We start from the raw sequence: 53,930 nt of genomic DNA, 5'->3' as shown, positions 1-53,930 counted from the left end.
CACAGACGCTGGAAAGAGCTGGGGCTTATGAAACCATTAGAGCCAGACCAGACAGCACAGTATAAGTTTAGTGATTTGCAGATGTCGCTTTACTACACCATTTACATATAAGAAAGGAAAGGGCAGGAAGTATGACAAAGAAAAAGCCGGATTTTTTACGGGATTTAGATACTGCAATCATGGACGAGCTTACAGGTGGCGGTATCAAGGGAAATGCAGCGGGACTGGTAGGAACGCTTACACAGATTAAGGAAATTAAGCAGCTATGCGGGCTGCCGTTTTGCGGTTATATGGCAAAGTTGGAAACGGTAAGACCAAGCGGCGTGCCGGACGAGGTAACGGTAGTATTTGCAGAGGACGTACCATACAGGGCTTGCAACGGCATAGAATTTGACGTTATGCAGGAATTTGTAGAGGGCAGCAGGCTTTTACTGACAGGTAAGGTGCAGACGCTTAAGGACTTCCAGAGCGGTAGACTGCTGGTATATATTCTGGCAGATTTTGTGGCGGTATCGGAAAAGGCAGTAGAGCAGGACGAGGCAGCAGTAAGAGGCGTTATAGCGAATAAGCCAACATACAGAGAAACACCGAGAGGCAAGCGCATTACTGATATTACGGTAAAGGTAAGAAATGAGCTTACAGGCGGCAGCTGCTTTTTACCGTGCATCTGCTGGCAGGAACAGGCAGACGAGGCGGCGCAGTGGCAGCAGGGCGACACTGTAGAGCTGCTGGGACGGTATCAGAGCCGCCAGTATGAAAAGGTGCTTGATGCAGCCACAGGAGAAAGAGAACAGCGCACAGCTTATGAGGTATCGGTACGGCTGATTAGAAGAAAGGAAGAGGCAGAAAATGAGTGTTGAACATATCGGCAAGGGCTATGTAAAAATCTGCGTGAGAGAGGAAGAGTTAGAGAACAGCATAGCTGGGCTTAGCCAGTTAAAACCTATTTTGCAAACGCAAGTAATGAAAGGGAACGGAAGAAACACAAAGCAGGGGATTATTGACGCAGCAGAGCTGGGAAAACATTTTGATACAGCGATAGATGCAATGACTATGCTTTTGGCTGGGTTTAAGGAAGAAAGCGAGGCACAGAATGAAGAGTAAAACAATTTTAGGAGCAGACGGCGCAACAAAAATGCGGCAGATTACAGTAGGGATACACGGAAAGGGCGGCGAGGCAGGCATAAAGGCAATACAGCAGCTTGCAGGCATGGTGGACAGCTTAAAGCAGTGCCAGACACCACAGGAAGTATACGACAGATATTTACAGATTACGGGGTACTGTAAATGCTGCGTTGATTGTAATTTTATAGACCAAAAGGGAGCAGACGAGCTGATGTGCTTAGCAGCATATCTGGCAGGAAATGAACAGGCACGGGCAGAGGTACAACAGAAAGCGGGTAAAAAGGCATGAGAAAGGTTTATATATGCAGCCCATACAGGGCGAAAGACGGCGCAGAGCTGGACAGAAACATAGATTATGCGCAGCAGCTGACACGGCAGGCGTTAGAGGCGGGCTTAGCACCCATTACGCCGCATTTATATATGACGCAGTGCATGGACGATAAAAAGCCGGAAGAGCGGGCAAGGGGCATGGCTGCGGGGCTTGCGCTGCTGAAAGGCTGCGATTTTGTTATTGCTGGTGTGAAATACGGCATAACAGAGGGAATGGACAGAGAAATACATACAGCAAATATGCTGGGAATTGCGGTTATAGATGCAAACCAGATTAAACGGCATCTGGAATATGAGGAAAAGCGACAGGAGCGGGTAGCGAGCGACTACGCAAAGCTGCATAAGTGCAAGCATTGTTACGAGTGTAGATTATGTAGCCTTATGGGGTATAAGAACTGCTGTACCGCCAGCGCTTGCACAGCTGCATATAAACGGGCTTATGAGTATGCCTTAAGCCGCATAAGAGAGTGGCAGAAAACATGAAAAATAAAAGCGCCTACGGTGGGGAAACACCATAGGCGCTAAGCTATACAGCTTTGAAATACTATAAAAATTATAAGCTATGTATGGCGCAAAGTCAAGAAATTTAACGGGCAGGCAGCCCGTTTTAACACTTGATAAAAGTATTAACGAACCGACAGAGAGGTAGATATATGCCATACGTAGAGAGGGTAACAAAAGCAGGAAATACGATAGAGATAGAGAGGTACTTTACCAGCAGATACAAAAAGAAAGGTATCAGCAGAGGGGATAAGGTAAAGCCAACAAAAGAAGAGCAGGAGAAAGTAAACACCAGACAGGCAGAGAGAAAGTTAAGGATACTCATAAATGCAAACTATGGCTATGGGGACTACCATTTAGTGCTTGACTATATCCGCAGGAAAGGAGAGCCGGACAGAACGCCGGAGCAGATGCGGCAGGACATAGACGTATTTTTGAGGGAGTGCAGAAAGGAGTACAGAAAAGCAGGGTTAGAGTTCAAATACATACACGTTATGGAGATAGGCAAGAAAGGTGCGAGGCATCACCACCTTGTAGTAAATAAAATTGACACAGAGATTTTACAACGCTGCTGGTATAAGGCATACGAGGGGCATAACAGGGTTAAGGTATTCCCACTGGACGATAGCGGCAACTATGCAGAGCTGGCAAGTTATTTAATCAAGTACACAGGAACGCACAAAAAGGGTACTGACGGAGCATTACAGGGCAAGCGCTGGAATTGCAGCAAGAATTTAGTAAGACCAGAACCAGAGTACCGCATAATTTCAGACCGTGAGTATTTCAAGAAAGAGCCAAAAGCAATAAAGGGCTATTACGTGGACAAGAACAGTGTAAGCATGGGGGTACATAGCCCAGAGTATTACGGCTATGGGTATTTAAGATACACCTTAGTAAAAATAACAGATAGGGGGGGCTGAAATGCAGATAATCAAGGGCATTGCCATTGCAGCAGTGTTGATAATAGCTGGACTGCTGGCGCTGATTGTGGCAGCATATCTGGCGTTTAGAATTGCGGCGGCTATTTTTGAACAGCAGGAGAGCTGGAAAGACAGCGGCAGCAGAAAGGGCAGAAAACATGATAGAAAAAATTAAATACTGGTTATTCCAGAAAGGCGAGGACTGTAAGCGCTGCTGCCTACGGTGCAGATACTACGATATATGCCGCTGGGACGTACTGGGAAATGCAGGACTACAAAGCGAGGAAACAATAACGCTTTTGGCGATAGAGAACAGCAAGCCGCATAAGGACGGGCTACTTTTTAGAATTTGCCAGTATGTAGAATTTAAGCAGAAAGCGAGGCGAGAAAATGAGAAACTTTAGACTGGACGACGAAAGCGGGCATCAAGAGGCATTATTTAGCTGGGCTGCATACAGAACAGGGCTTATGCCGGAACTGCAATATATGTATCATGTGCCAAACGGCGGCAAACGTGATGCAGCAACAGCGGTGGCGCTTAAGAGGCAGGGCGTAAAGGCTGGTGTGCCGGATATTATGCTACCAGCTGCAAGGGCTGGGTATCACGGGCTTTACATAGAGCTTAAGGCGGGCAAGAACACGACGACCAAGAAACAGAAAGAGTGGTTAGAGTATCTACGGCAGCAGGGCTATTATACCGCCGTCTGCTACGGCTGGCAGCCAGCAGCGCAGTTGATAGAGCAGTATTTATTACATTCAGACGAGCTTACAAAAGAACAGGAAACAGTAACCATGCGTTAGAGGCGAACGCAGGAAAGAGAGGCAAAGAATGAAAACAATAAGCATTTTGAATTTAAAGGGTGGCGTAGCCAAGACCTTTACAGCGGCAAACATGGCGTATGAGATTTACAGGAGAGGTTACAGGGTGCTACTGATTGACAATGATAAGCAAGGGAATTTAAGCAAGGCGTATAGCAGATACGACGCAGAGAACGTAGCACCAGTTACAAGGTTGCTGGCTGGGGACTGGCAGGGAGCAACAGAGCTGATACAGAATACAAATTACGTAGGGCAGCAGTGCTGCATAGATATTGTTACGTCGAATATGTCACTTTTTGGGGCTACGTGGAATTTGACAAAAGAGGACAGCGAGAACCAGACAGAACGCTATAAGAGATTTGCAGACATTATGGGCGGCTTTTATGATTACTGTATCATTGATAACCCGCCGGATATTGGGCTTAATGTCATAAATGCGCTTGCAATCACGGACGAGGTAATAGTACCCGTAAAGGTGGACGAGGACGCTTTAGAGGGGCTGGACATTGTGACAGAGCAGATAGAGGACGCAAAGGCATTTAACCCAGCATTAAAGCTGGCAGGCGTACTGATTACGTCATACCAGAACACAGACGGCGAGGCAGCAGGCGTAGAGTGGCTGGAACAAAAGACAGATTTTAATATTTTGGGTATTATTCGGTATTCCAAGAAAGTAGCAGAAAATACTTTCATGCGTAAGCCGATTTATGAGTATAGCCCATGCTGCGGAGCGGCGCAGGGGTACAAGAAATTTGTAACAGCGTATACAGGGAAAGCGAGGTAGTGGGTATGGATAAAGAAAAACGGTTTTGCCCGTTCAAAAGCAGTATGCTGGTAGACTACAGGAACGGTGCAAGGAATGTGCGTAATTTGTTTGTAAGATGCAGCGGCAGTAAGTGCATGGCATATAAAAACGGCGGTTGCTTAAGACTGGGAACAGAAACAGAGAAGAAAGCGAGGTAGAGAATATGGCAAAGTTTGGTATTAACGATATTTTGAACGCAAAGACAAAAGCAGCGGGGCAGCAGGCACAGACAGAGGGATACAAAGAGATTTATTTAAGCCCTTACGAGGTAAAGGCAGCGCAGGAGAATACGCACCAGAAATTAGAGAACATAGAAGAACTGGCAGACAGCTTTTTACACGTAGGACAGGAACAGCCTACAGTATTGGCGAGAGTAAACGGGGAATACCGTATAATCGACGGACACAGACGTAATGCGGCAAATATTTTGAACTTAGAGCGGGGGCATAAGGAGTATGAGAAAGTGCTTTACCGCTTTATGGATATGAGCGAGGCAATGTATGAGCTGCGCTTATTGGCTGGCAACGGATATACGCAGGAACTTACAGCCTATGAAAAAACCAGATTAGTAGAGCGCACCAAAGCTGCACTTATCAGAGCCAAGGAAGAGGACGGCTTAGAGATACAAGGCAAAATGCGTGATTTAGTGGCGGCTATGATAAACGAAAGCAGCACAAACGTAGCCAGAATGGACGCAATCAACAACAACGCAACGCCGGAGATTAAAGAGCAGCTGAAAGAGGGCAATTTAGGTATCACTGCTGCATACGAGGCAGCAAAGCTGGACGAGGACGAGCAGAAAGAAATAGCGGAAAAAGCAGCAGCAGGCGAAAATGTGAGGGCAAAGGAAATAGCGGAAAAGGTAGCAGAGAAAAAGGCAGGGGACGATTACGAAACACCGCACCCAGAAAGCATAACGTCTTTGTGCTATTCCTGCCAGAAATACAAGGACTGCAACGTAAAAACGGGAACGTGCCAGAGATGCGACCAGTACATAAACAAGGCAGAGGCTGAAAAGACGGACGAACAGCGGTACAGCGAAGAACAGGACGCTATAGACCGCCAGACAAAGAAGAAATTGCAGGAGCGGGCAGACGCAGAAAAAATGGAGCATCTGCCAAGCGAGGGAGACACAGAGCATAAACAGCATGAATTAAAGATAGTGGCATCTGATTACGAGGACGTAATAAGCGGGAAAAAGAGCTTTGAGCTGCGGAAGAATGACAGAGGATACAAACAGGGCGACAGCCTTAAAATGCTGGAATTTAAGGACGGTAAGCACACAGGGCGCACGATTGATGCAGATATTATTTATATGCTGGAAGATTATACAGGGCTTACAGAGGGCTACTGTATTCTGGGTATCAGAGTAACAGACTATACGGGTAAGGTGTCCGAAACGGACACGGAAAGCGGGGCAGAACATGAATAGACGGCAGCGGAAAAAGAAGAAAGCACAGGTATTTACAATTATTCTGGGCTGTACGGCGTTTTGCAAGGCAGAGCAATACGAGAAGATGCGGAAAAGCGTAGAATATCAGTTACGAACAGGCAGCGTGGTTATGCTGCCTGCATACTTGCACGTAGAGGCAATCATAAAACAGCGAGGCGGCAGAAATATTGAGATTAAGCAGGAAAACGGGGTAGTAAATGTTTGAGTATATGGACGGCATAGTAGATGCAGTGGAAGAAATTGGACAGGCAGCAGTAGACGTAGCAGTATTTGTGACGATATGCACAGCAAAAGCGGTGTTGATAATAACAGCGCCAGTATGGATATTGCCGTATGTGATATGGAGAAAGGGGCGTAAGCAGTGAAATACAGACAGTGGAAAAAGAACTATAAGAAAAAGCATGGAGTAAACCCGCCGTTAGAGCTGGACAAGCGAAAACAGCGCAGGCTTGCAAGAAAAATGGCAAGACAGGTAAATAAAACCTTGCCAACAGCAGCAGAAACATTGGCGGCAGCTATTAACCGCTGGGCGCAGAGTATAAAGCCAGCACTGGCGGCATTATGTGAGAACGTAGCAGCGGCGTTTAGCAATATGGCAGCAGGATTGAGAGAAGAAAGCGAGGCGGTAGAAAATGACTAATATTTTACTGGGAATTATAGCACTGGAATTGCTGGCTATATTTTCAAAGCTGGACAAACTGGAAGAGAGGGGCAGAGAGAATGAATAACGTATCACTTACAGGGCGGCTTACAAGAGAGCCAGAGCTTAGATATGGCGGGCAGGACAATAGCACAGCTATTACCCGCTTTACGCTTGCGGTAGACGACGGGAAAGATACAGATTTTATAAATATTAAGTGTTTCGGACGTACTGCGGAATGGGCGCAGAAATGGTTAAGCAAAGGCAGCAGGGCAGAGGTTACTGGTAAGATTAAAACAGGCAGCTACGAGAGCCAGCGCACGGGCAGTAAGGTATATTACACAGAGGTTGTGGCAAATAGCGTAGGATTTGGAGAGAGTAAAGCAGAGGCAGAGGCGAGAGGGCAGCAGCTGCCGGAGAGTGACGGGTTTATGAATATCCCAGAGGGAGCAGACGAAGAGCTACCGTTTAATTAACAGAAAGCGAGGTACAGAACATGGAGCAGGAAGAAACAAAGACAACAGCGGCGGCAGGGGTAGAAATGCCGCCAGAGGCTGAAAGCTGGGTACAACTGCATGAAAGCGAATTAACAGAGCTGATGCAGAAACAGGCAAAGGCTGCAATAACGGAACTGAAACGGCAGGAAAAGCAGGAGAGGAAGAAAGAGAAATACCACAACACTTTTACGCTTATGAAATGTTACCGTGATATGGCTTTTCATATCGAGAACGCAATAAGCGACGGGCAGCAGTTAGAACTTAAAGGCATGACGGACGAGCAGCAGCGTACATACTTAGAGAGTATCAGACGCACACGCTTTAAGACATTGATAATGACAGCACATATAGACAAAGCGGTAGAAGAGATAGAGCGCCGCAGAGAGGCAGCAGGCAGAGGTGTAGAGTACAAGGCTTTTGAAATGTATTTCATGCAGGGCATGGACTATGCGGAAATTGCAGAGGAACTGGATACAGGAAAGAACACACCGAGGCGCTGGGTTACGGGCATCATAAACGAGCTGTCAGTATTATTGTGGGGGATTGACGAAGAGAGGGTAAAGTAAGTGTTTGAAAAAATAAAAGCATGGATAAAAAGAAAGCGGGAAACAGCGAGAGAACAGCAGGCGGCAGACAGGTTGATAAAGCATATAGAGCAGGCGTTAGGATTTGAGCTTTACGAGTGGCAGAGGTTATATATAATAACTGGGATATGGCAGCCGCCAGAGGGACGGCTACACGGAAGAACGACAGCATATATATTGCGGCTATTATTAGACCAGAGTAAGCCACTGCTGCTATATGAGTTTTCACAGGTGGCAGCGTATGCGGATAACCCATTTATGGGGCGGCAATATCAGCCAGTACCCATGCAGTATGCAGGCTGGTTTAGACACGAGATAAGGAGTATATACGAGCAGCTAAGAGCAGCAGGCGTGCCAGTAAGAGAAATGATAACAGAGCAGCAGCGGGTAATATCGTGGTAAAAACGTGGTGTTTACATGGGAAAACAAAAGAGATACAATGGTAGCATGAAATGAGTAGGCGATAGCTTAAGCCATGTGCGGCAGCAGTTGCCTACTCTTTTTCTATTCATTCTTTAGCCTCCACCCAGCGCATGAAACTTAGGGCGCTGGGGAATGAAGAAAGAGAGGGGACAGTATGAAAGCATGGGCTAAGAGTTTTTATTTATCAGCGGCATGGGAAAAAACCAGAGCCGCTTATTTAATGTCACAAGATTATATTTGTGAACGCTGCGGGCAGCCCGCAAAGATAGTGCATCATAAGCGCTGGCTTAACAGAGAGAACATAAACGACATAAGCGTTACGTTGTGCTGGGATAACTTAGAGGCGTTGTGCCAAGACTGCCACAACAAGGAACACCACAAACAGGAGAGGCATAAGCGGTATCAGTTCGACGAGAACGGCGGCATACTCCCCCCATATCAGAAAAATAATTAAAGGGGGCGAATACCGAGGGGGATACCCTAAAATTACCCTACGGGCGTGCGCACGGGTGGTGTAGGGGGTGTGGTGCGGCGCAGGAATGGAAAGCGGGGTAAAGGAATGGCAACAAAGAAAGAGAAAACCAAAGAACAGAGGATAAAGACCGAAAAGACCAGACTTAAGGGTATTTTCAAGGACTTAGACGAAAACAAAAGAAAATTAGTAACGCCGCTGATAGAAAAGGCTGCATTTATGAGCGTTGAGCTGGACGACTTGCAGGCGAAACTTGAAAAAGACGGCTGGACGAGTGAGTACCAGAACGGGCAGAACCAGTGGGGGACAAAGAAAAGCCCAGAGGCAGAAACTTACATAGCGCTTAGTAAGAACTATGCAGCAGTGATTAAGCAGCTTACGGAATTAGTACCAGCTGCGAAACGAAAGACAAGCAGGCTGGCAGCTTTGCGGGAAGAGTAAGCAATATTGCCGCCTTATCGAAACTATATCTATGAGTACCACGCAAAGATTACAAGCGGCGAAATCATAGCGGGAAAATGGATAAAGAAAATATACGAAATCATTATAAACGGGCTGCAAAAGCAGGAGTATTTTTTTAATGCGAAGGCTGCAAATAAGGCTATACGGTTCATAGAGAACTTTTGCCACCACAGCAAGGGGCGTAATGATTTAATCAAGTTGGAGCTATGGCAGAAAGCCATAGTTTCTGTTATTTTTGGCATACAAGACGCAGAAAAAATACGTATTTTCCGTGAAATTTTTATTGTAATTGGAAGAAAAAACGGAAAAAGTTTATTTGCATCTGCGATTATTGCATATATGGCGTACTTAGAGCCGGAGTATGGACAAGAAATATACTGCTTAGCGCCGAAATTAGACCAAGCGGCGCTGGTGTATGACGGATTTTATCAAATGGTACAGGCAGAGGACGAGTTAGCGGAGCTGGCAAAGAAACGGCGCAGCGATATTTATATTGCGGAGAGCAACACGGTAATAAAACCGATTGCTTTTAACGCCAAGAAGTCAGACGGATTTAACCCGCAGCTTGTGGTATGTGATGAAATGGCAGCATGGAGCGGGGACGCTGGACTAAAGCAGTATGAGGTTATGAAATCCGCTTTAGGCGCACGTACTCAACCTATGATATTGAGCATAAGCACTGCCGGATATATCAACGACAGTATTTATGATGAACTAATGAAACGTAGCACAAGTTTCTTAAAAGGAAACAGCAAAGAGCGCAGGCTATTACCATTCCTTTACATGATTGATGATGTGGAGAAGTGGAACGACATAGACGAACTGAAAAAGGCTAACCCTAACATGGGTGTATCCGTAAAAGAAAGTTTCTTTATGGACGAGATAGCCGTAGCAGAGGGCAGCTTAAGTAAAAAAGCAGAGTTCCTTACAAAGTATTGCAATATTAAGCAGAACAGCTCTATTGCATGGCTGGAATATCAGACAGTAGAGAACGCCGGAGTAGAAAAGACCTTAGAGGACTTTAGGGACTGCTACGCAGTGGGCGGTATTGACTTAAGCCAGACAACGGACTTAACGGCAGCAAGTGTGGTTATTCAGAAAGACGGCACGCTGTATGCGTTTACGCAGTTCTTTATGCCACGGGGCAGGCTGGAATACTTACAGGCTACGGACGGTGTGCCGTATGACATATTTGTTAAAAAGGGGCTGATAACCTTAAGCGGCGAGAATTACGTAGACTACCACGACGTTTACGGCTGGTTTACTATGCTGCTGGAAGATTACGGCATACGACCTTTGAAAATCGGCTACGACAGATACAGCGCCCAGTACCTTATTACCGATATGGCAAATTATGGCTTTCACATGGACGACGTTTACCAAGGCGAAAACCTTACACCAGTTATACGGGAGTTTGAGGGCATCATAAAAGACGGCGATTTTAAGATTGCCGACAACAATTTACTAAAGACACATTTCTTAAATGTTGCGCTTAAGCACAACATGGAAACAAGAAAATTCAGACCTATAAAAATCGAGCAGCGGGCGCATATCGACGGCTTTGTATCTGTCATAGATGCAATGACCGTGCGGCAGAAATACTGGGAAGAGTGCGGCGAGCTGCTTAAAAATGCCGCATAGAAAGGAGTGTAAACGGCATGAAATTTTTAGACTATCTTTTCCATGGCAAAGAATTAAAAGCCATAGGTAATTATTTCAAAATGCTGAACGGATACAGCCCGACGTTTACCAGCTTTAGCGGCGGCGTGTATGAAATGGATTTAACCAGAACGGCTATAAATAATTTTGCTACACATTGCAGCAAACTAAAGCCGGAGATAGAGGGCAGCGCCCTTAAATCGCTGGAAAAGACATTGCAGCATAAACCCAACTACTTCATGGATACAACAAAATTTATAAAGCGTCTGGCAACGTATGTAGCGGTGGAACACACCGCTTTTATTATACCTATCGAGGACGAATACGGGCGCTTATGTGGCTGGTATCCGCTGCGGGCTGAACGCTGCGAGGTGGTAGAGAGTGAGGGGCAATTATATTTACGGTATCTGTTTGCAAATGGCAGCTATGGCGCTATTGAGTTTGAGCGTGTAGGCATTATGACAGACTTTGAATATAAAGACGACCTTTTCGGAGAGGACAACAGCACACTTGCACCAACTATGCAGCTGATACATACGCAGAATGAGGGAATTATAAACGCTGTAAAAAATTCTGCAAATATCCGTTTTCTGGCAAAGGTGGCAAATATGCTGAAACCAGAGGATATAAAGAAAGAGCGGAAACGCTTTACAGAGGATAACTTAAGCGCTGACAACGATAGCGGCATGATTATTTATGATAACAAGTTTAGTGAACTGAAACAGGTAGAAAGCAAACCGTATACACCAAACGCATTGCAGATGCAGCACATACAGGAAAATGTATGTACGCATTTTGGTACAAATATGGATATTCTGCAAAATAAATTCGATGAAAATGCGTGGAACGCTTACTACGAGGGGAAAATAGAACCGTTTGCAATACAGCTATCGCTTGTTATGACAAATATGAGCTTTACAGAGAGAGAAAGAGCCTGCGGCAATGCTATTTTCTTTTCTGCAAACCGCCTACAATACGCCAGCAACGCCACAAAGTTAAGCGTAAGCACACAGCTTTTTGACCGTGCGTTACTGAACAGAAACGGCGTAATGGATATATGGAACATGGCACACGTTGAGGACGGGGAAAAGTATTATATCCGAAAGGAATATACAGAGGTAAGCGAGCTGCACAAAGGAAGTGAGCAGCCAGTTATCATACAGCAAGTACAACAGCAGACAGAACCAGCAGCAGGAGAAGAGCCGCAGAACGGACAGGAAGAGAAAGAGGGTGTAAATAATGCCAGTTAAGAAAGAGCGGGAATATAGAACGCTGGTAGCGCCTCTGGTAGCGAAGAGTTCCGGCGAAAAGCGTATACAGTCGGAGTGCTACGTAGAGGGCTACGCCACTACATTTAATGCGCCATACCTTTTATATGAGTTTGAGGACGGCACAAAGATTTACGAAAGAATAGATGCACACGCATTAGACAGCGCAGACATGAGCGACGTTATTATGCAGTACGACCATGAGGGCAGAGTATTTGCCAGACAGTCAAATAATACGCTGATTTTAGAGCCGGACGTAAAGGGGCTTTTTGTGGCAGCAGACTTAAGCCGGACAGACTTAGCCCGTGGGCTGTATCAGGACATAAGCGCAGGAATGATTACTAAAATGTCATGGGCGTTTACAGTGGCAGAGGAAAGTTACGACAGAGAAACACATACAAGAACAATTTTGAAAATCAAAAAGGTTTATGATGTATCAGCCGTGAGTATTCCGGCAAATAACGATACTGAAATAAGCGCCCGTGCTTTTGCGAGTAGGAGTTACGAGCGGGAGCGGCAGGAGTTGCTTAAGAGGCGGGCAGCAATACTAAAGATTAAGGCGAGCTTATAAAAACCAAAACAAAAAGGAGAACACAGACTATGAGATTAAAGGAAATTGAGGCAAGATTAGCCGAAATCAAAGAAGAGCTTAACACCAGAGCAGCGGAGCTTACGGACGAGGAAATTACAAAACTGGAAACAGAGGTAACAGACTTGCAGGAAGAGCGCACTACTTTACTGACAGCGGCAGAGAAACGTAAAAAGCTGCTTGAAAGAATTGCAGCAGGAGAGCCGACAGGTGGAGCGGGAGCAGATACCACGCTGCTTAGAAATTTCAAGGGAGCAGGCGGCGCAGGAGCAGGAGAACCAGAGGACAAATACGACACTACGGCATACAGAAAAGCGTTTATGAATTATGTATGCAGAGGCGTTGCTATTCCGGCAGAGTACAGAGCAGCTGAAACCACCACCACAGCAGACAGCGGCGCTGTAATTCCGACAACTATTATGAATGAAATTATCCAGAAACTGGAAAGCTACGGCAGCATTTATGCAAAGGTGCGTAAGATTAACGTACAGGGCGGCGTTTCCATTCCGATTGCAGACTTAAAGCCTACTGCACACTGGATTACAGAGGCAAAGAGCAGCGACGACCAGAAAGCATCTGCTAAAAATTCCGTAACTTTCAATTATTACGGTTTGGAGTGCAAAATTTCCCAGAGCATTTTAGCGAATGTAGTAACGCTGAAAATGTTTACTGATTTGTTTGTACCTATGGCAACAGAGGCAATGGTAAAGGCTATTGAAATTGCCATTTTCAACGGTACAGGCGAGGGGCAGCCGCTGGGCGTTCTGAAAGACAACAGGGTAACAGCTGTAATTACTCTGACACCGGAAGAGTACGCAAGCTGGAACGGCTGGCATAAGGTAAAAGGCAAAATGAAAAAGGCGTACAGAAACGGCAGCTTTGTTATGAACCAGTCCACTTTTGATACTGGCATTGACGGTATGGAAGATAAGAACGGGCAGCCTATTGGACGCACAAACTACGGCGTAAACGGAGAGGAAACATACCGTTTCATGGGTAAGAATGTGGAAACTGTAGAGGACGACGTTTTACCGAGCTGGGACGACGCAAACGAGGGCGACGTAATCGCAGTATTTATGAATTTCTCTGATTACGTTATCAATACCAACATGGAAATGCAGGTAGTGAAGTGGACAGACCACGACAACAACAAGATTAAGAATAAGTGCTTAATGGTAGTGGACGGCAAAGTAGCTGACGCTGCGGGCATTATCTTAGTTAAAAAGGGCGTAACAGCAGTGTAAGAAAGCGAGGTAGAGCATGAAAGGATACTTAGACGCAAAAGAGCTGGAAAGCTATAAGAAAGAGGATTTGCAGGAACTGGCAAAGCAGCTGGGCGTAGATGCAGAGGGAACAAAGAAAGAAATTGCTGCACGCTGCGCAGCCGTCGAGGTAGATATACCAGACAACAGCGAGCTTACGGAAGAGGACAAAAAAGTAGCAGCCGAGGCAGCGGCAGAGGCAGCAGCCAAAGCCGAAGAGGAAAAGGCAGCGGCAGAGGCAGCAGCTAAAGTCGAAGAGGAAAAGGCAGCGGCAGAGGCAGCAGCTAAAGTCGAAGAGGAAAAGGCAGCGGCAGAGGTAGCAGCCAAAGCCGAAGAGGAAAAGGCGGCGGCAGAGGCAGCAGCTAAAGACGAAGAGGAAAAGAAAGCAGCAGGGCTGGTAAAAGTAAAAGCACAGCGTCGTTTCCTTGACAAGGAATTAAACCAGATTAAGGATACTGGGGACGTTTACACCGTAAGCAGAGAACGTGCAGCAGTTCTGAAAGAGGCAGGCGTAGCAGAAGTAGCAGAGTAAGAAAGAGGGTGCGGGCTATGGCAGCATATACCACTACATTAACCGAGAAGATGCGGGCGGCGCTGCGTATCAGCAGCACCAGTGAGAAAATCACAGAAGAAATAAACGACTGTATAGCCGCCTGCAAAATGGATTTGCAGGACGTAGGCGTAAAGAAACTGGACGAAACAGACGCACTGATTATTAGGGCAATTACCTTATACTGCAAGGCAGAGTTTGGCTATTCCGATAAATCAGAGCAGTTTTGGAAGTCTTACGAGTGCTTGAAAACTCATTTAAGCCTATCCAGCGAATACACAGGCGGCGAAACGCCGGACAATATAGACGACGAGGTAAACGAGGACGATATTAAGAACTTATTCGGATAGGAGAAACAGACAGAATGGCGATTAAAAGAGTAACTTATAATACGCTGTCTTATCTGGTAGCGGAAATTAAAGACCGCTACGCAGAGAAAAGCGCCATAGGAGCGCTGGGGGGGCTTGATAAGGTAGCGGTAGAAAATCTGGCAGACGATTTGAAAAACCTTATAAACGGCAAGGCAAATGCAGCCACCACGCTTGCGGGTTATGGCATCACAGACGGAATGACAGCGACGGAGATAGCAAGCGCTATTTCCACGGCGATTGCCGGAACAGACCATTTAAGCCGTGTAATGGTAGACAGCACGGCAGATATTGACGTAGCGGCAGACGGCGCAGAAAAGAAAATCTACATGGTAAAGAATACCGACGGAGAGGCGGGAAATCTTTACAGTGAGTACATGGTAATTGACGGAAAGCTGGAAAAGGTAGGCGACTGGAAAGTGGACTTAAGCAGCTATGCAAAGACTGCGGAAGTAACGGCAGCCATTGCAAATGCGCTGACAGCATACGCAAAGACCGCAGATGTTACTAAGGCAATCAATGCAGCAGTAGCGGGACTTATCCAACTGGACGACTTAAGCGTAGCGTCTACGGGGGCAGGCAATGTAGTAACAGGGCTTGCGTATGACAACAAGACAGGAAAATTTACAGTAACCAAAGGACTTACTGCACTTACAGAGGCAGACTTTACAGAGATTACGCAGCAGGAAGTAAAAGCCATGTTTGCGTAAGTGAGGTGCTGGTATGAGGTGGTTTAGCCTTGCCAGCTTAAAGGCGCTGGTATCAGAGATAACAGCCAGAGAAAACAGCAATATGCAGGCTGTAAATGATACGTTTTCAGAAGTCTACGACAATATGGAAACGCTGGACGGGCGCATAGATGCTTTAGAGCATAAAACCGACGCTGCATATCTGGGTAACTGTTATTGCGGTAGCGTCTATTTGGGCTATGTGTCCGAAACGGACACCTAAAGGAGTGGTAAAAATGGACTGGATAGACGAGATAACGCTAATAAGCGAGGTAAGCGGAGAAAACAGGGTAAATAAAAACGGCTTTGCAGTAAAGCCGGAAGAAAGCGCCCGCACTGTATTCTGTAATAAAAAATCAGTAGGGTACAGTGAATATTTTAAGAGCCAGCAGACAGGAAAGCTGGTAGAGGCAAAGTACGAGGTACACAAGGCAGATTATGGCGGCGAGGACGTAGTAGAAGTAAACGGGCGGCGCTATTTTGTACTTAAGACCTACGATACAGGGACAGACACCATAGAGCTTACGCTTACAGATTTACGCCACAGAAACGAGGTGTAAGCATGGGAGAATTTAATACAGTCGGGCTGGAAGATATTATAGACGCTTTCGGCAGGAGAGAAACCGCCACGGTTGAGGCAGTACCGAAAATGCTTAAGGCTGGCGCAGATGTGCTGATAGAGGCACAGAAAGCAGAGGCACAGGCAATGGGACTGAACGAAACGGGCGGTTTTATCAATTCCATAAAAGCTACGGACGTAAAGGGCGACGATACGGAGAAATACGTAGAGATATACCCGCAGGGACGGGCAGGGCATGGAAACGACAGGAAAGGCGATAAAAGCAAAGTGCGCTATGCAACAATCGGCTTTGTGGCAGAATACGGGACAAGCAGCCAGCAGGCACGCCCGTATATGACAACGGCAAACGCCAAGGCGCACGAAAAGGTAGTAGAGGCGCAGCACAGTATATGGGAGAGTGAAACGGGCAAATGAGCATACAGGAGATTTTAGAAAGCGCAGGGCTGCCAGCCCAGAGGGGCGTATACACTGGACGGGATAAGCCGGACGCATACTATACGTTTCTGCGGCTGCTGGGTACGTCTGCGGTAAATGCAGACGACGAAGAGAAAGAGCGCAAGGAAATGTATAGAGTTACGCTTTTCCATAAGGGCGATTTTGAGGCGCAGCTTGATAAGACAAAAGAGGTATTGATAGCAGCAGGCGTTTATATCAACAGCATAGATGCAGAAAGCTACGAAACAGAAACGGGGTACTGGTTAGTGCCTATCACAGTCGAGATTTTGAAAGAGGAGTGATTAAACAATGACACTGGGACTGAAAGATTTATATTATGCCGTATGCACAGAGGCAGACGGCGTAGAAAGCTACGGAGCGCCTAAGAAAATGGCAGAGGCAATGACAGCCGATTTATCCGTAAAGACCGCAGACGGCAGTTTATATGCAGACGATACGTTAAGCGAGAGCGTCACGGAGTTTGCAAGCGGCACGCTTAAGCTGGGAATTAAAGACCTTACGCCGGAAGTGCTGGCAGAGCTGCTGGGGCAGGAAGTGGACGAGAACAGCGTAGTATGGGCTGGAAAAGAGGACGAGCCGCCGTATGTTGCGGTAGGGTTCAGAGCAAAGAAAACGGGCGGCAAATACCGCTATGTATGGCTGCTTAAAGCAAAATTCAAAGTACCGTCTGAAAAGTATGAAACTAAGGGCGAGAGCATCAAGTTTAATACGCCGGACATTGAGGCAGATTTTACAGCCAGAAAGAAAGATAACCGCTGGAAAGCAGACTTTGTGGGAACAGAGGACAGTAAGGCGGCTAAGACATGGTTTACAGCCGTACCCGAACCGGCAGCGGCAATGCAGGAAGTATAAGAGAAAGGAGAGAGGCGCAGCGCAGGCTGCGCCTTAATTTATAGCATGAGCGCAATTAAAGACGGACGTATGCCCGTAGAACTGAACGGCAAGACCTATTATTTACTGTTTTCCCTTAATGCACTGGACGAGATGCAGGACAGATTTGGGGGATATGACAAGCTGGACAAGGCTTTTGACCAGAGTAACCCGACCATGATTAAAGATTTACGCTGGTTGCTTACCCTCATTATCAACGAGGGCATGGAAGAGGGAGAAACACCGCTTACAGAGCAGCAGGTAGGTAAGTTAATTCATATCGGCAATCTGCCGCAGATTAAAGACGCTATTTTCTCTGCTTTTGTATATTCCACAAACGGCGGGGAAGAGAAAGAGGCAGCAGACGGAGAGGCAGACACAACAGAAGAGGGAAACAGAGTAGCCGTGCAGGACGAATAGACACCGCACGGCTGCTTTATATAGCAATGGCTATGCTGCATTACACGGAAAGCGAGGCGTGGAAAAAGACACCTTACCAGATTATTAAGCTATTCGGCTATCACAAGGAGTATAACCCGCACATTTTCGGGCAGGAAAGCAGCAGCGCACCAGCACAGGCAGCAGAGGGCATGGACGACATAGACATAGCGTTAGGGGGCTTGTAAATCATGGCTGATAAAACAGACAATATTAAAACCAAACTTAGTTTTGACGGCGAGGCACAGTATAAAGCAGCCTGCAAAGAGATTAACAGCACCCTTAAGCTGCTTAACTCTGAAATGAAACTTGTAACGGCAGAGTATAAGAGCAATGCGAGCAGTGCAGAGGCGCTGAAAGCCAAGCAGGAAGTATTACGCAAAACTTACGACGAACAAAAGAAAAAGGTAGAGGAAACAGAAAAAGCCCTTGCAAAGTGCAAAGAGGCTACAGGAGAGAACAGCGAGGCAAGTAAAAAGCTGGAAACGCAGCTTAATTACCAGAAAACAGCCCTTGCGAATACAGAAACAGAGTTAGGAAAGACCACTACAGAGCTGGACAAGGCAGAAAAAGCCGCAGACGGAATGGGAAACGAGGTAGAGGACAGCGGCAAACAGGCGAAAGAGGCAACAAGCAAATTCAGTGGCTTTACAGAGGTTGTAAAAAAGGTTGCAACAGCAACGGCAGCAGCGGTGGCGGCAATCGGCACGGCAGCCGTAGCAGCAGGCAAGGCACTTTATGATATGGCGAGTGATACGGCATCTGCGGGCGACCAGATAGACAAGGAAAGCCAGAAAATGCAGATAAGCGCAAGCCTATACCAGCAGTTAAGCTATGCCTGCGAGAGAAGCGGCAGCAGCGTAAGCGACTTAACAAAAGGCGTTAAGAACATTACTACAGAGCTGGGGAAAACAGCAGAGGGAGCGAAAGGCGCAGGGGCAAGTTTTGAGGCTATCGGCGTATCGCTGAAAAATACAGACGGAAGTATAAAAAGCACGGAGCAGGTGCTTTTAGAGAGCATAGACGCACTGGCGGGCATGGAAGATGAAACACAGCGAAATGCAGCCGCACAGGATATTTTTGGAAAGAGCGCAGCCGAGCTTTTACCGTTGCTTAATTCTGGCGCAGACGGAATTAAGCAGCTTATGGACGAAACAGAAGAATACGGCATGATAATGTCAGACGAGGCAGTAGCAGCAAGCGCAGCGTTTGAGGACAGTTTAAGCCGCCTGCAATGGACATTTAGCGGCGTAAAGAACAGTATCACTGGCGAAATGCTGCCGTCTATCACAATGATTATGGACGGGCTAAGCGACCTTATGGCGGGGCAGGACGACGCAGGCGAGAAGATAAAGCAGGGCGTTACTGGAATAATCAGCAATATTTCACAAATGATACCGCAGATATTGGAAGTGATAACGAATATAGCAGGGGCAGTGCTGGAAAGCGCACCCTCTATTATGCAGGCATTGGCGCAGGGAATTATAACGGCGCTGCCTACGTTATTGCCGACCATAACAAACGTAGTAACCAGCATTGCAACTATGCTGATACAGTTACTGCCGCAGATTTTAGAGGCGGGTATGCAGATACTCATAAGCCTTGCGCAAGGTATCGCACAGGCGCTGCCTACATTGCTGCCGACAATCGTAACGGTGGTTACGAACATTGTAACCATGCTGATAGAAAATATACCGCTACTGATTACAGCAGCCTTACAGCTTATTACAGGGCTGGCGCAGGGACTGGTAGCAGCGTTGCCCGTACTGATTGAGGCGCTGCCGGAAATCATAACGGCTATCATAAATGCGTTGATTGAGGGTATACCGCTTATTATCGAAAGTGCGGGCGATATTATAGTTGCGCTGATTGACGGCATCATAGATGCAATACCGCTTTTAATCGCAGCTATGCCGCAGATTGTTGCAGCCATTGTAACAGGACTGATTACGGGGCTGCCTAAGATTTTGACGGCAGCAGGCAAGCTGGTAACAACAATCATAAACAAGATAAAAGAGCTGCCTACTCTGATACCGCAGGCAATCGCTGCGGGCGTTGAGAAAATAGCAGAGTGGGGCGCAAATATGCAGGAAAAAGGCGACACGGTTATAACAGATTTTGTAACGAAAGTTATAGATATTGTTAAGGAGCTACCGCAGAAAATCTGGAACAGTATAGTAAGCGCAGTTACCAGAGTGGCTACATGGGGCGCAAATATGCAGACCAAAGCCAAAGAAGTAATGAACACAATGCTTACGAACATTGTAACGATTGTGAAAGAAACGCCTGCTAAAATCTGGAACAGCATAGTAGGAGCAGTTACCAGAGTGGCTACATGGGGCGCAAATATGCAGACCGAAGCCAAAGAAGTAATGAACACAATGCTTACGAACATTGTAACGATTGTGAAAGAAACGCCTGCTAAAATCTGGAACAGCATAGTAGGAGCAGTTACCAGAGTGGCTACATGGGGCGCAAATATGCTTACGAAAGCCAAAGAGGTAATGAACACAATGGTAACAGGCATTGTTACTATCGTGAAAGAAGTACCGCAGAAAATCTGGAACAGCATAGTAGGAGCAGTTACCAGAGTGGCTACGTGGGGTACAAATATGCTTACGAAAGCCAAAGAGGTAATGAATACAATGGTAACAGGCATTGTTACTATCGTAAAGGAAATACCAGAGAAGATATACAACAGCATTTCCGGCGCAATTTCCAAAGTGGCTACATGGGGTACAGAAGTAAAGAACAAAGCCGTAGAGGGCATGAAAAATGTAATTACTGGCATAACCGACGTATTTAAGGATATTGGCAGTACGTTTGCTGGGTTCGGTAAGAACATGGTAGAGGGCATCTGGAACGGCATACATGGAGCTACGCAGTGGATAAAGGACAAAATAAGCGGCTGGGTAGGTAATGTTACCGACTTCCTTAAGGGATTATTTGGAATTAACAGCCCGTCTAAGCTGATGCGTGACGAAATCGGCGTATATCTGGCGCAGGGTATCGGCGTTGGCTTTTCTGATGAAATCGGCGGCGTTAAGAAAATGATTGAGGACAGCGTACCGCAGGAGTTCGACGTAGGCGCAAAGGTAAACGTAGGCAAAGAGCTTACAGACGATTACGACGACAAAAAGCCAAAGCCGAGAGGTGGCGGCAGTGCAGCAGGCGGCGTAGTTGTCAATCAGTATATTTATGCGAATACTACGGACTACGCAAAGCAGCAGAAAGAGGCAGCCCGACAGTTCAGAATGATAGCAAGGACGGTGTAACGCATGGAAAATGAAAAACTGACTTACATAAATTCAAGGGGCGAGCGGTTAGAGCTGGGAGTAGACAGCGTATACCATTGCAACATAAGTAAAGACGTAGAGGGCATTTCCGGCGTTACGAGCGTCATTTACAGCACAAACAGTATGGGACAGCACGGCGACACCTACGTAGGGCAGCGTATCGAGGCAAGGGACATAGACGTAGTGGGGCATATCAACACACGGGATAAGGCGCAGGCATTGGAACTGCGCCGCCGTATGCTTAAGATATTTAACCCAGAGCTTAGCGCTACGCTGGTGTATGAGTACGGCGGCTTTAAGCGTGTGATTGATTGCAGGGCGTATGGAGAGCCTAAGATACTAAAGAAAGAGGTACTTTATGAGTTTGATTTACAGATAGAGTGCCTTAACCCGTTCTGGCGGGAGGAGGAAGAAACAAAGGAAGATATAGCAAGCTGGGTGGCTGCGTGGCATTTCCCTTGCGTTATCGAAAAGGACAGCACAAAGAGCATGATATACGGATACCGAGCGGAAAGCGTAATAGTGGACTGCTACAACGAGGGCGACGTATCCACAGGAATGAGGATAAGGTTTACAGCACTGGGGACAGTTTCAAACCCGATACTGCTTAATGTGGATACAGAGGAATTTATACAGATTAACGCCACCATGAAAACGGGCGACGTGATAGAGATTAACACGAAGTACGGCAGCAAGGGCGCTAAGCTGATAAGGGACGGCGTAGAAACCGACTATTTCCGCTACATTGATGTAGACAGTACATTTATGCAGCTTGCCATAGGCGACAATATGTTTAGATATGATGCAGCCAGCGGCGTAAATTCTCTGGAAGTATCCATATTCTACAGCAAGGAATTTTTAGGAGTGTGACGGTATGGAGCTTAGAGTATTCGATAAGACGGTGCAGCCGCTGGGAGCTATAGACGAGCTGGCAAGCCTGCTATGGCATACAAAGTATTTTGACGTAGGAACTTTTAGCCTGCTTGCGCCGATTACGGACAATAACAGCCGTTTGCTGGTAGAGGGCAATTTAATAACCAAGCACGACGGGAAAAAGGAAGTAAAGACCGCTGACGGCGGCGTATGGCGCAGGGCAGCGCAGATAACCTACGTACACATTACCAAAGACGAGAACGGCTTAGAGCAGTTAGAGGCACAGGGCTATATGCTTAGCTGGTGGCTTAATAAGCGCTGCATTTATCCGCAGATTGTGGCAACAGGTACAAACCAGTATCTTATAAACCTTATGGTAAAGAACAACTGCGGCAGCGCAGCAGGCACAAAGCGGCGCTTTCCGTTGTTTACATTTCTGGCGCAGGAAACCATAGACGGTGTGGCGGTTGAATATGCAAACGAGGTATACGCACAGCTGGGGCAGGAAGTAAAAGCAAGGGCGCAGGCTGGAAAGCTGGGCTATGACATTCTGCTTAACGAAAGAGAGGGACTGTTTGGCTTTTATCTGTATAAGGGCAATGACCTTACAGCCACAAATACCGAGGGTAACACGCCCTGCATATTTTCAAGAGATTTTGATAATGTCAACGAGCAGGAATATACCGCCAGTATAGAGAACTGCGGCAACTTTATTTATGTGCAGGGAGCAGCTGACGACGACGGCAGCCAGCCAGTAACAACAGTGGACGGCGAGGGCGCAGCGGGGCTGGATTTGATAGAGGTATTCTGCGACGCTACGGACATTGCCAGAAAGTACCAGCAGGGGGAAACAGAGGTAACAATACCGCTGAATACCTATATTGCAATGCTGAAAACGAGAGGCAGCGCAGAGCTGGAAAACTACGGCAAGAACATAAATTTTGTAAGTACCATAAATACAAATTCAAACTTAAAATTTAAGGCTGATTTTGATTTAGGCGACCGTATTACTTGCAAAGAAACCAAGTGGGGCATACAGATAGATGCACGCATTACAGAAGTAACAGAAACATACCAGAAAGGCGAGGAAACCATAGAGGCGACTTTTGGCGACAGCCTGCCGACACTGGTAGACCAGATTAGGAAAGTGAGGTAGCGGAAATGGCAAACAGCTTACCGTTTAATGCCGTGGCAGTAGACGGAGAGTACGACAGGGTATATAAAGCCGAGGATTGGGCGTGGTACTTTGCTACTTTCATTGCAAACGGCATTTTTCCAAAGCCAAGCGACGGGCTACAGGTGGTAGCTTACAGCGGCATGGAAATAAAAGTAAATGCAGGCTATGCCTTTATAAACGGCTACGCCTTTAGAAATCCTGCAACGCTTAGCGTAACACTGGATACGGCAGAGGGAGCGCTTAACAGGGTGGACAGGGTAGTAGTTCGCTGGGATTTGCCGCAAAGAGATATGTATATTGCGGTGCTGAAAGGCACACCGTCTGCAAAGCCGACAGCAACGGCAGTAACACGCACTACGGAAATATGGGAGCTTGCGCTTGCAGATATTTACGTAGGCAAGGGCGTAACAAGGATACAGACGCAGAATATCACAGACCAGCGGTTTAATAGCGCAGTCTGCGGCATTGTGACGGGAACGGTGGAAGAGATAGACGCAAGCGTGCTTACAAAGCAGTTTACAGACTTTTTCAACACCTACAGCGCAGCCGTGCTGGACGAGTTCAGCACATATAAGCAGAACATGGAAAAGTACCTTACAGAGATTGCGGGCGTATATGACAGCTACGTAAGCAAGACAGAGGGCTTATTTGCGCAGTATGAGAGCCAGTTTAACGAAAGATACAGCAGTTTTGAAAGCACGCTTGACAACTGGGACAAGGAACTTTTAAGCGCCTATACAGAATTTATGGCAAAAATTAAGCTATTCCAGTCGGACGCTGAAAACGAATTTAACACATGGTTTGAGAGTATCAAGGACAAGCTGGGCGAGGACATAGCAGGCAGCCTGCAACTGCAAATTGAAGAGCTGGCAGCAGCCATGCAGGAAGTGAAAAAGCAGGCAGAGGCAGGCACGAAAGAAACCAAAGAGGCAATAGCAGCGCTGGACGAGCGACTTAAGAGAGTAGAAAGCGGCTGGGGCATTGACTATAAGCATGATGCTGTATTGGGATTGTGTTACATGGGTGCAGCATACATGAGCCAGCATTACGAAAGAACAGTAGAAACGGCAGTGTTAGGGGCTACCTACGTGGGTAATTCCTATCTTGCAAATACATTTTAGAAAGGCGGCAGACCATGAAAGGATTTCCTAAAGTATTAAAGACAAAAGAGGATTATTACAACTGCCTTGCTATGGTAGCAAGCGGAGAACTGGCGGCAGCAGATTTGCTGGCGAAAATCGAGAGCGCAGAGAACCAGCGTTATATTGAGTGCGGCGTAGCAGCTGTAGAGGAAGAGAAAAAGGCGGTTACGGTATATTACTGCGACGAGGCAGCGGTAGGTATGAAATTCGTAGCGGGCGACGTATCCGGCACGGTGCAGGGAGTAACACATATCCAGACCGACGAGGCAGCGGCAGCAGGAGAGGCAGGAAACGACAGAACAGCCCTTACACTTTCCAAAGCGGTAAAAGCGGGCTGCAAGGTAATTGCGCTGGAACGCACAGACACCGTGGCAGGAATGACAACAGACGACATTGCAGCACTGAAAGGAGTATTAAAGCAGTATGAGTAGATTATTAGTGGACGACGTTACAAAGACCGACGCAAGGGCGCTTTTGAACGTAAATAAAATGGCTACAATCAGCGATATTGTAGCACCGAGCAATGAGTACATTTACGCCAGCGGAGCAAATGAGCTGACAGTAGTAGAGGGCTGCGTAATTGCCGTGGGCGGCGCTGGAATTTTCAAGACAGCGAATACCATTCTTACGGCTGCTAATCTGGACGCAGGCAGCGCTTTTGCGGTAGGTAAGGACTATTACGTATATATCTGCGACAGCAGAATTGACAGCGCAGACGAGAAATACGTAATTTCCCTTAACTCTACATACCCGACAGGCTGGAACGCTACAAACAGCCGTAAAATTGGCGGCTTTCATTATGGACGCTGCCGCAAGGTGGACAGCAATTTACAGCCGCTTAATGGCAGCAGCGTTATTTTTGGCACAGGCTGGGAAAGTGCAGTAAGCAACGGCATTGTACCACGTTCTGTATGGACACTGGGACACCGCCCGAAATGCAGCCCAGAGGGTATGGTATATTTAGGCGGCGGCACATGGGTAGACATTTACCTTAATTCTGACGACGGAGCGAAGGGCTTGAAATCAGAGTACGGCTGCGCACCTATGACGGGTACAGAAAGCATGAACTGGTACAACTTTGTAGAACGTCTGGCAAAGAGCGGTAAGCGTCTGCCGAACTATGCAGAGTTTTGCGCTTATGCTTTTGGCAGCCCTGCCGGACTGGATAACGCAAATACAAACGCATGGAGCGCCACCAGCAATACAGGCAGAGGCGTAACGGGCAGCGTAGTAAATGCCGTTTCTTCCGTGGGTGTTGTAGATGCCGTGGGGCGTGTATGGGAGTGGCTGGACGAGCTTATTACAAGAGCGGAACACGCCACAAATGCAGACTACCACGCAAGCGTAGCGTGGGGCTGGGACAAGAAAAGCCCATTGAACACAGGCGAGAAGTCTTACAACGTTGGTAACATTTACCAGTATTACGCATATTCTCTGGCGGCGCTGGGAGCGGGCGGCCACTGGAACGATGGGGCGGATTGCGGCGCTCGTGCCGTGAATTGCGGCAACTACCCGTGGAATGTCTCTGCGAACATTGGCGCTCGTGGGGCGTGTGACTCTCTGTAGACGGCGGGCGAAAGCCCAGCCGGATAAACGGGGGTAAGACATGGACATACAGACAAAAACAGATATTATACACCAGAAAATATACGATTTTCTGCTATATATCTATCCTCTGCTTACGAAGTACCCAAAGTATGAGAAATTCAGCTTACAGACGGCGACCAGAAACGCAATTCTTGAAATGCTGCAAGAGGTTATAAAGTGGGATAAGACGGCAACGAAAAGCCACTTATACACGGTAGATACGGCATTGCAGGAAAGTAAAGAATTGCTGCGGCTGGCGCATGATTTGAAATATAGCGCCATGAACGCACGGCACTACGGCGAGAGCTGCCGCAAGCTGAAAGAAATAGGCGTTATGCTGGGAGAACTGATAGAAGAGGTAAAGACCAGAAAATAGCAGGATATGGGGCAGCTGCTTACTTACAGCCTCTGGCGGCGCTGATAGCGGGCGGCAACTGGAACAATGGGGCGAATTGCGGCGCTCGTGCCGTGAATTGCAACAACTACCCGTGGAATGTCAATACGAACATTGGCGCTCGTGGGGCGTGTGACTTAGTGAGAACATTACAGGCACAGAGTTCTACGGAATACTGGCAAGGACTTAGAAAAGGATAAGACCGAGTGTTTAATATCCTATAGTCAGAGCGGCTGTCCCGCCGTGAGGCAAAGAGAAAAAATACGGCTGCTGGTTAGTAGCTACGGCGAAAGGCAGGAGCTTAATACTTGAAGAGAGTAGGATACATTACCGATAAGGACGGGCGGCACATTACGCTTTTAGAGGCTATGGGCGACTATGGAAACGTACAGAAAGCCTATAACAAAGCCAGAAAGTGTAAGCGCCACAGAAAAGACGTACTGATTTTTACGAAAGACAAAGAGGAAAACTTAGACAAGGTGCGGGAAGATATTCTAAACCTTGCCTATGAGCCGAGCGAATACCATTACTTTAAGGTGTACGAACCGAAAGAGCGGCAGATAATGGCGCTGCCGTTCTATGACAGGGTGGTACAGCACGCCATAAACAACGTGTTAGAGCCTATATTTGATAAGCGGTTTATATCACAGTCTTACGCCTGCCGGAAAGGTAAAGGTATGCACGCTGCATCTGATACATTAAAAGAGTGGCTGTATGAGTGGAACAAATACCACCCAGACCAGCCGCTTTATGCTATCAAGGCAGACATACACCATTATTTCCAGAGCATAGACCATGCGATATTAAAGGCTGAAATACGTAAGGTTATAAAAGACGCTGGGGTACTGGCATTGCTGGACAGGATAATAGACCACAACGGCAATATGCCGGACGGCGTAGGGATACCAGTAGGAAACCTTACCAGTCAGCTATTTGCAAATATCTATCTGGACGCATTAGACCAGTTTATCAAGCACGAGCTGGGCGTAGAGGCGTACATACGCTATATGGACGACTTTGTAATATTAAGCCCAGACAAGGAACAGCTGCGTAGCTGGCTTGCACGGATAGAGCAATTTTTACGGGAAGAGCTTAAGTTAGAGTTTAACCCGAAAACTACCATACTGGCAGCAAAGAACGGTATAGACTTTGTAGGCTACAAACACAGGGCAACGCACAGGAAAGTACGAAAGGACAGCATAAAGCGCATAAAGCGTACTATCAAGAAGTGCGAGAGCGGTAAAATCACAAAAGAACAGTTACAAAAGAGTATACAGAGCTGGACGGGACACGCAGGACACGCCGACAGCTATAACCTACGAAAGAAAATAGAAACGCTGGCAGAGGCAGCCTTAGAAAAGGCTGCTTAAGCGGCAGAATGCAGGAGCGAGTACATGAGTAGCAATTTACTAAGGGTAGTACAAGAACAACAGGAAACCATAGAAAAGCAAAGCAGGCTTATTGCTGATTTAATAGCCACTCTGGAAAGCTGGGAGCAGACAGCAGGCTACGACGGCGCAGAGCTGAAAGAGCGGGCAGAAAATTTGCAATTAAGAGAAAGGCAGGATTTATGAACATGACTATTACAGAATTTATTGAGGCGGCGGCACATAACAAAATTATCCAGCTGGTAGTATTGGCGATTGTGTGCGACACGGTTTTTGGCGTGCTGCGTGCAATCAAAGAGAAGAAATTTAACAGCTGCGCAGGCATTGACGGGGCTATCAGAAAAGTAGGTATGCTTATTTCTCTGGTATTCATGCTGGCAATCGACGTACTGATTAAGATTAACTTAATCGGATTTATACCGGAGCAGGCACGTACATATTTAGGGCTTGATACCGTGGGCGTGGCTGAATTTTTCGCATTGCTTTACATTGCTTATGAGGTAGTGAGTATTTTTAAGAATATGGCATTATGCGGGCTGCCCGTAAAAAAGGTATGGGAAAAGGTGCGGGAGTTTCTGGCGAAGTATACGGACGAACTGCCGGACACAGACGAACTGGACGGGGACAGCACCACAGGCAACGTAGAGGAACACAGGACACAGGAAAGATAAGAATAATAAGGACATAGCAGCAAAGAGCGCTTGCGGGACACCGCAGGCGCTTATTTTGTATGCGGAAAGGCAGGAAATATGAACATTAACAGAAAGATAAGTAAGTACAATTTCAATAAGGGCAGCGTTTCCAGAATTAAGTATATTGTTATCCATTATGTAGGCGCACTGGGCGGCGCAGAGGACAACTGCCGATATTATGGCGGCGGCAATAGAAATGCGTCGGCGCATTACTTTGTAGGATTTAACGGCGAGGTATGGCAGTGCGTAGAGGACGCTAATATAGCGTGGCATTGCGGAGCGTCGAGCTATAAGCACGCAGAGTGCCGAAACGCTAATAGTATCGGTATTGAAATGTGCGTAAGGAAGAAAAACACAAAGAGCATGGGCGCAACAGATAAAGACTGGTATTTTGAGGACGCAACAGTAGAGGCAGCGGCAGAGCTTACCCGTTACCTTATGAATAAATACGGTGTGCCTGCATCTCATGTAATCAGACATTACGACGTAACGGGCAAGATTTGCCCTAACCCGTATGTATATAACACCAGCGCCCACACATGGGACGAGTTTAAGCGTAAAATCAGCGGACAGGCAGAAACACCGCAGGGCGGCAATGAAAAAACAATCTGGAATTTTCTTACAGGAAAGGGCTTAAATGCTTATGCCGTGGCTGGTATTATGGGTAATCTGTATGCTGAAAGCGGGCTTATGCCGAACAACTTACAGAACGCCTATAACAATAAGCTGGGTAAGACGGACGCAGAATATACAGCAGCGGTGGATAATGGCAGCTATGGCAATTTTGTAAAGGACAGTGCAGGCTATGGGCTGGCGCAGTGGACGTATTGGAGCAGAAAGCAGGCGTTGCTTAATCATGCAAAACAGGCGGGCGTATCCATTGCAGACCTTAATATGCAGCTGGGCTTTTTATGGGAAGAATTGCAGGGATACACAGCAGTAATGGACACACTGAAAAAGGCGGGCAGCGTGCGTGCTGCATCTGATGCCGTTCTTACTGGATATGAAAAGCCAGCAGACCAGAGCGAAACAGCAAAGAAAAAGCGTGCAGAGTACGGCGAGGGATACTATAAAAAGTATGCAGCAGGAAACGGTACAAAGTATTACAGAGTGCGCAAGAGCTGGACGGACGCAGCAAGCCAGCTGGGGGCGTTTACGTCGCTGGAAAATGCAAAGAGCGCTTGCAAGGCGGGTTATACTGTATATGATGATAACGGCAAGGCGGTATATACCGCAGCGGGGCAGCAGGCAAGCGCAGGCGTTCCGTTTAGCGTACAGGTGGATATTTTAGACCTTAATATCAGAACGGGAGCAGGCACGAACTATGCAAAGACAGGAGAAACCACAGGAAAGGGAGTATTTACCATTGTGGAAGTGAAAGCCGGACAGGGCGCAAGCGCAGGCTGGGGACGCTTGAAGAGTGGCGCAGGCTGGATTAGCTTAGATTATGCCACAAGATTAGCTTAAGTTTTCGAGGGTGGGCGGTTTGCTGTCTGCCCTCTATTTTTTTGCAATTTTCTTAGAAATCTATACAAAAGTGTTGACAATATACCGAAAAAGGTATATAATAAAATCATGGAAAGGAGAAAAGAACAAATAAGAGGCAAAGCCACTGGAAAGGAGAAACGGCACAATGGGTAAGAAAAAGAAACAAAAGAAAAAGCCTATCAACTGGCAAGAATTGGCAATCAGTGCAGTGATAGACTTAATCATAGGAACAATACTTATCATAATTGGTAAGTACATAGGTTAGGGCGAAAGCCCTAACCAACAGGCGGGCAATAAGCCCGCCGCCTATAAGAAATATAACACAAACCCAAAGCCGAGTAAAGAGTATGCTTTTAAAATTAGGAGTATTTTTAGTAGCAGTAGGACTGGTAAAGCTGCTGGTTGCTTTCATTTTGAGGGCAAGAGAAAAGAGAGGTAAGGCATGAATTTAGGCGAAAACATTAAAACAGCGAGAAAAGCGGCAGGCGTGACGCAAAAGGAACTTGCAGAGCGCCTGCAAGTATACCAGAAAGATATAAGCCGCTGGGAAAACAACGAGCTTACGCCAAATGCAATAACACTGGCGAAAATTTGCAGAGAGCTTAACGCCTCTGCTGATGAAATTTTAGAATTGAAGTAGAAACGAAAGCGAGGGCTTACTATGACAAAGAAAAAGGTAATTTTATTGGCAGCGGCTGCATTATTTGCAGTAAGCGGCTTAACGGCGCTGCCGTCTGGAAATATAACAGGCGGGGTGGGCTGCATTGTGGTTGCGGCAGTATGCGCCTATTTTGGACTAAAAAAGAAAAGAGCAGGAAAAGAGAACGGAAACAGAACGCCAGCGCCTGCCGCTGTATCTGGCGGCAGAATTTTAGATACAATCAGAACGAAAGTAGTAGGCGTGACGTTTAATAATGAGGACGGAGAAAACAGGCAGGATATTTTAAGCAGAATGTCCGGCAGTGAAGATATTACAGTAGAAAAGTATACATACAACGGAGAGCCTGCCGCATACGTAAAGTGGGGCGATAAGGTAATAGGCAATCTATCGGCAGAGCTGGCGGGGGACTTAGCGAGAAAGTACCCGAAAGCCCGCTACACCGCAGAAATACTGGAAATTTCTGGGGGGGGGGTACAGACGTTCGGGTGCAATATAGAGATTGACGTAATCGAGGACACAACGCCCAGCGTAAGCCAGCATACGGGAGAAACTACAGTATATGTAGACCGTAGCAACAAAAAATACCATAGTAAGCCTAACTGTTCGGGAATGAAAAACCCAAAGAGCATACCGCTAAGCCAAGCAAAGAAGAAATACACCGCTTGTAAAAAGTGTTGTAAATAGGTAAAGGCATAAGCCGCAGACTTGTAAAAGAGTTTGCGGCTTTTCGTCGTATATGGGGAAAGAACAGGAACGAAAGAGAGGTAGCAGAAATGGCGAATAAGAAAGGCAGCCGACAGCTGACATGGACAGACCGTATAAGTATTGAGGCATTGAAAAAAGCAGGGCATAGCGTGATAGAGATAGCAGAACAGCTGGGCGTACACCGCAGCACTATATACAATGAGCTTAAGCGAGGGGAATATATGCACAGAAATAGCGACTATACAGAAACATTAAGTTATAGCCCAAACAAGGCACAAATGAAAGCAGAGGAAAATTTAAAGGCAAGGGGTACACAGCTTAAAATAGGAAACGATATTGCATACGCAAATTATATAGAGGATAAAATAGTAAATGAAGATTACAGCCCAGCTGCGGTACTGGGAGAATTGAAAGCACAGGGGAAAGAGGGGGACTTTTCCGTAACAGTATGCGTAACGACCTTATACAGCTACATTGATAAGGGTATTTTCCTTAAGTTGTCTAATAAGAATTTGCCAGTAAAGAAGAATAAGAAGAGAAATTATAAGAAAGTACAGAGGCAACAGAAAAGGGCGGCAGCAGGAGAGAGTATAGACAAACGCCCGAAAGAGATAGATACACGGGAAGAGTTCGGCAACTGGGAAATGGACAGCGTTTTAGGTAAGCGGGGAAAGTCAAAAAATACGTTGCTGGTACTGACAGAGCGGAAAACCAGAAACGAGATTATATTTAAACTGCCAGACCATACAGACGAGGCAGTAGTAGCGGCACTGGATAGATTAGAAAGAAAATGGGGCGCTGATATGTTTAAGCGGGTATTTAAGACAATCACAGTAGACAACGGCAGCGAGTTTGCAGATGCAGAGGGCTTACAGCGTTCTATTATCAACGAGGGAGAAAAGCGGACAAAGGTATATTACTGCCACCCGTACAGCAGTTGGGAGCGTGGCACAAATGAGGTAACAAATAAGATGATACGCCGGAAGATACCGAAAGGCACAAATTTTGACGACAGGACAGAGGAAGAGGTAGAGAGTATAGAGAACTGGATAAACGGATACCCACGCAAAATACATGGCTATCATTCAGCAGGGGAACTATTCGAGGAAGAGGTAAAGCAGCTTGCATAAGAACGGAAATAGGGAGCGTGAGAGGCTGGCAGCAGTGGCAGCCTTACTATTGCACTGCCTAAAAGTGAAAATATACAATAAAACAGGCTACGTATTGTGCAAAACGGCAAAACGATAAAAATATGAAAAAATGTCGAATTTAATGTTGACATTTTTAATTTTTCGATTTTTTTGAAAAAGTAGTTGACATTTAAAATATAATCGGTTATACTTATCTACGTTGTTGGAAAGCAATATTCCTCGATAGCTCAGTCGGTAGAGCACGCGGCTGTTAACCGCGCTGTCGTAGGTTCGAGTCCTACTCGGGGAGTTTTTTGATCCATATACTTTATGGACCTTTAGCTCAGTTGGTTAGAGCAACCGGCTCATAACCGGTCGGTCCCGGGTTCGAGTCCCCGAAGGTCCACTCTACCCAATATGAGGTAAATAAATAATTTAATATTTGGCCCGGTGGCTCAGCTGGTTAGAGCGCCGCCCTGTCACGGCGGAGGTCGTGGGTTCGATCCCCATCCGGGTCGTTTTGATACGACTGTTATAAATTGGTTCGCGTAAGCGGATTGAGGGACAGAGTATCGTAATGGGGTCTTAGCTCAGCTGGGAGAGCATCTGCCTTACAAGCAGAGGGTCACAGGTTCGAGCCCTGTAGGCCCCATTTCATTGTCGGAAAGTAAGAAGAATTTCTGGTTGATATATCGATATAATTTGAAATGAATCAACAATAAAAGAAATTTAAAAAAATCTAAAAAACAGTTGACATTCTTCAGAATGAGTTGTATAATATGACTTGTTCGTTAAGAATAAAAAGTATGTGTGTGTAGCTCAGCTGGATAGAGCACTTGGCTACGGACCAAGGTGTCGGGAGTTCGAATCTTCTCACGCACGTCGATTTCTCTGGTTGTCAGAGAGCAAAAAGCATCCTTTTGAGGGTGCTTTTTTTGTATAATAGGGAATTCCAAGGAATTTCCTATTACACAAAAATGCACTAACGTGCCAATGATGTGCACTCGCGCGAAGATGCAGGTTGTCGCAAGCGACGCGCTCGGCGCGAGAATGTGTCAAGGCAGCAACTGTTCACAGGTAGGAATTTTCTGAACTGAAAATTCCGTACGATACAGTTCTGGCAGCAGATTTTGTCGATTTGGAATGTGCAGTATCGGCAAAATCCCGTTGATGGGCACACGTGTGCGAACCGTAACCCTGAGCACATTCTTTATTCCGTTTACGACAGCCCGGAATTGACTTTTTACCGCATGACCGATATAATAATAGGGCTGTCCCTATCAAGGCAGATAGCTTTGCGGTTTCTATGAAAGACCGCGTGGAGGAATTATGAAAACAGAATATCTGATAAAAATTGGTTCTGTCGCGAAATGGCTGGTGCCGTTTTTTGCAGCGGTGGCGCTGCTGAACGCGTAGGTTTTAAGTGGGCAGAATAAAATAGAAAGGCTGGGAAGAAGCTGGGAGATGCATCACGGATTCTGACACAGCGGAAAGGAGAAGAGATGCAGTTAGTTCAGTTAGATATGAAGCAGATATCGAGCGAGGCAGAGATTTACGACTGCCTGGTCGGTCAGATGAATTTTACCAATGCCGATGAAAAACCGGAATGGATGAATGTGATTGAGATGAACGAGCGGGATCCGTATGAGATGGATACAGAAGAACAGCCGGAGGATCCGGAGTTTAAGAAAATTCTGGAGACACCGGAGAAGACATTGGATGGTCTGGTACAGATGCTGGCTGCCCGCCTGGCAGATGATTACTGCCTGGAAGTAATCCGGGATGAAGCGGCGGATGATGAGAAGAAAGAACTGGAAAAACGTCTGGAACGCGCACTGGAAGATGCAGCGCGCACAATCGATGAAAGAGACGGGAAATTGTATGCAATACTTGAGGATACAAAACCCATGGCATTCTCCGTTATCTGATGAGCCGGAAGAAGGATTGATTCCGTGTGAGGTGGTTCGGTCTTCCCGGAAGACGATCGCCATCCAGATCACGGCGGAAGGACGCCTGGTACTCCGGATTCCGAGGAGGGCTTCGGTGCAGGCTGCGATGCGGTTTGCCGAGGAGCACCGCGACTGGATAGAAGTCCATTATAAAGAAGCGGTGGAACGCCAGAGGAACCGGAAAACATATGGAGCGGAAGAAATCCGAAATTTCACAGAAAAGCTGCGCCCGGTGCTCATGCACCGGGTTGCTTTATATGCGTCGTGCATGGGCGTAACCTATGGAAAAATCACAATCCGGAACCAGAAAACGCGTTGGGGAAGCTGCAGCGCAGCTGGAAACCTAAATTTTAACTGGCGGCTGGCACTTTTGCCGGAGGATCTGATGAATTATGTGATTGTCCATGAGCTGGCACACCGGCTGGAAATGAACCATTCCGCGCGTTTCTGGACGCAGGTGGAGAATATATTGCCGGACTGGCGGGAACGGCGCAGGCGGCTTAGGGAGTATGTGATATAGAAAAGAAGCACAGACATAGATGTACTCTCGGAATTTTTCTGTGCTTGATTTTGTGAGATGATTTTTTGTCAGTTGTGCCCAAATTTCTGAGGCGTACGTTGATGAAATTCGGGTGCGGCTGGCGGAAAATCAGCCACAAAAGCAAGTGCAAAAAAGACTCCGAGAGTACATCTAGATAATAGGAGGAACAAAATGGCAGAAGAAGTCTGGATGCTTCAGACCAAGAAAGCAGATTTTAAGCAGATCGGGGCGCGGTTTCGGATCGATCCGGTTACGGCGCGTATTATCCGGAACCGTGGGATCGAAGGAGAGGCGGCGATCGACCGCTATTTAAATGGCACGCTGGATGATCTGTATGATCCGATGCTGTTAAAAGATATGGAGCGTGCCGTTTCCATCCTGTGCGAGGCTGTGGATACTGGAAAGAAGATACGGATCGTCGGTGATTATGATATTGACGGCGTCTGTTCGACGTACATATTATTGCAGGCATTTGAACGGCTGGGCAGTGATGTAGATTTTGAGATACCGGATCGCATCAAGGATGGCTACGGAATCAATGAATCGATCATCGAACAGGCGCACGCGGACGGCGTGGAGGTGATTCTGACTTGTGACAATGGTATTTCCGCGTTCCATCAGGTGGAGCTGGCGAAGAAATATGGCATGACGGTTGTCATCACGGATCATCATGAGGTGCCCTTAGATGGGGAAAAAGAGAAGATTCCCCCGGCGGATGCGGTGATCGATCCGAAACAGGCAGACTGTCCGTACCCATTTCCGGAGATCTGCGGCGCAGTGGTGGCGTACAAGCTGGTGCAGGTTTTATATGCCCGCCGGGGCGTGCCGCAGATGGACTGGCTGGATTTGCTTGAATTTGCCGCGATTGCGACGGTCGGTGATGTGATGAAGCTGCAGGATGAGAACCGGATTCTGGTAAAATACGGTCTTAAAAAGATGGCGCAGACCAAAAATCTAGGGCTTCGCAGACTGGCGGAGAAAAATAATCTTGATCTGGGGGCGATCACAGCATACCATATCGGATTTGTCATTGGACCGTGCCTGAATGCGGGCGGACGATTAAAAACGGCAAAGGAAGCGCTGGCGCTTCTGCGGGCGCAGAGTGAGGAAGAGGCAGAACGCCTGGCAGAGGAACTTAAGGAATTAAATGATACCCGCAAGGATATGACCGAACAGGGGACTGAGGCGGCGAAGCTGCAGGTAGAGAGCTGGTACCAGAAGGACAAGGTGCTGGTGGTCTTTCTGCCGGAATGCCATGAATCGCTGGCGGGCATTATTGCAGGGCGCCTGAGGGAATATTATCAGAAGCCGGCGATCGTGCTGACGCGCGGCGAGGAGGCGGTCAAAGGCTCGGGACGTTCCATCGATGAGTACCATATGTTTAAAAAGCTGACAGAGGTCAGCGATCTGCTGCTCAAATTTGGCGGGCATCCGCTGGCAGCCGGGCTTTCGCTGGAAGAGAAGAACATTGACGAGTTCCGGCGCAGACTGAATGAAAATGCGGGGCTGACGGAGGAAGATTTTAAAGCGAAAGTCTGGATCGATGTGCCGATGCCGGTGGGATATGTGACAGAACGACTTGTGAGGGAGCTTTCCTGTCTCGAACCGTTTGGACAGGGCAACGAAAAACCACTGTTTGCAGAGAAATCACTCCGCATCCGGGCGAGCCGCGTGCTGGGGCGCAACCGGAATGTCGTAAAAATGACGTTGGAAGAGACAGACGGACACGCGATCGAGGCGCTATATTTCGGTGACGGAACGGCGTTTGAGGAAGAGCGCGCCGGACGGCGGGAGATCGACGTCGTGTATTATCCGGACATCAATGAGTACAATGGAAGAAAAACGCTGCAGGCGGTGATCCGTCGTTATAAATTCCGGGGGTAAATGGCATGATAACGAGAAAAGATGTGATGCCGGTCAATTTCCTGAAAAAAGAAAAATTTACCGGAAGTGATACCGGGATGCGCTACCGGATGGAGATGACAAAGCGCGAAGTACCGAAAGAAGACGGCGCAGATGGCGAGACGGTCGAGGAGACAGTCCTGACCGTGACATCGTGGCCGGAACCATATGGATACAACGCAACGCCGGAAGAGGAGAAGACCCGCAAGGAATTTCCATTTTCGGAAGAAGGAATTGTGAGCGGGGTAGAGTGGCTGAACGGGCAGCATGCGCGGTATGTGAAGCCTGAAAAATAGACGGTTGCGTGAACAGAAAGAGTGAAAAAGTAGAATGAGTTGGAAAAAGACATTTTATGAGGGGCTAAAGAGCGGTATCCCCATTGGACTGGGGTATCTGCCGGTCTCCTTTACGTTTGGCTTCCTGGCGGTGTCGGGCGGTCTGCCGGTCTGGGTAGCAGTTTTTATATCGCTGACGAACTTAACGAGCGCCGGACAGTTCGCAGGGACAAACCTGATTCTGGCGGGGGCTGGGTACTTTGAGGTGGCATTGACGACGTTTGTCATCAACCTGCGCTATATGCTGATGTCACTGTCCCTGTCCCAGAAGCTCGATGAAAAGACGGGAACCGGGGCGCGCCTGGCATTGGCATTCGGCATCACGGATGAGACGTTTGTCGTCAGTTCCCTGCATCCGGGCATTTTGAAAGCGTCGTATATGCTGGGACTTATCACGATGCCGATTCTGGGGTGGAATCTTGGAACCTGGCTGGGAGGCGCGATCTCGGCGGTTCTGCCGCAGGCGCTGCAGAATGCGATGGGAATTGCCCTGTACGCGATGTTTATTGCACTGATTCTGCCGGCGGCACGCAAATCGCGGTCGGTGTGCTGCGTCATCATTCTGGCAGTTGTGATGGTGTGCATTTTAAAATATGTTCCGGTTTTTGCCGGTATTTCCTCCGGTTTCCGGGTGATTCTGGTTACGATCGCGGCATCGGCGTTCGGTGCATGGAAATTCCCGCATGATCCGGACGGTAAAGAAGCCGGTCAGGACGAGAGTCAGAAAGAGGGGGCAGAATGATGAATACAGCAGAGGCAGCAGGAGCAGCCGGAACACTCGATATGAAATACGTGCTGACCTGTGTCCTTTTGATGGCACTGGTTACATATATTCCACGTGTTCTTCCGGTTACGATTTTCCGGAAACAGATCCGTTCGAAGTTTATCCGATCTTTCTTAGATTATACGCCGTATGCAGTGCTGGGAGCACTGACATTTCCGGATGTATTTACCTCCACAGGACATCTCTATTCGGCGGTCGGAGGAACGATCGCAGCGGTGATTTTGGGATATAAGGGAAAGAGCCTGGTGGTAGTGGCGATCGCGGCGATTGTGACGGTTTACCTGCTTGAGATGGCAGGCGGAGCCGGTCTTTTGGCGTCGCTTTCATTTTAAGAAAAATTTAAAATGAATATGCGCAAAAGCGCGGGAAATTCATCATAAATAAAAACGAAAGGTGCAGACAAGATGATTACAATGAAGGGAGCCGCTGTTTCGGCAAAGCTGAAAGAGCAGGTGGAAAAAGGGCTGGAAACCCTGACATGGGTGCCGAAACTGACGATTATCCGGGTGGGCGAGAATCCGGATGATATTTCCTATGAGAAAGGCGCAACGAAGAAGCTGACATCGTTCGGGCTTGAGGTGGAATCGAAGGTATTTCCGGGAGATATCTCGGACGAGGCATTTAAGAAGGAGTTTGCGGCGATCAATGCGGATGCGTCGGTGGACGGTATTTTAATGCTGCGCCCGCTTCCAAAACAGATCAACGAGCAGGATATTGAAAAAATGATCGATCCGGCGAAGGATTTGGACGGTATTTCCCCAGTCAATATCGCAAAGGTGTTCAGCGGCGATACGAGCGGTTTTGCGCCGTGTACGGCGGAGGCAGTGGTATGCATGCTGAAAATGAACGATATCGCGCTTTCTGGCAAACGGGTGGCAGTCGTAGGAAGAAGCATGGTTGTGGGACGCCCGCTTTCGATGCTGCTTCTGCATGAAAATGCGACCGTGACCATCTGCCACTCGAGAACCGCCAGCCTGCCGGAGGTATGCCGGGAGGCGGATATTCTGGCTGCCTGCGTGGGAAAAGCAGCGATGATCAACCACACCTATGTAAAAAAGGATGCGGTTGTCATTGACGTTGGGATCAATGTAGATGAAAATGGAAAACTCTGCGGCGATGTGGATTTTGCCGATCTGGAAGGAACTGCTTCGGCGGCAACCCCGGTTCCGGGCGGTGTCGGCGGCGTGACGACGGCGGTTCTGGCACAGCATCTGGTGCGCGCGGCATGGATGAAACAGGAAAAAAATAGTAATAAATAAGCGAAAGAAAGTTAAGAGAAAAGCAATACATTTCCTCTCGTTTTCAGGTATAACTATAGTAAGAATGACAGTGTACCAGTTGTTGCTCCGGAAGGTCTGAACCCATTGTGGGTTGGAACTCACGGATGAAACAGAAAAACGGGAGGAATTTTTTTATGAGAAAAATGGGGATGATGCGAAACAGGATGACATTTCTGCTGGCAGCAGGCACGATGACAATGACGTCGGCGGCAGGTTTGGCAGGTTGTACGTCCGCACCGGCATCGGTGACGGTGCAGTCGGCGGAAAATACGGGGATCACGGTGACGAGCCAGGAGAAAATCAAGGCGGAGCCGGATATTGCGGAAATTACCTACAGTGTCTATTCACAGGCGGCGGATGCGAGCACCTGCCAGTCGGAGAATCAGACGGATTTGGATGCGGTTCTGGCGCTTTTGAAGGAAAAGGGAATTGCAGATACCTCGGTGCAGACGAGCGGTCTGGGGCTGAATCCGATCTATGACTGGGACAATGGCAAGAAGATCACTGGTTATGAGATGACGACGGAGGTGGTTGTATCGGATGTTGCGATTGAGGATGCAGGGGCGATCATCAGCGATTCGGTCAATGCGGGTATCAATTCGATCGATTCGGTCCAGTACCAGTGCAGCAATTTTGATGAGATTTATCAGGAAGCGCTCAAAAAAGCCATTGAGTCGGCGCGCGTGAAAGCCGAAGCGATGGCGGAGGCAGGCGGCTGCAAGCTGGGAACGATGACGAATGTGCAGGAGTACAGCAGCGGGCAGCAGGCGCGCTATTATGACACTTCTTACAGCAGCGGCATGGCGATGAAGGAAATGGCGATGGAAGATGCGGGTGCAGGCAGAAACCTGATGCCGGGGCAGGTGGATGTTGAGGCAGAGGTGTCGGCTACGTTTTCCATTCAATAGGGATCAGCTGCATGAAAGGTTGTCTGGTTTTGGAGGAAAAATCGGATTTTAAACAGGAAAAGGGAATAAACACAAATTGTATAAACCTTCGCATATCTGGGATACTAACAGTGTGAAATGAATGGTCGGAAACGGCTGCTGTTTCATGAGAATGTAGAACAGAATGCGGAGGTTTATTTTTTATGTGGGGAATGATAACCGCGCTGGTTTCCGGCGCACTCATGAGTATACAGGGCGTGTTTAATTCTGCCGTGATGAAGCAGACCAGCATGTGGGTATCGGCTGGATGGGTGCAGATAAGCGCGTTTGTGGTTTGTCTGGTGATGTGGCTTTTTACGGGGCGCAGCGCGGTATCGGAGCTTTGGCAGATCGAACCGCGGTATATGCTGACCGGCGGCGTGATCGGGGCATTTATCACGTACACGGTCATCAAGAGCTTTGACGCGCTGGGACCGGCAAAATCAGCGCTTCTGATCGTCGTGGCGCAGATCCTGGTGGCGTACCTGATCGAGGTGTTTGGCTGGTTCGGTGTGGAGAAAGCGGGATTTGAGTGGCGCAAGGCGATCGGGGCGGCGGTTGCGATTGCGGGGATTGTGATTTTCAGATGGGAATAAAAATTTTCTGCTTGTGTTTAAAGGGGGTTTTGGTTAGAATAGAATTACGGACAAAACGCACCTCGGAAAAAGAGGGGTGCAGAAGATGAAACAGACAAATCAAACAGTAAATCGGAAACGATGGATGCGAACAGGGGCAGTCGGCGTGGTATTTTTGGCGGCTGTTTTGTGTTTTGGTGTGCAGAGCCGGCGAGAGAAGCAGACGGTGGTGCTGGAGACGCAGAATAGTTTTTCAAAAGAAGTGGATGATTCGCAGGAAAGCTCCGAACGTCCAGCAAAACGGTCAAACGGCGGGTCAGTGGATGGGGATAATGAAGCAGCAGAGAACGCTGCGCCTGAGGGGCAATCAAAAGAAAATCCCCAAACGCCGGAACCGAGAATCCTATATATCCACGTCTGTGGCGAGGTAGCCGCACCGGGCGTCTATGAGCTTCCGGCGGGCAGCCGTATGTATGAGGCGGTTGAAAAGGCGGGCGGGATGACGTCGGAGGCGGCGCAGGAATCTGTAAATCTGGCGCAGGCGCTCGAGGATGGACAGCAGCTTCGGATTCCGAGCCGGGAAGAGATTCGGAAATATCAGGAAACAGGGAAGGATGTCTCCGGGTTTCTGGGAGCCGGAGGCGCTGCTGGGAATGGCAGCGAGTCAGCTTCGCAGAAATCTGGAAGTAGTGCAGCATTGATTAATTTAAACACAGCTTCCAAAGAAGAGTTGATGACTTTAAACGGTATCGGTGCGGCGCGGGCGGAAGCGATTCTTTCTTACCGGGAGCAGAAGGGCGGTTTCCGGACGATTGAGGATATTATGAAGGTGCCTGGCATCAAGAACGCGGCATTTCAGAAGATAAAAGATAAGATTACAGTATAGAGAGATAGAAGCATAGTGGTTGAGGTGGAGAATGGCGAAGGTATTAGTGGTAGATGATGAAAAATTAATAGTAAAAGGAATCCGTTTCAGTCTGGAACAGGATGGATTTGAAGTTGCCTGCGCCTATGACGGGGAGGAAGCGCTTCAGATGGCGAAGGAGATGGAGTATGATATGGTTCTTCTGGACGTGATGCTGCCGAAGCTGAACGGATTTGAAGTCTGCCAGGCAATCCGGGAGTTCTCCGAGATGCCGATCATTATGCTGACCGCAAAAGGCGACGATATGGATAAGATTCTGGGGCTGGAATACGGCGCCGATGATTATATCACGAAGCCATTTAACATTTTGGAAGTAAAGGCGCGCATCAAGGCGATCCTGCGCCGCAACTCCAAGAAATCGAGACAGGAGCCGCAGCAGACAAAGAAAGTCATCGAGGCGGGCGATCTGACGCTGGATTCGGACAGCCGCCGGGTCTTTATCGCTTCCCGCGAGATCAATCTGACCGCGAAGGAATTTGACCTTCTGGAGCTCCTGGTGTGCAATCCGGGCAAGGTTTACAGCCGCGAGGAGCTGCTGCGCTTTGTCTGGGGCAACCGGGCGGCGGCGGGCGGCGATGTCCGCACCGTAGACGTTCATGTGCGGCGGCTGCGCGAGAAGATCGAGCCGAGTCCAAGTGATCCGAAATATGTACATACGAAATGGGGCGTGGGGTACTACTTCCGGATTCGGTAATGTAGAAAAGAACTCAGAAGAGGATGAAAGGGGCGCTGCAGGGGAGTGTGTATCCCGGCAGCAGCTCTTTTTCTTTAGGTGACAAAGGCAGATGGGGCAGAGAATGAACGAGGAAAACCAAGAACAGGATCAGAAGAATGAAATTGCAGGGAAGCAGGAAGAGCCGGGACAGATAGTTTCAGAAAAAGTGGAGAAGAAACGAGAGGAAAAACCAAAGAAAAAGCGTCTCCGCATCCAGGGCGCCGCGTGGAGGCGGCTGGATAACACGGCGAAGCTCTTTGCGGCGGTGTCGGGGGAGGATTTAAGCAGTGTATTCCGGATTTCGGCGGTTCTGAAAGAAAAAGTAGATCCGGAGCTTTTGCAAAGGGCGCTTGTGCGGACACTTCCGGAGTTTGAAAATTTCCGGGTGAAGCTGCGGAAGGGATTTTTCTGGTATTATTTTGAGACGAACAACCGGAATCCGGGCGTGGAAGAAGAACAGAGTGCACCGTGCCGTTTCATTGATCCGCACCGGGGCGCGCGGTTCCCATTCCGTGTGAGCTACTATGGATGCAGGATCAATTTTGAAGTGTTTCACGGGCTGACGGACGGACTGGGGGCGCTGCGGTTTGCTTCACGGCTTACAGAACATTATCTGGAACTGGTGAAAAAATTGCCGGTTATGGTGCAGGAGCGGGAGTTTTCGCCGCTCCGGGAGGACGATTATCTGCGACATTACCGGAAACTGCCGCATCGGCATTATAACAGCAGACCGGCGATTGCGATTCAGGGGGAATTTCTCCCATTTGATCAGATGGCAGTGCTGCAGGGGACGATTGAGGTGTCGGCACTGAAGACGGAATGCAGGAAGGTGGGGGTCAGCATCACCAAATATCTGGCGGCGGTGCTTCTCTGGGCGATCATCCAGACGGAGACGGATGGGAAAACGCTGAAACGTCCGGTGGCGCTCAATCTTCCGGTGAACCTACGGAGTTTTTTTGAGTCGGAGACGCTGGCAAACTTCTTTGCTGTCGTGAATATTTCGTGGGCGGCGGGAAAGGCGCCGGAGGCATTGGAAGAAGTGATTGCGTCTGTGAGCCGCCAGATGGATGAGCAGATCGTGAAGGAGCGGCTGGAAGAGACGATCTCCTACAATGTGTCGAATGAGAAAAAATGGTATGTGCGGGCGATCCCGCTATTTGTCAAACATCTGGCGATGCAGTTGATTTTTCTGCACACCAGCCGCGCCCACACGATGACATTTTCCAACATCGGACCGGCGCAGGTTCGGGAGGAATTGAAAGATTCGATCGAGGGCTTTCAGCTTCTTGTCGGCGCATCGCCGAAGCAGCGGATGAAATGCGGGGCGGTGGCGTATGACGGGAAATTATGCCTGTCGTTTACGAGCGCGATGGCAGAGAACCGGCTTCCGGAGTTTTTCTTTCACTTTTTGGAGGAAAAGGGCATCCGGGTAGAGCGAGAGAGCAATGGAATCACGGATACGAAGCATGATAAAGGACGTTATCCAGTGATTGCCCAGGATCGAGAGCGCGTGCGCCGTGCGGTGCGGGGATTTTATGTGTCATTGGTGATCGTATCGCTTCTGGCGGGGCTTACGAATCTGGCGACTTATCATCGGATTCCGTTTAAATGGTCGCTTCTGACGGCGGGCGCGGCGGCATATGTGGCGATGACGCTGCGGTTTTCGGTCATGCGGCATGCGAGCCTAGCAGGAACGCTGGTGCGGCAGTCCCTGGGAATTCAGGCAATTTTGCTTCTGATTGACGCGCTTACAGGGCTTCGGGGGTGGTCGGTGGACTACGCGATCCCATGCGTCGCACTGTTTGAGGTGGCGGCGGTTCTTTTGATGATGTTAGTCAACCGGATGAACTGGCAGAGCTATTTTATGTATCAGATCACAATTACATTTCTGAGCTTTGTGCCGTTGATTTTCTGGAAAATCGGGTGGACGCATCATCCGCGTCTGACGGTGCTGGCAGCAGGTGTGTCGGTGGCAGCGCTGGCGGCGACGGTGATTCTGGGCGACCGGAGTGTGAAGCGGGAATTGAAGAGGCGGTTTCATGTGTAAATGGCAGGAAAATCGGTCACAGTAAAGGAACGATCTATAAAAATACGAAGATTGAAAATTTGGATGAAAGAAAGGGAAGAAGCATGAGTCGGAAAACAGTCAGCATGATAGGCAATCTGACGCGTGATATGATGAGTGACGTGATGGAGACATCGTTAAAGAAGCCGATCCAGACCGGCGAATTCCGGAAAAATCCGGTCGAACCGGCGTGGAGATGTCCGGCGGAATATATTTATGAGCTGGTAAAAACAGAACAGTTTGTGATGGAATATTTGAAGCCGAAGCAGGCGGTGACGGGGCGCGTCATTTTGCAGCTGCACGGCGGCGGGTATATCGGTCCGATGAAAAATATTTACCGGCGGTTTGCGGTTAAGTATTCGCAGATCAGCTTCGGCGCGGATGTTCTGACGCCGGACTACCGGGTGGCGCCGGAGCATCCGTATCCGGCGGCGCTGGAGGATGCGGTGTACGCGTACCGATGGCTTCTGGAAGAGAAGAAATACCAGCCGTCCCAGATCGTGGTAGCCGGGGATTCGGCGGGCGGCGGTCTGGCGCTGGCGCTCTGTCTGTATGCGAAAGATCACGGGCTGCCGCTTCCTGCGGGCATTATCACGATGTCGCCGTGGACGGATGTAAGTCTGAGCGGGGCATCGTATGAGGAAAATTATACGATCGATCCACTGTTTGGTAATTCGAAGGAAAATATGTTGTACCAGTGCAGCTACATCGGGAATGCCAATCCGAAAAATCCGTATCTGTCACCGCTGTTTGGAGATTTTGAAGGATTTCCGCCGATGCTGATGCAGGTGGGCGCGTATGAGGTGCTTTTAGATGATACGAGGGCGGCAGCGAAAAAGGCGCGCGCCGAGGGCGTCAAGGTGCGCTGCTCGGTCTATGACGGGATGTTCCATGTATTTCAGATGGGACTCGACCTGATTCCGGAGAGCCGCGAGGCATGGGAAGAGGTCGCGGAATATCTGCGGATCATCTACCGGATTCATCGGGAGCCGGAGGGAACGGTCGTGAAAAAGGTAAAAACGAGACGCAAAGAGACGGAAGACCGGGCGCGGCTGAATCTGTTGGCATTTTTAAAACGGGAGCTTAAAAAGTGAAGATTACGTTAGTGACAGTAGGAAAAATTAAGGAAAAATATCTGGAGGCGGCGATCGCGGAGTACAGCAAGCGGTTGGGGCGTTACTGCCGTCTGGAGATCGTGCAGGTGGCGGATGAAAAAACGCCGGATAAGGCGAGTGAGTTGCAGGAAGTGCAGATCCGCGACAAGGAAGGCGAGCGGATTCTGGCGCATATCAAGGAGGACGCGTATGTGATTGCACTTGCGATCGATGGAAAGCAGCGTTCCTCGGAGGAGATGGCGGCATGGATGGAGAACCTGGGCGTGCGAGGTGAGAGCCATCTGCAGTTTATCATCGGAGGTTCGCTGGGGTTGTCGCAGGCGGTGTTAAACCGTGCGGACACGAAGATCAGCTTTTCGCGCCTGACCTTTCCACACCAGCTGATGCGCGTGATTTTGCTGGAACAAATTTACCGGAGTTTCCGGATTATAAAAGGAGAACCGTATCATAAGTAGACATAATGCATGATGGGTGATTAAAAATCAGCTATTCATAATGCGTGAGAGCAGTTCGAGATCCTCTTTTTTGACCTTTAAGTTAGATGCCACCTCGGTTCCGTCCGGGGCGGTCACTTTTAGGGAAATGACGCTGTCCTCGCGCAGCGCGCGGGTGTAGGCGGCTTTCAGAAAAGGGGAAAATTTAGGGTGGCGGGCTTTGAAACGCGCCCACTCGTCCCGAAATTGCAGTAAGGATGAAAGATTCATGTGATTAAGTCCTTTCCGTTTTAATAACTGATGGTAGTGTATCATGCGCGGGGAAGGCATGTAAAGAGGAAAAATTATCAGTAACGAGAGATAGACTGATAATTGTTCGCAGTAACGTAGACAGGAGAATCAAGATTCATGGAACAGGTACAGAAGAAAAATATACTAGGTACGGAGCCGATCGTCGGGCTTTTGCGGCAGTTTGCGGTGCCAAGTATTATCGCGATGCTGGTAGGCGCCCTTTATAATATCGTCGATCAGTTTTTTATCGGAAGAAGCGTGGGAGAGCTGGGGAATGCAGCGACGAACGTGGCGTTTCCGTTGACGATCTCCTGTGTGGCGCTGGCGCTTCTGTTTGGAATCGGCGGTGCGGCGTCCTTTAACCTGACGCTGGGAGGCGGCGATCGGGAAAAGGCGTTATTTTATATTGGAAATGCGGCGACGCTTCTGTTTGGAAGCGGTGTGATTCTGGGGATTGTGGCGCTTTTATGCCTGACGCCGATGCTGCGCTTTTTCGGTTCGCCGGACAATGTGCTGGCGTATGCCAAAACGTATACGGGTATCACGGCTCTGGGATTTCCATTTCTGATTCTGACCAACGGCGGCGGGCATCTGGTGAGGGCGGACGGAAGCCCTCGCAATGCGATGCTTTACAATTTATCCGGGGCGCTGATCAATACGGTGCTCGATCCGCTGTTTATTTTTGGATTTCATATGGGAATGGCGGGTGCTGCGCTGGCGACGATCATTGGACAGATTTTTTCAGGAATCCTGATTATCCGGTATCTGCGCCGTTACAAAAACGGACGGCTGACAGCGACGCATCTTCGACCACAGAGAACATATGTAAGCATGATTACCTCATTGGGGGCGGCGGCATTTTTCAATCAGCTTGCGATGCTGGTGGTGCAGATCGTGTTAAATAAATCCTTGACCTACTATGGTGCGCATTCGGACTATGGGGAATCGATTCCGCTGGCGTGTGCCGGCATTATCACGAAGGTCAATCAGGTGTTTTTTTCGATCGTCATCGGTCTTTCGCAGGGTATGCAGCCGATCGCAAGTTTCAATTATGGCGCGAAAAATTATGCGCGCGTGCGGCAGGTGTATGGGTTGGCGCTCAGGTGGGGATTTGCGGTGTCGGCGGTGTCCTTTGCGTGTTTCCAGTTGATTCCGCGTCCGATCATCGGGCTGTTCGGGGAAGGATCGGAGATGTATTTCCAGTTTGCGGAAAAATATTTCCGGATTTACCTGTTTTTCACGTTCTTAAACTGTGTGCAGCCGATTGCGTCGAACCTGTTTACGGCGATTGGAAAACCGAAAAAGGGTATTTTCCTGTCCCTGACGCGCCAGATTCTCTTTTTGCTGCCGCTGATTGTGATTCTGCCGCTGTTTATCGGCATTGACGGCATCATGTATGCCGGACCGATCGCGGACTTTGTGGCGGGCGTGGTGGCGCTTGCGATGGCAGGCGTGGAGGGGAGACGGCTGCGGCGGATGGAAAGTGCGTCCGTGCATGCATAGGCGGATGGTATATTTTAGCCAGTCTTTCATATATTGAGGTAAGGAGGACGGGCTGATGAAGGAGGAACAATCAAAGCAGGATGTGAGAGCGCTGTTTCATTTTTTCTCCCGGAATATCCGGGAGCAGCTTCTGGCGCTTCCGCTTGAGGCGGATGGAATGGAAGAGGTACGGCTGCGGGTTAGCGCGCCGCTGTATTACATATATAGAAATAAAGAGTACACAGCCGGAAGTGGATTCCGGGTCAGCCGGGAGGATGTGGACGAGACGCTGCAATGCGCGGCTCGTTCTTCCCTCTATGCTTACGGGGAGGAAATCCGGCAGGGGTTTCTGACCGTGCAGGGCGGACACCGGATTGGCGTGGCTGGAAGGACGATACTGGAAAACGGACATATAAAGGCGATTCATCCGATAACCTTTTTAAATGTCCGTTTTTCGCATCAGATGATAGGATGTGCAGCAAAAATACGGTCGATTTTGACGGATCCAGGGACGGGAAGTATCCGGAATACGCTTCTGATTGCGCCGCCGAGATGCGGAAAAACAACACTTCTGCGGGATCTGATCCGGATGGTGTCGGATGGAGAAGAGGGAAAGGATAGGGGCTCTGCTTTGAGGGGGAGCTTTGAACGGTCTAAGGCAGGTGCAGGACATGAAAATAAAGCTGGAAAAATGGTGGAGATGAGGAAGCAGCATGGTGGAAAAGTGAGGGCGCAGACGGTCGGGGTGGTGGATGAGCGTTCGGAGATTGCCGCCTGCTATCAGGGAATCCCGCAAAACGATGTAGGCTGCCGGACAGATGTGCTGGATGCCTGCCCCAAGGCGGAGGGAATGATGATGCTGATCCGCTCGATGGCACCGGAGGTGGTCGCGGTGGACGAGATCGGCGGTGAGAATGATTTGGAGGCGCTTCGCTATGTGATGAACTGTGGCTGCAGGATTCTGGCAACCGTACATGGAAATTCGATGGAGGACATCCGGGAAAAACCGGGCTTGTCCTCTTTTTTGCAAGAAAAACGGTTTGAGCGGTATGTGGTGCTGGGAAATAGACGCGGACCGGGAACGGTGGAGGCGGTATATGATGCAGCTGGCGAGGAGCTCATATGTGGATAAAATTGCTTGGAATCTGCCTTGTATGTGTATCGTGTGCGGGGATTGGCGGGGGTGAGGCATTGCGCCTGATTGGCCGGAGGCGTTTTTTGGAGGAAGTAAAACGGATTGCCGCGGGACTGCGGGGAGAGATTGGGTATACACAGGCAGTCCTTCCTCTGGTACTGTGCCGGGCGGGGGCACGCGGGGATGGAAAAGCGGGGAAGCTATTTTTGGTGGCAGGAGAGCGGCTGGAAGCGAATCCAGAGTGTCCGTTTGGGCGTATCTGGGAAGCGGTTCTGGAAGAGCAGGGGATTCGTCCGATGTTAGGAACAGAGGAATGGGAGCTGATGTGCCGGTTTGGAAACAGCATCGGGTATCTCGATCTGGAAATGCAGCAAAAGACGCTGGCACTGTATCTGGAAGAATTGGAACGGGCGATTGAGCAGCTGCGGCGGGAAGAGCCGGAGAAGAAACGGCTGTGCTGGGGGCTTGGGATACTAGGCGGGCTGTTTCTGGCAGTGTTGTTGATGTAAGTGGGGAAGAAAATGGGAGTTAATCTAATATTTCGGATTGCGGCAGTCGGTATCCTGGTTTCCGTCCTCTGCCAGATCCTCAAACACAGCGGGCGGGAGGAACAGGCATTTCTCACAAGTCTTGCGGGTCTTCTTTTGGTACTGTTCTGGATGGTGCCGTATATTTATCAGTTGTTTGAGACGATGAAGGAATTGTTTGCGTTGTAATGTACTCTCGGAATCTTTCTGTGCTTGATTTTGTGAGATGATTTTTTGTCCGTTGTGCCCAAATTTCTGAGGCATACGTTGATGAAATTCGGGTGCAGATGGCGAAAAATCAGCCGCAAAAGCGAGTGCGGGAAAGACTCCGAGAGTACATTGCAGGGAAGGACGGTAAAAAATGTCAATTTTAACCGTATCGGTTCTTGGGATCACGGCAGTTCTTCTGGCAGTCCAGCTCAAGGGAAAAGGCGGCGAGTATGGGACGTACATTGTGATGGCGGCGGGGCTGTGTCTCTTTTTCTATGCGGCGGGAAAGCTGGAAGTGATTCTGAAAACACTTCGGACGATGGAATCCTGCATCGGGATCAGTCCAGTGTATTTGTCGGCGCTTTTGAAAATGGCGGGAATCACTTATATTGCCGAATTTGCCTCCGGGATTTGCAAGGATGCCGGGTACGGTTCGCTGGGAACACAGATTGAGATATTTGCGAAGCTGTCCATTCTGGCGGTCAGTATGCCGATTCTGCTGGCATTGTTGGAGACGGTGAAGCAGTTTTTGGCGTAGGGAAGTGGTAAGTGCAGAAAAGCGGAGAGATGGTGAGAGCAGGTGACGGTGGGAACAAAGATGGTTGTGCGGGCAGTGAGCGTTATATTCTTGAGTGTATATTTGATGGCAGGAAATCATTTAACGGTGTCGGCGGCAAATGGTGAAAAGATGTCCGAAGATTCGGATTTCAGTGTTTCTGGCGAGAACATGGATTCTCTTCTGAACTCATTGGATTTAAGCAGAATCGAAGCATTTTTAAGGGAAGCGGGAGGTTCGGCAGTCCCGGGGCTTTCATTCCGGGAAATCCTTTCGATGCTTCTCTCTGGCAATTATCAGAGTGTGGTTCGGATGCTGATGGATTTTTGCCGGACAGCCCTATTTCGGGAAATTTCAGAAAATGGCAGATGGATGGGGCAGGTCATCCTTCTGGGAATTTTAGGAGCGGTGTTCGCCAGCTTTTCGAGTCTCTTTGCCGACAGTCAGGTATCGGAGATGGGCTTTTATGTCACGTATCTTCTGATTTTTACACTGCTTGCCGCCAGTTTTTTGAATGGGGTGCGGATCACGCGGACACTGTTGGAGCAGCTCTTTGAATTTGTCCGGGTGCTGGTTCCTGCTTTTTTTCTGGCTGTTTCCTTTTCCGGGGGAAGTACCTCGGCAGCAGCCGGATATGCGTGGACACTTGCTTCTGTCAATGTGGCGGAATGGGTGTTTTTACAGTTGTTTCTGCCATGCACCCAGTTGTATGTCCTGCTGTCGCTGGCGGGACATTTAAGCTCGAAGGATTTGTTTTCAAAAGCGTTGGAATTGCTGGAACAGGGGATGCGCTGGGGCAGCAAGGCGCTTTTGGGAGTGGTGCTGGGCTTTCATGTGCTGCAGGGAATGATTGCGCCGTATACAGATTCGGTGCGCCAGACGGCGCTGCGGCGGGCGGTCAGCCTGATACCGGGAATCGGACAGGGCGCGGCGGCAGTGTCGCAGGTACTTCTTGGAAGCAGCGTCCTGATCCGGAATACGGTGGGCATCGGGGGAGTGCTTGTGCTGGCAGCGGTGTCGCTTTTGCCGCTTTTGAAACTTTTAATTCTCTATCTGGGGTGCCAGGGAAGCGCGGCGCTTTTGCAGCCGGTCAGTGACAGCCGGGTGGTGGAGGCAGTCGGCGCAGTGGCGAAAGGATTTTATTTTTTGCTGGTAGCAGCTGGTTCGGCGGTGGTGTTATTTGCGCTTTCGATCGCGGTGGTGTGTGCGAGCACGAACGCGGCTTATTTTGCGGGGTAGAAGATGGAAGTAATTACTCACTGGGCGGGGAATATCGTCAGTTATCTAGTGTTTCTGACCGTTCTGACCGGGCTTTTGCCCGCACATAAGTATGAAAAATATATCCGTCTGTTTGCGGGCTGTATCCTGCTTCTGATTGTGCTGAAGCCGCTGACGGACGGGCTGCGTCTGGAGGAGCGGCTGAATTATCTGTTTACATCTCTTTCGTTTGAAAATGAAGCGGGCGAGCTGAAAAGTGAGATGGATGAGATAGAGGTGCGGCGTAGAAATATGGTTTTGAGCCAGTATGAGGCGGAAGCGTCCAAGGAGGCAGTGCGGGTGGCAGCGGAAGCGGGATTTTCCGTGGAAAAGGCGGACGTAGAGCTGGAAAAAGATCCGGAGTCGGAGCAATTTGCCTCGGTGCGGAGTGTGACGGTGTATGTAGCGGGAAGTGAGGCGGGGATGGAAGCGGCGGAACAGGAGGATCCGAGTTCGATGATTGAAATAGAAAAAATTTCCCCGATTGAAATTTCACTTGAACAGGAGCAGAAGCAGGGAGAACCCGCCGCCGCGCAGGCAGTTTCATGGATGAATGGGGAAAAGATTTGGGAGCTTCAGCAGCGGCTGGCATCGTTTTATCAGGTGGAGGCGGATCATGTGGAAGTCAGGATGGAACCTTGACAGGGAATGGGTCAAACGAAATGAAAAATGGCTGATTTTGCTGGTGCTTGGGCTGGCAATTCTGATCTTATATGCGCCGTTTGGGAAGAAGACGAGTGAGACGGGAGTCTGGCAGTCAGGGGAAAGATGGGCGGAGAGTGGAACAGGAACAAACTCTGGGAATAGAGCAGGGCAGGACAAAAATGAAAGTTCAGAAGAGAGTGGTTCGGATGTCGAAACAGGTCTGCCAGGCACTGCATCCAGGCAGGACGCCAACCGCCTCTACGAGCTTCGCCTGGAGCAGCGGATCCGGGACGTTTTAAAGAAGGTGGACGGCGTGGGTGAGGTGGATGTGATGCTGACTCTGTTTTCTTCTTCGGAAAAGGTGCTGCGGGTGGATAAGGAGAGAAGCCGGTCGGCCACCTCGGAGACGGATTCTTCGGGTGGTACGCGGCAGCAGGCGGATGAATCGCTGCGGGAGAGCACCGTGCTGGCGGGAAGTTCAGGCAGCGGGGAACCGGTAGTTGAAAAAGAGCTGGCACCGGAGATTTCCGGTATCGTGATCAGCGCACAGGGAGGAGGAAATGCGTCGGTACAGAAGGAAATTTCGGAAGCGATGCAGGCATTATTCGGACTGCCGGCACATAAAATAAAAGTATTAAAGCGGGTGGAATAAAGGAGTATGCAAATATGAGAATGAAGATGAAACGCGTTTTCAGGAGAAATCAAATCATCATCACGACGCTGGCGATCATGATTGCGGCGGCGGGGTATCTCAACTATGCGGGAAAATCCGATCTGCCGGGGGCGGATACATATGAAGCGGGGGCGACCAAGATTTCAGATAGCGATATATATTCGGAAAATCAGGCGGTGTCCGGAAGCGTGGCGGACGGTGAATATGAGGAGATTGCAAGTCTTGACGATCCGGGAGAGGGTGATCCGCTGGCAGCAGGCAGTGAGGAGGGCACAGCGCAGGGGGCGGCGGACGGAGAGGAGGCATCTGCGGACAATCCGGCAGTCGATAACCCGGGCGAGGCGGTTTTGACAGGCGGAACCGGCGTGGCAGAGTACATAGCCAATGTACAGCTCAGCCGTGAACAGATCCGCGCCAAGAGCCGCGAAGCGCTGAATGCCCTGATTAACAATGAAAATCTGGATGCGTCGGCAAAAGAGGCAGCCGTTCAGGATATGCTGGCACTCAATGCGATAGCGGAGAAGGAAAATGCAGCGGAAACGCTTCTGATGGCGAAAGGATTTGCCGATCCGGTTGTCAGCATCACGGATGGAAAAGTGGATGTCGTTGTCAACGCGCCGTCCATCACAGATCCGCAGCGCGCGCAGATAGAGGATATTGTAAAACGGAAAACCGAGATATCGGCGGAAAATATCGTGATTTCCCTTTTAAACCTGGGAGATTGAGGAAGTTCGGATGAGTTAATGTTCACGGGTAGGCACTTTTGGAACCGAAAGTGCTGTAAGAAAACGTGGTGGCAGCAGGAATTTGCCGTATTAAAATGCGAAGCCACGGCAAATTCCGTTACTGGGCACGTATGCGTGAACAGTAACTCGGATGAGATTCGAACCGGAAATGCCTTTGCAAACTCCTGTATTTTTGGTATAATAAAAACACTTAATTGAAATGTATTTCTGGAAGTATTCGAGCATCTGTTTTTTTGTGGGAAGAGAAGATTCCGGACGTACATGGAAGTGGTCAGGAGGGATTTGGAATGGCGAGAGAAGCAGAAGATAGAAGCACACATATCGTATATGAAAAGGACCGCATTGGAGAAGTGAAAATTGCTGATGAGGTAGTGGCGATCATCGCAGGTCTGGCAGCGACCGAGGTAGACGGTGTCGATTCGATGGCTGGCAATATCACAAATGAACTGGTCGGAAAGCTCGGCATGAAAAATTTGAGCAAGGGCGTGAAAGTGACCGTAACCGAGGATCACGTGGTTGTGGATCTGTCC

General features: G+C 48.8%; 71 protein-coding genes and 5 tRNA genes (2 of these 76 only partly in view). 75 read left to right on the top strand and 1 reads right to left on the bottom strand.

The features are described 5' to 3' along the window. From DWZ45_RS08585 to rlmH, 65 genes are all read left to right on the top strand, one after another. Positions 1-111: the final stretch of a hypothetical protein gene (locus DWZ45_RS08585; protein ID WP_002591246.1), read on the top strand. 189 nt of this gene lie to the left of the window's left edge; only the last 111 of its 300 coding nucleotides appear in the window; the start codon falls outside the window, past its left edge; its stop codon occupies positions 109-111. A 20-nt stretch (positions 112-131) separates the two neighbouring features. Continuing rightward, on the top strand, positions 132-860 hold the full coding sequence (locus tag DWZ45_RS08580) for a single-stranded DNA-binding protein (protein WP_055056137.1): 729 nt from the start codon (positions 132-134) through the stop codon (positions 858-860). Beyond that, positions 850-1,104: a toxin PIN gene (locus DWZ45_RS08575; RefSeq protein WP_118019550.1), complete on the top strand. Its 255-nt coding sequence runs from the start codon at positions 850-852 to the stop codon at positions 1,102-1,104. The genes DWZ45_RS08580 and DWZ45_RS08575 overlap by 11 nt, the downstream gene beginning before the upstream one ends. Further along, a complete protein-coding gene (locus DWZ45_RS08570) occupies positions 1,094-1,414 on the top strand; it encodes a hypothetical protein (protein ID WP_118084897.1) in 321 nt (106 codons plus the stop codon). Before DWZ45_RS08575 ends, DWZ45_RS08570 begins: the two co-directional genes overlap by 11 nt. Continuing rightward, positions 1,411-1,938, top strand: a complete 528-nt coding sequence (locus tag DWZ45_RS08565) for a hypothetical protein (RefSeq protein ID WP_055214527.1) — start codon at positions 1,411-1,413, stop codon at positions 1,936-1,938. The genes DWZ45_RS08570 and DWZ45_RS08565 overlap by 4 nt, the downstream gene beginning before the upstream one ends. A 170-nt stretch (positions 1,939-2,108) precedes the next feature. Then, the gene (locus DWZ45_RS08560; RefSeq protein WP_055214529.1) at positions 2,109-2,876 is read left to right on the top strand and encodes a hypothetical protein; all 768 of its coding nucleotides are present in this window, start codon (positions 2,109-2,111) and stop codon (positions 2,874-2,876) included. 1 nt (position 2,877) lies between these two features. Beyond that, the gene (locus DWZ45_RS08555) at positions 2,878-3,051 is read left to right on the top strand and encodes a hypothetical protein (RefSeq protein ID WP_003023394.1); all 174 of its coding nucleotides are present in this window, start codon (positions 2,878-2,880) and stop codon (positions 3,049-3,051) included. A 215-nt stretch (positions 3,052-3,266) separates the two neighbouring features. Next, the gene (locus DWZ45_RS08545) at positions 3,267-3,677 is read left to right on the top strand and encodes a VRR-NUC domain-containing protein (protein WP_055056142.1); all 411 of its coding nucleotides are present in this window, start codon (positions 3,267-3,269) and stop codon (positions 3,675-3,677) included. Positions 3,678-3,705: 28 nt separating this feature from the next. After that, positions 3,706-4,479 (top strand): ParA family protein, encoded by a 774-nt coding sequence (locus tag DWZ45_RS08540; RefSeq protein WP_118084899.1) that lies wholly within the window; start codon positions 3,706-3,708, stop codon positions 4,477-4,479. Between the two features lie 184 nt (positions 4,480-4,663). Beyond that, positions 4,664-5,932, top strand: a complete 1,269-nt coding sequence (locus DWZ45_RS08530; RefSeq protein ID WP_118084900.1) for a DUF3850 domain-containing protein — start codon at positions 4,664-4,666, stop codon at positions 5,930-5,932. Further along, positions 5,925-6,158, top strand: coding sequence for a hypothetical protein (locus tag DWZ45_RS08525; protein ID WP_002591257.1), 234 nt, complete (start codon positions 5,925-5,927; stop codon positions 6,156-6,158). Before DWZ45_RS08530 ends, DWZ45_RS08525 begins: the two co-directional genes overlap by 8 nt. Beyond that, the gene (locus DWZ45_RS14500; RefSeq protein WP_172594737.1) at positions 6,151-6,318 is read left to right on the top strand and encodes a hypothetical protein; all 168 of its coding nucleotides are present in this window, start codon (positions 6,151-6,153) and stop codon (positions 6,316-6,318) included. The genes DWZ45_RS08525 and DWZ45_RS14500 overlap by 8 nt, the downstream gene beginning before the upstream one ends. After that, positions 6,315-6,593, top strand: a complete 279-nt coding sequence (locus DWZ45_RS08520; protein ID WP_118084901.1) for a DNA-binding protein — start codon at positions 6,315-6,317, stop codon at positions 6,591-6,593. The genes DWZ45_RS14500 and DWZ45_RS08520 overlap by 4 nt, the downstream gene beginning before the upstream one ends. 80 nt (positions 6,594-6,673) lie before the next feature. Beyond that, positions 6,674-7,069 (top strand): single-stranded DNA-binding protein, encoded by a 396-nt coding sequence (locus DWZ45_RS08515; RefSeq protein ID WP_002591261.1) that lies wholly within the window; start codon positions 6,674-6,676, stop codon positions 7,067-7,069. A 20-nt stretch (positions 7,070-7,089) separates the two neighbouring features. Continuing rightward, a complete protein-coding gene (locus tag DWZ45_RS08510; RefSeq protein ID WP_009297812.1) occupies positions 7,090-7,656 on the top strand; it encodes a hypothetical protein in 567 nt (188 codons plus the stop codon). Beyond that, complete coding sequence (locus DWZ45_RS08505) at positions 7,657-8,076, top strand: hypothetical protein (protein ID WP_055272326.1); 420 nt, start codon at positions 7,657-7,659, stop codon at positions 8,074-8,076. Between the two features lie 175 nt (positions 8,077-8,251). Then, positions 8,252-8,551, top strand: a complete 300-nt coding sequence (locus tag DWZ45_RS08500; protein WP_055056147.1) for an HNH endonuclease signature motif containing protein — start codon at positions 8,252-8,254, stop codon at positions 8,549-8,551. A gap of 105 nt (positions 8,552-8,656) precedes the next feature. Next, complete coding sequence (locus DWZ45_RS08495; protein WP_154253358.1) at positions 8,657-9,010, top strand: hypothetical protein; 354 nt, start codon at positions 8,657-8,659, stop codon at positions 9,008-9,010. Between the two features lie 6 nt (positions 9,011-9,016). After that, a complete protein-coding gene (locus DWZ45_RS08490) occupies positions 9,017-10,672 on the top strand; it encodes a terminase large subunit (RefSeq protein WP_002591266.1) in 1,656 nt (551 codons plus the stop codon). A 17-nt stretch (positions 10,673-10,689) separates the two neighbouring features. Further along, a complete protein-coding gene (locus DWZ45_RS08485) occupies positions 10,690-11,940 on the top strand; it encodes a phage portal protein (protein WP_118084902.1) in 1,251 nt (416 codons plus the stop codon). After that, the gene (locus DWZ45_RS08480) at positions 11,930-12,529 is read left to right on the top strand and encodes an HK97 family phage prohead protease (protein WP_118084903.1); all 600 of its coding nucleotides are present in this window, start codon (positions 11,930-11,932) and stop codon (positions 12,527-12,529) included. The genes DWZ45_RS08485 and DWZ45_RS08480 overlap by 11 nt, the downstream gene beginning before the upstream one ends. A 29-nt stretch (positions 12,530-12,558) precedes the next feature. Beyond that, complete coding sequence (locus tag DWZ45_RS08475) at positions 12,559-13,791, top strand: phage major capsid protein (RefSeq protein WP_118019558.1); 1,233 nt, start codon at positions 12,559-12,561, stop codon at positions 13,789-13,791. A 16-nt stretch (positions 13,792-13,807) separates the two neighbouring features. Next, on the top strand, positions 13,808-14,341 hold the full coding sequence (locus DWZ45_RS08470; RefSeq protein WP_118084904.1) for a hypothetical protein: 534 nt from the start codon (positions 13,808-13,810) through the stop codon (positions 14,339-14,341). A gap of 17 nt (positions 14,342-14,358) precedes the next feature. After that, positions 14,359-14,709, top strand: coding sequence for a DNA-packaging protein (locus DWZ45_RS08465; RefSeq protein WP_118019560.1), 351 nt, complete (start codon positions 14,359-14,361; stop codon positions 14,707-14,709). Between the two features lie 14 nt (positions 14,710-14,723). Further along, positions 14,724-15,437, top strand: a complete 714-nt coding sequence (locus tag DWZ45_RS08460) for a hypothetical protein (protein WP_118468562.1) — start codon at positions 14,724-14,726, stop codon at positions 15,435-15,437. A 13-nt stretch (positions 15,438-15,450) separates the two neighbouring features. Further along, positions 15,451-15,678 carry a hypothetical protein gene (locus DWZ45_RS08455; RefSeq protein WP_003023341.1) on the top strand — a complete coding sequence of 76 codons (228 nt, stop codon included), beginning with the start codon at positions 15,451-15,453 and terminating at the stop codon, positions 15,676-15,678. A gap of 13 nt (positions 15,679-15,691) precedes the next feature. Then, the gene (locus tag DWZ45_RS08450; protein WP_009297820.1) at positions 15,692-16,015 is read left to right on the top strand and encodes a hypothetical protein; all 324 of its coding nucleotides are present in this window, start codon (positions 15,692-15,694) and stop codon (positions 16,013-16,015) included. Positions 16,016-16,017: 2 nt separating this feature from the next. Then, positions 16,018-16,449: an HK97-gp10 family putative phage morphogenesis protein gene (locus DWZ45_RS08445; RefSeq protein ID WP_118019561.1), complete on the top strand. Its 432-nt coding sequence runs from the start codon at positions 16,018-16,020 to the stop codon at positions 16,447-16,449. Next, the gene (locus DWZ45_RS08440; RefSeq protein WP_118019562.1) at positions 16,446-16,772 is read left to right on the top strand and encodes a hypothetical protein; all 327 of its coding nucleotides are present in this window, start codon (positions 16,446-16,448) and stop codon (positions 16,770-16,772) included. The genes DWZ45_RS08445 and DWZ45_RS08440 overlap by 4 nt, the downstream gene beginning before the upstream one ends. Before the next feature lie 7 nt (positions 16,773-16,779). Then, positions 16,780-17,343: a major tail protein gene (locus DWZ45_RS08435; RefSeq protein ID WP_118019563.1), complete on the top strand. Its 564-nt coding sequence runs from the start codon at positions 16,780-16,782 to the stop codon at positions 17,341-17,343. 69 nt (positions 17,344-17,412) lie between these two features. Next, positions 17,413-17,781 (top strand): hypothetical protein, encoded by a 369-nt coding sequence (locus DWZ45_RS08430; protein ID WP_243010027.1) that lies wholly within the window; start codon positions 17,413-17,415, stop codon positions 17,779-17,781. 32 nt (positions 17,782-17,813) lie between these two features. Continuing rightward, positions 17,814-17,987, top strand: coding sequence for a hypothetical protein (locus tag DWZ45_RS08425; protein WP_154253359.1), 174 nt, complete (start codon positions 17,814-17,816; stop codon positions 17,985-17,987). Positions 17,988-17,990: 3 nt separating this feature from the next. Continuing rightward, on the top strand, positions 17,991-21,074 hold the full coding sequence (locus DWZ45_RS08420) for a PblA (protein WP_118468560.1): 3,084 nt from the start codon (positions 17,991-17,993) through the stop codon (positions 21,072-21,074). A 3-nt stretch (positions 21,075-21,077) separates the two neighbouring features. Then, complete coding sequence (locus DWZ45_RS08415) at positions 21,078-21,965, top strand: phage tail family protein (protein ID WP_003023324.1); 888 nt, start codon at positions 21,078-21,080, stop codon at positions 21,963-21,965. A gap of 4 nt (positions 21,966-21,969) precedes the next feature. Next, complete coding sequence (locus DWZ45_RS08410) at positions 21,970-23,124, top strand: siphovirus ReqiPepy6 Gp37-like family protein (protein ID WP_118019568.1); 1,155 nt, start codon at positions 21,970-21,972, stop codon at positions 23,122-23,124. Positions 23,125-23,129: 5 nt separating this feature from the next. Beyond that, positions 23,130-24,266 carry a hypothetical protein gene (locus DWZ45_RS08405; RefSeq protein WP_118019569.1) on the top strand — a complete coding sequence of 379 codons (1,137 nt, stop codon included), beginning with the start codon at positions 23,130-23,132 and terminating at the stop codon, positions 24,264-24,266. Between the two features lie 14 nt (positions 24,267-24,280). Continuing rightward, positions 24,281-24,718: a hypothetical protein gene (locus DWZ45_RS08400; RefSeq protein ID WP_055056154.1), complete on the top strand. Its 438-nt coding sequence runs from the start codon at positions 24,281-24,283 to the stop codon at positions 24,716-24,718. Then, positions 24,711-25,853 carry a hypothetical protein gene (locus tag DWZ45_RS08395; protein WP_118468558.1) on the top strand — a complete coding sequence of 381 codons (1,143 nt, stop codon included), beginning with the start codon at positions 24,711-24,713 and terminating at the stop codon, positions 25,851-25,853. Before DWZ45_RS08400 ends, DWZ45_RS08395 begins: the two co-directional genes overlap by 8 nt. 40 nt (positions 25,854-25,893) lie before the next feature. Then, on the top strand, positions 25,894-26,250 hold the full coding sequence (gene avd, locus DWZ45_RS08390; RefSeq protein WP_002591284.1) for a diversity-generating retroelement protein Avd: 357 nt from the start codon (positions 25,894-25,896) through the stop codon (positions 26,248-26,250). Between the two features lie 326 nt (positions 26,251-26,576). Next, complete coding sequence (locus DWZ45_RS08385) at positions 26,577-27,638, top strand: reverse transcriptase/maturase family protein (protein ID WP_118019571.1); 1,062 nt, start codon at positions 26,577-26,579, stop codon at positions 27,636-27,638. Positions 27,639-27,662: 24 nt separating this feature from the next. After that, entirely contained in the window at positions 27,663-27,842 is a 180-nt protein-coding gene (locus DWZ45_RS08380) for a hypothetical protein (RefSeq protein ID WP_002591286.1), read from the top strand. A gap of 2 nt (positions 27,843-27,844) precedes the next feature. Continuing rightward, positions 27,845-28,327 carry a phage holin family protein gene (locus tag DWZ45_RS08375; RefSeq protein WP_002591287.1) on the top strand — a complete coding sequence of 161 codons (483 nt, stop codon included), beginning with the start codon at positions 27,845-27,847 and terminating at the stop codon, positions 28,325-28,327. A gap of 78 nt (positions 28,328-28,405) precedes the next feature. Then, positions 28,406-29,815, top strand: coding sequence for a phage tail tip lysozyme (locus DWZ45_RS08370; RefSeq protein ID WP_117469297.1), 1,410 nt, complete (start codon positions 28,406-28,408; stop codon positions 29,813-29,815). Positions 29,816-30,278: 463 nt separating this feature from the next. Next, the gene (locus DWZ45_RS08365; protein ID WP_055148480.1) at positions 30,279-30,476 is read left to right on the top strand and encodes a helix-turn-helix transcriptional regulator; all 198 of its coding nucleotides are present in this window, start codon (positions 30,279-30,281) and stop codon (positions 30,474-30,476) included. A 21-nt stretch (positions 30,477-30,497) separates the two neighbouring features. Then, positions 30,498-31,181 carry a hypothetical protein gene (locus DWZ45_RS08360; RefSeq protein ID WP_242997458.1) on the top strand — a complete coding sequence of 228 codons (684 nt, stop codon included), beginning with the start codon at positions 30,498-30,500 and terminating at the stop codon, positions 31,179-31,181. An 89-nt stretch (positions 31,182-31,270) separates the two neighbouring features. Continuing rightward, entirely contained in the window at positions 31,271-32,332 is a 1,062-nt protein-coding gene (locus DWZ45_RS08355) for an IS30 family transposase (RefSeq protein ID WP_002591292.1), read from the top strand. A gap of 237 nt (positions 32,333-32,569) precedes the next feature. Next, a tRNA-Asn gene (locus tag DWZ45_RS08350) sits at positions 32,570-32,642 on the top strand. 22 nt (positions 32,643-32,664) lie between these two features. Next, a tRNA-Ile gene (locus DWZ45_RS08345) sits at positions 32,665-32,738 on the top strand. A gap of 38 nt (positions 32,739-32,776) precedes the next feature. Beyond that, positions 32,777-32,850 (top strand) — tRNA-Asp (locus tag DWZ45_RS08340). Between the two features lie 61 nt (positions 32,851-32,911). Next, a tRNA-Val gene (locus DWZ45_RS08335) sits at positions 32,912-32,984 on the top strand. 156 nt (positions 32,985-33,140) lie between these two features. After that, a tRNA-Arg gene (locus DWZ45_RS08330) sits at positions 33,141-33,214 on the top strand. A gap of 620 nt (positions 33,215-33,834) precedes the next feature. Further along, positions 33,835-34,260 (top strand): hypothetical protein, encoded by a 426-nt coding sequence (locus tag DWZ45_RS08325; RefSeq protein WP_022358685.1) that lies wholly within the window; start codon positions 33,835-33,837, stop codon positions 34,258-34,260. Continuing rightward, positions 34,223-34,801 carry a M48 family metallopeptidase gene (locus tag DWZ45_RS08320; RefSeq protein ID WP_338126583.1) on the top strand — a complete coding sequence of 193 codons (579 nt, stop codon included), beginning with the start codon at positions 34,223-34,225 and terminating at the stop codon, positions 34,799-34,801. The genes DWZ45_RS08325 and DWZ45_RS08320 overlap by 38 nt, the downstream gene beginning before the upstream one ends. A gap of 192 nt (positions 34,802-34,993) precedes the next feature. Then, the gene (gene recJ / locus DWZ45_RS08315; RefSeq protein WP_118468554.1) at positions 34,994-36,706 is read left to right on the top strand and encodes a single-stranded-DNA-specific exonuclease RecJ; all 1,713 of its coding nucleotides are present in this window, start codon (positions 34,994-34,996) and stop codon (positions 36,704-36,706) included. A 5-nt stretch (positions 36,707-36,711) separates the two neighbouring features. Beyond that, entirely contained in the window at positions 36,712-37,020 is a 309-nt protein-coding gene (locus tag DWZ45_RS08310; RefSeq protein WP_118468552.1) for a hypothetical protein, read from the top strand. 34 nt (positions 37,021-37,054) lie between these two features. After that, positions 37,055-37,801 carry an AzlC family ABC transporter permease gene (locus DWZ45_RS08305; protein ID WP_117796867.1) on the top strand — a complete coding sequence of 249 codons (747 nt, stop codon included), beginning with the start codon at positions 37,055-37,057 and terminating at the stop codon, positions 37,799-37,801. A gap of 41 nt (positions 37,802-37,842) precedes the next feature. After that, on the top strand, positions 37,843-38,175 hold the full coding sequence (locus DWZ45_RS08300; protein WP_118468599.1) for an AzlD domain-containing protein: 333 nt from the start codon (positions 37,843-37,845) through the stop codon (positions 38,173-38,175). Between the two features lie 72 nt (positions 38,176-38,247). Continuing rightward, positions 38,248-39,102, top strand: coding sequence for a bifunctional 5,10-methylenetetrahydrofolate dehydrogenase/5,10-methenyltetrahydrofolate cyclohydrolase (locus DWZ45_RS08295; protein WP_118468550.1), 855 nt, complete (start codon positions 38,248-38,250; stop codon positions 39,100-39,102). A 155-nt stretch (positions 39,103-39,257) separates the two neighbouring features. Beyond that, positions 39,258-40,031, top strand: a complete 774-nt coding sequence (locus DWZ45_RS08290) for an SIMPL domain-containing protein (protein ID WP_227589770.1) — start codon at positions 39,258-39,260, stop codon at positions 40,029-40,031. A 182-nt stretch (positions 40,032-40,213) separates the two neighbouring features. Further along, positions 40,214-40,645, top strand: coding sequence for a DMT family transporter (locus DWZ45_RS08285; protein ID WP_107001312.1), 432 nt, complete (start codon positions 40,214-40,216; stop codon positions 40,643-40,645). A gap of 85 nt (positions 40,646-40,730) precedes the next feature. Further along, a complete protein-coding gene (locus DWZ45_RS08280; RefSeq protein ID WP_118468548.1) occupies positions 40,731-41,510 on the top strand; it encodes a helix-hairpin-helix domain-containing protein in 780 nt (259 codons plus the stop codon). A 31-nt stretch (positions 41,511-41,541) separates the two neighbouring features. After that, positions 41,542-42,243, top strand: coding sequence for a response regulator transcription factor (locus DWZ45_RS08275; protein ID WP_118468546.1), 702 nt, complete (start codon positions 41,542-41,544; stop codon positions 42,241-42,243). A gap of 91 nt (positions 42,244-42,334) precedes the next feature. Beyond that, positions 42,335-44,311 (top strand): DUF6320 domain-containing protein, encoded by a 1,977-nt coding sequence (locus DWZ45_RS08270; RefSeq protein WP_227589769.1) that lies wholly within the window; start codon positions 42,335-42,337, stop codon positions 44,309-44,311. Between the two features lie 83 nt (positions 44,312-44,394). Beyond that, positions 44,395-45,423 (top strand): alpha/beta hydrolase, encoded by a 1,029-nt coding sequence (locus tag DWZ45_RS08265; RefSeq protein ID WP_107001314.1) that lies wholly within the window; start codon positions 44,395-44,397, stop codon positions 45,421-45,423. After that, positions 45,420-45,899, top strand: coding sequence for a 23S rRNA (pseudouridine(1915)-N(3))-methyltransferase RlmH (gene rlmH / locus DWZ45_RS08260; protein ID WP_118468544.1), 480 nt, complete (start codon positions 45,420-45,422; stop codon positions 45,897-45,899). The genes DWZ45_RS08265 and rlmH overlap by 4 nt, the downstream gene beginning before the upstream one ends. Positions 45,900-45,926: 27 nt before the next feature. Here the strand turns inward: rlmH and DWZ45_RS08255 are convergent, their stop codons facing one another. Continuing rightward, positions 45,927-46,148: a hypothetical protein gene (locus tag DWZ45_RS08255; protein ID WP_107001315.1), complete on the bottom strand. Its 222-nt coding sequence runs from the start codon at positions 46,146-46,148 to the stop codon at positions 45,927-45,929. Between the two features lie 138 nt (positions 46,149-46,286). On the opposite strand from DWZ45_RS08255, the gene DWZ45_RS08250 reads away from it, so the two are divergent. The 10 genes from DWZ45_RS08250 to DWZ45_RS08205 all read left to right on the top strand — a co-directional run. Beyond that, complete coding sequence (locus DWZ45_RS08250; RefSeq protein WP_118468542.1) at positions 46,287-47,672, top strand: MATE family efflux transporter; 1,386 nt, start codon at positions 46,287-46,289, stop codon at positions 47,670-47,672. A 55-nt stretch (positions 47,673-47,727) separates the two neighbouring features. Further along, positions 47,728-48,783, top strand: a complete 1,056-nt coding sequence (locus DWZ45_RS08245; RefSeq protein ID WP_118468540.1) for a stage III sporulation protein AA — start codon at positions 47,728-47,730, stop codon at positions 48,781-48,783. Then, the gene (locus DWZ45_RS08240) at positions 48,774-49,295 is read left to right on the top strand and encodes a stage III sporulation protein AB (RefSeq protein ID WP_118468539.1); all 522 of its coding nucleotides are present in this window, start codon (positions 48,774-48,776) and stop codon (positions 49,293-49,295) included. The genes DWZ45_RS08245 and DWZ45_RS08240 overlap by 10 nt, the downstream gene beginning before the upstream one ends. Before the next feature lie 12 nt (positions 49,296-49,307). After that, entirely contained in the window at positions 49,308-49,502 is a 195-nt protein-coding gene (spoIIIAC, locus tag DWZ45_RS08235) for a stage III sporulation protein AC (protein ID WP_022359269.1), read from the top strand. A gap of 172 nt (positions 49,503-49,674) precedes the next feature. Continuing rightward, complete coding sequence (locus DWZ45_RS08230; RefSeq protein WP_022359268.1) at positions 49,675-50,061, top strand: SpoIIIAC/SpoIIIAD family protein; 387 nt, start codon at positions 49,675-49,677, stop codon at positions 50,059-50,061. Positions 50,062-50,109: 48 nt separating this feature from the next. Continuing rightward, positions 50,110-51,318, top strand: a complete 1,209-nt coding sequence (locus DWZ45_RS08225; RefSeq protein WP_118468537.1) for a stage III sporulation protein AE — start codon at positions 50,110-50,112, stop codon at positions 51,316-51,318. 3 nt (positions 51,319-51,321) lie between these two features. Beyond that, a complete protein-coding gene (locus DWZ45_RS08220) occupies positions 51,322-51,978 on the top strand; it encodes a stage III sporulation protein AF (RefSeq protein ID WP_118468535.1) in 657 nt (218 codons plus the stop codon). After that, positions 51,953-52,633, top strand: coding sequence for a stage III sporulation protein AG (locus DWZ45_RS08215; RefSeq protein ID WP_118468533.1), 681 nt, complete (start codon positions 51,953-51,955; stop codon positions 52,631-52,633). Before DWZ45_RS08220 ends, DWZ45_RS08215 begins: the two co-directional genes overlap by 26 nt. A 20-nt stretch (positions 52,634-52,653) precedes the next feature. Further along, positions 52,654-53,379, top strand: coding sequence for a SpoIIIAH-like family protein (locus DWZ45_RS08210; protein ID WP_118468594.1), 726 nt, complete (start codon positions 52,654-52,656; stop codon positions 53,377-53,379). Positions 53,380-53,687: 308 nt separating this feature from the next. After that, positions 53,688-53,930: the 5' portion of an Asp23/Gls24 family envelope stress response protein gene (locus DWZ45_RS08205; RefSeq protein ID WP_118468531.1), read on the top strand. It continues 147 nt past the right edge of the window; only the first 243 of its 390 coding nucleotides appear in the window; the start codon lies at positions 53,688-53,690; its stop codon lies beyond the right edge, outside the window.

This window comes from Clostridium sp. AF32-7AC (genome assembly GCF_003477925.1).
Classification (GTDB): domain Bacteria; phylum Bacillota; class Clostridia; order Lachnospirales; family Lachnospiraceae; genus Otoolea; species Otoolea fessa.
Note: the sequence above shows the minus strand (reverse complement) of the source record. Positions and strands in the feature narration are given on the sequence as shown.

Excerpts from the sequence above, each read along its gene's own strand:
- DWZ45_RS08365 (WP_055148480.1), top strand. The coding sequence starts at position 30,279 with ATGAATTTAGGCGAAAACATTAAAACAGCGAGAAAAGCGGCAGGCGTG.
- DWZ45_RS14500 (WP_172594737.1), top strand. The coding sequence starts at position 6,151 with ATGTTTGAGTATATGGACGGCATAGTAGATGCAGTGGAAGAAATTGGA.
- DWZ45_RS08460 (WP_118468562.1), top strand. The coding sequence starts at position 14,724 with ATGGCGATTAAAAGAGTAACTTATAATACGCTGTCTTATCTGGTAGCG.
- DWZ45_RS08355 (WP_002591292.1), top strand. The coding sequence starts at position 31,271 with ATGGCGAATAAGAAAGGCAGCCGACAGCTGACATGGACAGACCGTATA.
- DWZ45_RS08545 (WP_055056142.1), top strand. The coding sequence starts at position 3,267 with ATGAGAAACTTTAGACTGGACGACGAAAGCGGGCATCAAGAGGCATTA.
- DWZ45_RS08555 (WP_003023394.1), top strand. The coding sequence starts at position 2,878 with ATGCAGATAATCAAGGGCATTGCCATTGCAGCAGTGTTGATAATAGCT.
- DWZ45_RS08305 (WP_117796867.1), top strand. The coding sequence starts at position 37,055 with ATGAGTTGGAAAAAGACATTTTATGAGGGGCTAAAGAGCGGTATCCCC.
- DWZ45_RS08265 (WP_107001314.1), top strand. The coding sequence starts at position 44,395 with ATGAGTCGGAAAACAGTCAGCATGATAGGCAATCTGACGCGTGATATG.
- DWZ45_RS08530 (WP_118084900.1), top strand. The coding sequence starts at position 4,664 with ATGGCAAAGTTTGGTATTAACGATATTTTGAACGCAAAGACAAAAGCA.
- DWZ45_RS08290 (WP_227589770.1), top strand. The coding sequence starts at position 39,258 with ATGAGAAAAATGGGGATGATGCGAAACAGGATGACATTTCTGCTGGCA.
- DWZ45_RS08395 (WP_118468558.1), top strand. The coding sequence starts at position 24,711 with ATGAGTAGATTATTAGTGGACGACGTTACAAAGACCGACGCAAGGGCG.
- DWZ45_RS08450 (WP_009297820.1), top strand. The coding sequence starts at position 15,692 with ATGGACTGGATAGACGAGATAACGCTAATAAGCGAGGTAAGCGGAGAA.
- DWZ45_RS08425 (WP_154253359.1), top strand. The coding sequence starts at position 17,814 with ATGCTGCATTACACGGAAAGCGAGGCGTGGAAAAAGACACCTTACCAG.
- DWZ45_RS08445 (WP_118019561.1), top strand. The coding sequence starts at position 16,018 with ATGGGAGAATTTAATACAGTCGGGCTGGAAGATATTATAGACGCTTTC.
- DWZ45_RS08435 (WP_118019563.1), top strand. The coding sequence starts at position 16,780 with ATGACACTGGGACTGAAAGATTTATATTATGCCGTATGCACAGAGGCA.
- DWZ45_RS08280 (WP_118468548.1), top strand. The coding sequence starts at position 40,731 with ATGAAACAGACAAATCAAACAGTAAATCGGAAACGATGGATGCGAACA.
- DWZ45_RS08310 (WP_118468552.1), top strand. The coding sequence starts at position 36,712 with ATGATAACGAGAAAAGATGTGATGCCGGTCAATTTCCTGAAAAAAGAA.
- DWZ45_RS08480 (WP_118084903.1), top strand. The coding sequence starts at position 11,930 with ATGCCAGTTAAGAAAGAGCGGGAATATAGAACGCTGGTAGCGCCTCTG.
- DWZ45_RS08565 (WP_055214527.1), top strand. The coding sequence starts at position 1,411 with ATGAGAAAGGTTTATATATGCAGCCCATACAGGGCGAAAGACGGCGCA.
- DWZ45_RS08270 (WP_227589769.1), top strand. The coding sequence starts at position 42,335 with ATGGGGCAGAGAATGAACGAGGAAAACCAAGAACAGGATCAGAAGAAT.
- DWZ45_RS08400 (WP_055056154.1), top strand. The coding sequence starts at position 24,281 with ATGAAAGGATTTCCTAAAGTATTAAAGACAAAAGAGGATTATTACAAC.
- avd (WP_002591284.1), top strand. The coding sequence starts at position 25,894 with ATGGACATACAGACAAAAACAGATATTATACACCAGAAAATATACGAT.
- DWZ45_RS08410 (WP_118019568.1), top strand. The coding sequence starts at position 21,970 with ATGGAGCTTAGAGTATTCGATAAGACGGTGCAGCCGCTGGGAGCTATA.
- DWZ45_RS08240 (WP_118468539.1), top strand. The coding sequence starts at position 48,774 with ATGTGGATAAAATTGCTTGGAATCTGCCTTGTATGTGTATCGTGTGCG.
- DWZ45_RS08220 (WP_118468535.1), top strand. The coding sequence starts at position 51,322 with ATGGAAGTAATTACTCACTGGGCGGGGAATATCGTCAGTTATCTAGTG.
- DWZ45_RS08360 (WP_242997458.1), top strand. The coding sequence starts at position 30,498 with ATGACAAAGAAAAAGGTAATTTTATTGGCAGCGGCTGCATTATTTGCA.
- DWZ45_RS08470 (WP_118084904.1), top strand. The coding sequence starts at position 13,808 with ATGAAAGGATACTTAGACGCAAAAGAGCTGGAAAGCTATAAGAAAGAG.
- DWZ45_RS08465 (WP_118019560.1), top strand. The coding sequence starts at position 14,359 with ATGGCAGCATATACCACTACATTAACCGAGAAGATGCGGGCGGCGCTG.
- DWZ45_RS08325 (WP_022358685.1), top strand. The coding sequence starts at position 33,835 with ATGCAGTTAGTTCAGTTAGATATGAAGCAGATATCGAGCGAGGCAGAG.
- DWZ45_RS08245 (WP_118468540.1), top strand. The coding sequence starts at position 47,728 with ATGAAGGAGGAACAATCAAAGCAGGATGTGAGAGCGCTGTTTCATTTT.
- DWZ45_RS08575 (WP_118019550.1), top strand. The coding sequence starts at position 850 with ATGAGTGTTGAACATATCGGCAAGGGCTATGTAAAAATCTGCGTGAGA.
- recJ (WP_118468554.1), top strand. The coding sequence starts at position 34,994 with ATGGCAGAAGAAGTCTGGATGCTTCAGACCAAGAAAGCAGATTTTAAG.
- DWZ45_RS08370 (WP_117469297.1), top strand. The coding sequence starts at position 28,406 with ATGAACATTAACAGAAAGATAAGTAAGTACAATTTCAATAAGGGCAGC.
- DWZ45_RS08215 (WP_118468533.1), top strand. The coding sequence starts at position 51,953 with ATGTGGAAGTCAGGATGGAACCTTGACAGGGAATGGGTCAAACGAAAT.
- DWZ45_RS08295 (WP_118468550.1), top strand. The coding sequence starts at position 38,248 with ATGATTACAATGAAGGGAGCCGCTGTTTCGGCAAAGCTGAAAGAGCAG.
- DWZ45_RS08515 (WP_002591261.1), top strand. The coding sequence starts at position 6,674 with ATGAATAACGTATCACTTACAGGGCGGCTTACAAGAGAGCCAGAGCTT.
- DWZ45_RS08455 (WP_003023341.1), top strand. The coding sequence starts at position 15,451 with ATGAGGTGGTTTAGCCTTGCCAGCTTAAAGGCGCTGGTATCAGAGATA.
- DWZ45_RS08500 (WP_055056147.1), top strand. The coding sequence starts at position 8,252 with ATGAAAGCATGGGCTAAGAGTTTTTATTTATCAGCGGCATGGGAAAAA.
- DWZ45_RS08255 (WP_107001315.1), bottom strand. The coding sequence starts at position 46,148 with ATGAATCTTTCATCCTTACTGCAATTTCGGGACGAGTGGGCGCGTTTC.
- DWZ45_RS08275 (WP_118468546.1), top strand. The coding sequence starts at position 41,542 with ATGGCGAAGGTATTAGTGGTAGATGATGAAAAATTAATAGTAAAAGGA.
- DWZ45_RS08495 (WP_154253358.1), top strand. The coding sequence starts at position 8,657 with ATGGCAACAAAGAAAGAGAAAACCAAAGAACAGAGGATAAAGACCGAA.
- DWZ45_RS08405 (WP_118019569.1), top strand. The coding sequence starts at position 23,130 with ATGGCAAACAGCTTACCGTTTAATGCCGTGGCAGTAGACGGAGAGTAC.
- DWZ45_RS08420 (WP_118468560.1), top strand. The coding sequence starts at position 17,991 with ATGGCTGATAAAACAGACAATATTAAAACCAAACTTAGTTTTGACGGC.
- DWZ45_RS08440 (WP_118019562.1), top strand. The coding sequence starts at position 16,446 with ATGAGCATACAGGAGATTTTAGAAAGCGCAGGGCTGCCAGCCCAGAGG.
- DWZ45_RS08210 (WP_118468594.1), top strand. The coding sequence starts at position 52,654 with ATGAAGATGAAACGCGTTTTCAGGAGAAATCAAATCATCATCACGACG.
- spoIIIAC (WP_022359269.1), top strand. The coding sequence starts at position 49,308 with ATGGGAGTTAATCTAATATTTCGGATTGCGGCAGTCGGTATCCTGGTT.
- DWZ45_RS08430 (WP_243010027.1), top strand. The coding sequence starts at position 17,413 with ATGCCCGTAGAACTGAACGGCAAGACCTATTATTTACTGTTTTCCCTT.
- DWZ45_RS08300 (WP_118468599.1), top strand. The coding sequence starts at position 37,843 with ATGAAATACGTGCTGACCTGTGTCCTTTTGATGGCACTGGTTACATAT.
- DWZ45_RS08375 (WP_002591287.1), top strand. The coding sequence starts at position 27,845 with ATGACTATTACAGAATTTATTGAGGCGGCGGCACATAACAAAATTATC.
- DWZ45_RS08475 (WP_118019558.1), top strand. The coding sequence starts at position 12,559 with ATGAGATTAAAGGAAATTGAGGCAAGATTAGCCGAAATCAAAGAAGAG.
- DWZ45_RS08570 (WP_118084897.1), top strand. The coding sequence starts at position 1,094 with ATGAAGAGTAAAACAATTTTAGGAGCAGACGGCGCAACAAAAATGCGG.
- DWZ45_RS08230 (WP_022359268.1), top strand. The coding sequence starts at position 49,675 with ATGTCAATTTTAACCGTATCGGTTCTTGGGATCACGGCAGTTCTTCTG.
- DWZ45_RS08485 (WP_118084902.1), top strand. The coding sequence starts at position 10,690 with ATGAAATTTTTAGACTATCTTTTCCATGGCAAAGAATTAAAAGCCATA.
- DWZ45_RS08380 (WP_002591286.1), top strand. The coding sequence starts at position 27,663 with ATGAGTAGCAATTTACTAAGGGTAGTACAAGAACAACAGGAAACCATA.
- DWZ45_RS08540 (WP_118084899.1), top strand. The coding sequence starts at position 3,706 with ATGAAAACAATAAGCATTTTGAATTTAAAGGGTGGCGTAGCCAAGACC.
- DWZ45_RS08285 (WP_107001312.1), top strand. The coding sequence starts at position 40,214 with ATGTGGGGAATGATAACCGCGCTGGTTTCCGGCGCACTCATGAGTATA.
- DWZ45_RS08250 (WP_118468542.1), top strand. The coding sequence starts at position 46,287 with ATGGAACAGGTACAGAAGAAAAATATACTAGGTACGGAGCCGATCGTC.
- DWZ45_RS08415 (WP_003023324.1), top strand. The coding sequence starts at position 21,078 with ATGGAAAATGAAAAACTGACTTACATAAATTCAAGGGGCGAGCGGTTA.
- DWZ45_RS08525 (WP_002591257.1), top strand. The coding sequence starts at position 5,925 with ATGAATAGACGGCAGCGGAAAAAGAAGAAAGCACAGGTATTTACAATT.
- DWZ45_RS08560 (WP_055214529.1), top strand. The coding sequence starts at position 2,109 with ATGCCATACGTAGAGAGGGTAACAAAAGCAGGAAATACGATAGAGATA.
- DWZ45_RS08580 (WP_055056137.1), top strand. The coding sequence starts at position 132 with ATGACAAAGAAAAAGCCGGATTTTTTACGGGATTTAGATACTGCAATC.
- DWZ45_RS08510 (WP_009297812.1), top strand. The coding sequence starts at position 7,090 with ATGGAGCAGGAAGAAACAAAGACAACAGCGGCGGCAGGGGTAGAAATG.